We start from the raw sequence: 57,671 nt of genomic DNA on the forward strand, positions 1-57,671 counted from the left end.
ATCGATCTGCCTGACCAGCACACGCGTCTTCGGTGTCTGGTTGGCAGAGGACTGAAAATAGGACCGTACCCTTTTAATCAGGGATATGGCCTTTCCGACATAGATTATATCCCCGGAGGAATCTTTCATCAGGTATACGCCGGGGGAATCGGGAATCTTGCTTAGATCGGGAACCATATCAGATACATTCGGAGAACTTGTGGTCTATGAACTTAGGAAGGGTCATTTCCATTATAGTCTTGAGATTTATCGTATCTTCCCTGTTGTATTCAAGCAGCAGTTCAAGAGCCTCCTGATCACCTTTTTTGTACTGGTGCCAAAGACGCACAGCATCGAGACCGGTAATAGCTTCAACTTCCTCTTTCCTTGAGATACCCAGTTCCACCTCTATCTTCTTGAGGCCACCGGTAAGTGAGATCCGCCGGAGAGGATACATCAGGTCAGCATGAAGCTTGTTCAGTTCCACTTCAGGGAATTCGCGCTTGATGAAAGGGAGATCGAACCTCGCACCATTGAACGTTACAAGATATTCGTACTTCTCGAACTCCTCCACTGCTTCATCCATGTCCACCCCATGTACAAAGGTCCTGGCATCTTTCCCGTCATATATGCCGATAACGGTGATATGAGATCTGTTCGGAGAAAGGCCAGTGGTCTCGATATCCACATAGGCTGCCTTTTCTGAGAACATGCGGAACGCACGCCAGTGTTCTGCACCGGGCAGAGACCTGGCAAAGAACTCGTAATCACGGCATGCAATACGCTCTTTTGATTCCTCTATCCCCGGAAGGATCATTTCCATTCTTGAACGGGGAATCGGTATCTCGTCCTTCCTGTCAATCAGTTCATCCCATGTGTGGACACCACTTGCCCATATTTTTTTCTCAATGGTGGGCCCCACTCTCGGGATGTGAATATATGTACTGGTAAGCATTTATTTTCACTTTTCTGTAGGTTTAAGCTTATATTTAATATATGATAAACTCTAGTGTCTGTCCAGAAATATACAAGTGGGATTAAGCTTATTGTTTATATATAGTACCCTGATGAAGAGGGACAATTAGAAAAACAGAGGAGTAGAGAGAATGAAAGTTTCAGTTATTGGGTCAGGCAATGTGGGGGCAACTGCCGTGCAACGCCTTGCGGAACTTGATATCGCCGATGTGGTCATGCTGGATATTGTAGAAGGGCTACCGCAGGGAAAGGCACTGGATATTGCCCAGGCAGCGCCGATCATGGGTTTTAATGTGGATATCACGGGTTCGAATGATTATGCGGACATCTGTGACTCGGATATTGTGGTGATAACTGCAGGCATTGCAAGAAAACCAGGCATGGACAGGAATGACCTGCTTGCAACTAATATAAGTATAACACTGGATGTTTGCGACAATATAATGCGACATTCGCCTGAAGCTATTATAATGACAGTCACAAATCCTCTGGATGTCATCACATATGCTTCTATTAAACATACACAGTTTGACAGGGGAAGGGTTTTCGGAATGAGTGGACTGCTGGATTCGGGCAGGTTCGCATCCCTCATTGCAAAAGAGATCAACTGCTCGGTCAGGGACATAAATGCAATGGTGCTGGGCGGACATGGAGATTCCATGGTCCCGCTTCCGGAATACACGACAGTGTCAGGGATCCCTCTGCCAGAACTTATGGAAAAAGAAACCATCGACAGGATTATCAGGAGAACTGTTAATGCAGGTGCAGAGATTGTCGGACACCTTAAGACAGGAAGTGCATTCTATGCCCCCTCTGCTGCAATTGTGAGTATGACAGAAGCCATACTCAAGGATACAAAAAAAATAGTTCCGGCTTCTGTTTATCTTAATGGGGAATATGGCCTGAAGGACATATGCCTGGGAGTTCCGGTCAAATTTGGTAAAAGAGGAGCAGAAGAGATAATAGAACTTAAACTTACTGAAGAACAGATGATAGCACTTCACAATTCTGCAGAGTCAGTACGCATGGGAATATCCAGGATATGATCATAAGAAGAATGAATGCTATTAATTAAAATATAAAATCAGACACTGTAGTTACATACAAATATTGATATATAAGTAAAATATAAGTAAGAGGGGATATCATGCGAGTAGACATAACTTCACTTTTTGGTTTGAACATTTACACTGACACTGGCACATATGTAGGTAAAGTTGCCGATCTTGTCCTGGACATTGATGAAAGGACAGTCAAAGGCATTGCCGTATCTTCCATCAACAGGGACATCTTTGATGTCACCTCAAAGGGTATTATAATCCCCTACAGATGGGTAATCACTACAGGCGACATAGTTCTGATAAGGAATATCATAAATAAATTTAAGAAGCAACCTAAAAAAGAACCTGAAGAATGATCGGTCTATGAAAGGGCGAGAGATCTATTCTGATCTGCGTTGTGCACCGCCTGTGATCGTGCGCATTGACGGCCGGAGTTTCAAAAATGCGCTGTCACGCATGGAATTCGAGAAACCCTATGACAGCAGGTTCGCATCTGCAATGGCGGATGCAGTGGAACTCTTTTTCAGGAACAGTGGATTTAGTCCCGTGTTCGCGTATGTTTTTTCCGACGAAATAAGCTTTTTTTTCCGGGAAGTGGCCTTTGAAGGAAGAGTCGAAAAGATCGATTCGATTGTGCCGTCCTTTATCAGCAGTGCCTTGACGATGCTGCTTGGATCTGATGAACCCCTGTCCTTTGACTCCAGGGTGATACCCGTACATGGACAGATAGTCAGTGATTATCTTATCTGGAGACAGGCAGAAGCATGGCGCAACTGCGTCAATTCCCACGCATACTATGCATTGCTTTCTGAAGGACTCGAAGAGGAAGATGCCGCAGGTTTCCTCCGAAACAAAGGTACCAGTGACATGCATGAACTGCTTTTCAGCAGGGGAACCAATGTTGCTAAGCTGCCTGCATGGCAGAGGCGGGGAATGATGGTCGTGAAAGAGGAGTATAAAGTCGAAGGATTCAACCCGCATCTGGATGAAAGAACATTGACCACAAGAAGGAAAGTTGTCCAGAACTGGGATATCCCGCAGTTCAGGACACCCGAAGGAGCATGCTTTGTCAAGGACCTGATCTGCCCTGAAAACGGCAGGACCACATAAGAAAAAGCATTTAAAGGGATATGTGATTATACAGAGCACGATTTACAAATGGTGAACTCATGGACAGACTTGAGCTTATAAAAAGGAACGTGCAGGAAATAGTGACAGAAGAAGAGCTGAAAGCACTTCTCGAAAAAAAAGAACATCCTAAAGCTTATGTTGGATACGAGCCTAGCGGAAAGATTCACATGGGGCACGTCCTGACAGTGAATAAACTCCTTGACCTCCAGAAAGCAGGATTCGAGATAACAGTATTACTGGCAGATGTCCATGCATACCTTAACCAGAAAGGGACACTTGAACAGGTCCGTGAGATTGCGGATTATAACAAACGATGCTTCATCGCCCTTGGACTGGATGCAGAAAAGACGAATTTCGTTTACGGATCCGATTACCAGCTCAGTTCCGAATACATGCTTAATGTACTCAAGCTTACACAACTTACATCCCTTAACAGGGCAAGACGGAGTATGGACGAGGTAGGACGCCAGATGGAAGACCCAAAGGTCTCGCAGATGGTCTACCCCATAATGCAGGCAGTGGATATCGCTCTACTTGGAGTGGACATCGCTGTCGGAGGGATAGACCAGAGGAAGATCCATATGCTTGCAAGGGAAGGGCTCCCGTCACTCGGTTTCAAGGCACCTTTATGCATCCACACACCCATCATCCTGGGCCTTGATGCGAAAAAGATGTCATCGTCCAATGAGAACTATATTTCCATTGATGATTCCGAAGAGGCCTTGAAGAAGAAGATGAAAAAGGCTTTCTGCCCTGCCGGAGAAACAGAGAACAACCCCGTGCTTGAACTGTTCAGGTATCACATATGTCCCCGCTATGGGGAAGTGGTCTTTGAGCGACCGGAGAAGTTCGGAGGAAACATGATCTGTAAAGAATATGCAGAACTTGAAGTAGTATTCGCATCAGGCGAGCTCCATCCCATGGACCTTAAGAACGGTGCGACAAAGTACATGAATCAAATACTGGAAACCGTCAGATCTGTTATATAATCCTGCTACATCGAAATTTATATAAAAGGGAGAAGGAATATATAATCAATATATTTAAAAGGGGATTTGGATGAAATATACATTTCAGGACTCAACCGATTTACCATTGCAAAGAGATTTTATTCAGGATCTGAATGAGTTCATAGAGATAGCGAAGAAAGTTATCCCTATGGAAAATTCTGCTATCGAGCTGAACGAGGATGAGTCTGAGGAAGTGTCTTCGCTGGAATCCAGGATTCTCGAACTGGACAAGTTCAGTAAGGAAGTACAGAACTATGTTGACGAACTTTCCATGGGCGCCCGGGATAAGGAAATACTTGAATGCCGTAATTCTGTAATCGATGCCTGTGTAGCAAGTTCTACAAAAGGTCTCAAGGAACTGAATCTGAGACTCGACCAGACCAAACGTGAGTCCGAAAGCGGACTTTATAAGATCGAGAACGATATCCTTGTAACACTCAACCCTCTTTTCAAATCGGGCAGCTATGGCGTAACAAACAGGTATTACGTTTCCATGAAGGAAGGTATGCTCAGGGGCACCATGAAATCGTTCTTCCTTGGCATGGAATATACTTCCGAACTAACGTATATGCACGATGTGCTGACTGTAAAAGATGTATACGGAGACCTTTTCCTGCCCACATGGACAAAAGCAGGCATCCTTCACAAAGAGAACAAGGTCAAGATGCTTGAAGTATCCGAATTCATTGTCACTTATGTAAATTACGACGGCATTGAACATATTGATGCAAGTTTTGAGAGCAAGAAAAAGGATCAGAAGTTCAGGGTCAGTTGTAATGCTGATAACTGCCAGATATACTGCGGCGAGATAGATATCACTGCAGATGAAACTCTTTTGAAATCCGTCAAATTAGAAAGCATCAATGCCCTGATGGATGAACTGAAAAAATATATCAAACAGTCCATCAAATCCCAGAACCTGACCCAGATACTGCTTGACGGAAAAGATGCGGTACGCAACAATGAGGTCTTTGACTGCCTTAAACTCGTTGCCGAACAATACGGAGAAGTAGTAAAGGAATCGCTTGACCGTGGTTATGTCAAGAATGAGATCACTATCAAAATAGAGTCTTCCGACGGAACACGTACCGAGAAATACATCACCCGGGAGGAGGCCTTTGACAGACTTTCCGAAATTGGAAGCGAAGGTCTTGAACTGGCAAGCATCCTCAATCTGGACTGACACTTCCAGCTGTACCTCTGTCCGGGAAAGCTCCAAAAACTTTTTTACTTATACCTATTCGAAGATATAGTTAAGAGAGGGGATGCAATGGAGCGCTCAACCGAAGATATCCAAAAGAAGATCGCTGAAAAGACAGCTATCGTAATGACCTCCCAGGAGGTCTGCGAACTTATAGAAAAGGGAGAAGAGGTAACGGCAAAAGATGTGGACATAGTAACCACCGCAACCCGGGCCATAATGAGCGGGACCTATGCATTATTATCATTTCCGGTCAATTCTGCGCATAGTTTCAAAAGGGCTTCAAAGGTTTTCCTGAATGGGGTTCCCGCACACGTAGGACCCTGCCCCAACGAAAGTCTTGGGATGCTTGACCTGATGGTATTCGGAACAGCACATTCATGCCTCGAACATGATTACGGCGGAGGTCATCTTTTCCGGGACATGGTAGACAGAAAGATCATCGATATCTCTGTTATCACTGATGAAGAAGACTCTTTCCAGACAACGGTCACGCTGGACAAGATACCGTATGCAAAAATCCATGCCACAAGACACTCCTTCAGGAACTATGCCGCATTCGTCAACTGCTCCGGGAAACCGGTAAGCACGATATTCCATGCTACTGAGTTCGAGCCGGATATGAAGACCGCAACATTTTCAGGATGCGGGCAGATAAATCCCCTTAAGAACGACCCTGGGCTTACTACCATCGGTGTAGGCACAAGGGTACTAATGAACGGTGCGGAAGGGTTCGTGCTGGGAGAAGGGACCCGCAGCAGTCCTGAAAGACCAAATCTGACAGGGTTTGCAGACATGCATACAATGGACCCGCAGCTCATGGGAGGTTTCACTACTTCTGCCGGACCCGAGTGCATAGTATCCTGGGCCATACCGATCCCTGTGGTAAATGATAGTGTTCTGGATGCAATCATCAAGACCGATCACCAGGTGCCAATGCCCGTGATGGATGTGGACAGGCGCACGACCATAAGCGGTACCACCTACGCGGACGGATGGCATAATGTGGACCTGTCAGTGGAGTTCAGACCTGCCTCCTGTATCAGATGCGATGTATGCAGGGCTGCTGATAACTGCCCGATGGAAGCTATATATTTCAAGAATGAGAGGATTGTACTGGACAGGCACCTGTGCTTCAATTGCGGATTATGTAGTACGATCTGCCCGGAAGGGGTTTTCAGGGCAGAACTCGGAAGCATCAGATTTGAAACAGAAGGCAGAACAAATGAGGTACCCATTGTCCTGCGGCAATCAGATCGAAAGAGAGCCCTGGAACTTGAGGAAAAGCTCAAAGGGATGATCCTTGACGGCACATTCAGACTGAGCCGGATGGTCGAGAAGCTTCGGCCATGAACCTCTCAAGTATATCTTCAGGTGACATCTGAATGTTCGGGACATCCGCATTTCCCGGCAGGACCCTGACAACGATTATACCGTCGTCAGTTTCCTGCAGGATCTGCCTCAGCCTTTCTTTTGTACCAGCCTCGTAAACTTTAATATTGCCGGCTCCTTTTGCCACCTGCGCCAGATCGGCCTGCTGTGAGGTAGCTGTAGGCTGGTTGCCTGTGGAACCATAGGCTCCGTTATCCACGACCACCAGAAGATAGTTGTCCGGAGCCTGCCAGGCTATAGTTGCAAGGCTTCCCATATTCATAAGCACGGAACCGTCCCCGTCAATGGCAATTACCTTCCTATCAGAAAGGGCTAATGCAAGCCCTAGTCCTATGGACGATGCAAGTCCCATGGAACCCAGCATATAGAAGTTGTTTGGTGTATCGCATGCCTGATGCAGTTCCTTGCAGGGAACGCCGATATTACTCACCAGAAGAGCATTGATGTTAGTAGCCTTTTTGACAATCTCGGAAATAGCGTCCATTCGTTTCATGACTGCCTCCAGAAAGAGATAGGTAAGAGTAATGCCACCGGTTTCTTTTTGTCAAAGGCTGTTTCTACAGCTTTGAAGATCATTTCAGTTGCTTCCTGTTTTGAATCCGGCAGGAAATACGGGATGCAAAGTGTATCCAGGAGCGGAACGGTCAGCTGACCCATAGGTATCTGGGCGCATATAGGCTCACCCTCCACACCCCGATGACTCATTATCATAAGCAATGGGATACCATACAAGCGGTTCAGTGACGCCAGGGAATTGATAGAATTACCAAGGCCGGAGTTCTGCATCAGCATTGCAGGCCTCTTACCCCCCATGAAAGCCCCTGCACAGACACCAACACCCTCTTCCTCGCGAGTCACAGGCACGTGGATGATATCAGGATCAGCACCGATCATGGGAATGAGTTCCCTGAGATTGATGCAGGGTACACTGACAATAAAATCGATTCCGGCATTCTTTATACCCAGGTACACCGCTTCAGGAGGAGTCAATTCATTTTGCCCGGACATGCCGGATCACCATACCTTCAGGTCGATGCCTTCAATCCTAATTTCTTTTCCCTCTACTCCTACCACCATACCCGAATGGACCTTCTGCATCATACAATACTCGGGTACGAATTTGACGGTCTGGCCTACCTTTGGCAACTCTCCCCTGGAAACTTTACCTTCAAAGGCAAGTATCATACAAAGGCCGATATCCTTGAACCGGAAATCCTCCTGACCAAGTCTGTGAAGAGGTCCTACTAAATGGATAGTATATATGCCGGGATCGATACCGATCACCTTTGCAAAATGCGTGACAGGGCAACCCAGAGGCCTGTAGCGCAGGAAATCCCCGATCTTTATCTCGATGGAACCGTCAAAGGGGTGAATGAACTCCCTGCAGGAACACTCGTCCTTCAGTGGAGCCAGCATGAAGTCCGCTTCAAGGCCATCTATTACGCCTACGATCTTTTCTTCCGCTGGAGGAGCGCCTCCCACGAGCAATGACAATCTCTCAAGATTGTCCCTGAACATTTCCCTTGAGAGGAAGGGACAGCGTTGAAGGTCTCCCTGGCTTTTCAGTTCCGCAGCGAAGTCCCTGCACTGCCTGGAACCACAACTTCCGCAGTTATAGCCGGGCAGAAGGGACAGGATCTCATCCATTATTATTCACCCTTATATTCCATGAAGCCGTCGATCTGCCGCAGTACACCCATATGATACTTGCGCGCAACCCTGGTCTCCCCCGTGCAGAGAGAACATATTGCGAGAGGCGGATTGTATCGCAGGACCATATTATCATTAACATCGGGACCTTCAGCCACCAGTTCGGCAAGCTCGAAGGATCCTTTTCCGGTGAGCCCGTTGGCCTCCACTAAAATACAATCCGGATTAACATCAAGTACCCGTTCCCTGAAGACCTCACGTTCTGCCTGTGAGACAAGGTCCCCTTTTGTAGTGACAACAATGTCTGCAGTGGTGAGCAGCGGACCTACCTTCAGGGGAGTGTTAGGGCCCGTTGTAACGTCTATGGCACATACCGCCAGGCATTCGTCAGGATAAGGCGCACAGCGCAGACACAGGCCTGCTGTCTCATTGAGTACTACATCAGCATGTTTTTCCGCAGCCCAGCCAATCATAGCATCAGTATTATAGATGGTAAAATGGTCAGGACACATATCTTTTGCAAGACCCACGTGCACAGGTATGTCCAGCTTGCTGAAACGCTGATCATCGTCTGTCCAGAGACAGTCCACCTTTACAACAGCCGGCCTCTTTCCGGCCTTCATAAGAGCCTTGATCGTATGGAGCAGCACCGATGTTTTACCTGAACCTGGAGTACCCGCAACCACGACCAACTTCATGAGAGTCCCTCCACGACCTCCCCCCTGCGAATGGTCTCTCTCAGTGACATGAGCCAGTTGTCCACCTCGGTAATCCTGCCGCAGACATCCTGTTCACCTATGCTTGTGGTTATTATATCAACCATCCCACCGTTACGTATAACGATCCTGCGGGATGCCATCAGTGCCAGTACCGGATCATGGGTCACTACTACGACTATCTTCCCCTCACCTGCAAGCAACTGGAGAGCTTCCTGCTTTTTTATACCTGCATTCTCTATCTCGTCGATGAGCACCACAGGAGAATCACTTATAACCGCAATATCCGCAGTCATAAGAGACCTTGACTGGCCACCGCTCAGGACAGTAAGATAATGATCGGCAGAGATTGGTTCGCCTGTAAGGGTATTTGCAAGTTCTATCACCTTATTCACAAGTTCCGGTCCTTTTCCCCTGCTGCGTGTATGCATATGCAGGAAATCACTAACGGTCATATCGGCCAGGAAATGCATTTTCTGGGATAACTGTGCCACAAGTTTCCTGCGGGGGTCCACACGGATGAGGGCATCCGGCCGGTTCCCGTTTATCAGGAGTGTACGGCCTGTGGGAGTATCACCCTGTGCAAGTTGTTCTATATCATCTATCAGGGTACTTTTGCCCGAGCCGGTGGGACCCACAATACCTATGATTTCTCCTTTACATATTTCCAGGGAGTTTACAGGCTCTGGAACACCGTCTTTGTCCATGCCTCCAAGAATTGTAAGAGTCAGTTCATCTTTCATAATCTCACACCAAAAAATTCTTCCACTATCTTCAATATCCTATCTTCTGCATCCGGGTCGTCTGCCGAAACACCGGCGGATGGTTCAATTAGCCTTACAGGATGATCCTGCATCAATCTCTTCTGTCCCCCACCTGTGATATTCAGGACAATCCGGTCCTCATGCCACACGTTACCTTCTTCCACTGCCTGCACAAGTGCTGCCACTGCCACTGCTGCAGCGGGATTTATGTCAATTCCTTCTGTTCTTTCGAACAATGACTGTGAATATGTTGCTTCATCATTGCTTATTGCATACATGAGGCCCCCGGTACCGTCGAGTGCATCCTTCACGCCTCCTTTTATAGCGTAGAGAGGCTTCCTGTTGTAAAGTACATCATCATACATGCCTTCAGGACAAGATTTGTCAACCGCATCTGTACCGGACCGGAGAGAATAAAGAGGAGCACAGGGATGGTTCTGTCCCAGATGCAGGACAGGAAGCTTCGAACCGAACCTGCCATCCCCCACAAGTCTCATGGAGGCTTCCCAGGCAGATATCCCACCGGTGCCGCTTCCCACAGCCTGGAAATAATGGTCCGGGAGAGTATCCATGGCGAGGGTGGCATCGAGCATGACCGTGGCCATCCCATCACGACGGGCAATGTTCTTTGCTCCACCCTCATTAACAAAACCTTCCCGGGAGGCTATCTTGCCTGCAAGGGAAATAGCATCGAAATAATCACCATCCACAGTAACAAGGCAAACTGAAGGATTTTGCCCATGTGTGGTCCACAACCGGTGAGCACTTGCACCGGGCACCACCAGAAGCAATGGCTGTCCTGTAATAGTGCATGTATGTGCAAAAGCACGCGCGGTGTTACCGGCAGATGCCACAACCATGATCCGCTCCTCATTCAGCTCTCTGATAAGCTGCATGGTAGGGAAGGACTCAAGGTCCTTGAACGTACATGTCATCATCCTGGCATCCCTCTCTGGCCAGTAACCGTTGAAGGCTATCCACAGGTCCTCAAGCCCATATTTGGCTGCAAAACCCTCACTTCTATAGGTGATGGTCCTGCCCGAACCTTCCTCTATTATATCGTGGACAGGCAGCCAGTCACGATATCTCCAAATACCCGGCAAGTCTGCAGGATACAGTTGTTTTGTCGAATAATCGGTGCGCAGAAGTGCATCATCACCGTTCTTACAGTTCAGTGAATGGGAACTATGTATTTCCCCACAGTCCAAACACCTGACAACGTATTTTTTCATTGTACAAGATGTGGACTAAAAAGCATTATAAAACTTTCCCCGATACCTGAATAAATTGCCTTTTTGTACCATATTCTTTCATTCATTAGTATCTTAAGGGTAATTTAAAGCCAAAATCAGTAAAAGTATAATATCCGGACAGATATGTTCCGGATATTCGGTCAGTTTTACATTGCCTGTCTGCCCGGAATGTAAAGGATAACTTCACCCTTCCTCCTGAGTACCTTCCGTTATCATCAATCCATAAGCCTCCTTTCCGGCAAGCTGGCCCATACGGTAAAAATTCCCGACATCAGGACCGAAATTATTGATGAGAGTATCGATTGATCTGAAACTGTCCAGCATCTTCTTCTTCTTCTTCTTCTGGGCCTCTCCTAGCCCACCTGACTGCATATTCGAAACGTGTTCTTGCATCAGGCCGTCAAGCATACCCTTAAAATGCCATTGCGGAGCTTCTTTAGGTGTTATTCCAATGGATGCCTGGTATGCTTTCATTGCCAGATCGTTCTTTTCAAGTCCCAGGAGAGCAATTACCTTCCCGGAGATTGATTCCAGATCATCAGTACTCTTTTCCAGCAGATCGTCGAACACATCGGCAGCTTCCTTGAAGCTCTTCTGCTTATTGAGCAGCATGCCCTCATACCTTTTCAACTGGGCATCATTACTGAACTTACTTTCGGCCTCCTTCAGTGCTTCTATAGCTTCTTCGTCCTTTTCCACCATACTGAGGATCATTGTGGTCTGGATGAGACGTTCCTTTTCATTGTCTATCTGCATAAGGAAAGCTTCCGCAAAGCCAATGCCGCGTTCTGTCTGGCCCAGTGCATGATACGTGACAACAATCTGATAGAGATTGTCCATACTCGGATTCTTACTAAACTCTTCTTTGAGTTTTCCCAGTTCAGCCAGAATATCTTCTTCAGGATCGGTCTGATCGTTCATACATAAGTATTGGAGAATTCAACTTTAATAACTTACGACATCAACCGGAAAGCATTTACAGCAAATACTCCGGTTATGATGCAATTATAATGTAAAAACTATATCAGCATACTATGGAATAAGATCCAGCAGTACGTAATCCACATCAAAGATCAGTGAATTTAGTATAAAAGAAAAATGAAGGCTATGCACAGTGAATATTGCGACATCATAGCCCACTTTTGAAAAACCGGCTTATGCATAGCCGGTTTGATTTATCGGATCCGCTTCTTCGCTCTCATTATCATACCATCTTTCAGGAAGCTGATAGTCGAGCGTTTCACTATAGGTGTCCGGCAGGAAGAAGCCAGTACCCCTGTCATTCAGGGATACCGTGAAGCCGGGATCGACTGAATGAAGCTTATTATGCACATTCTTTGCTTCCTCATATTTACCCAGACGATAGAGAGCGAACTCCTTATTATAGAGCACCGATGGATTATCGGGGTCGAGTTCCAGTGCCCTGTCATAGCATTCGATTGCTCCTTCCACATTCCCCCTTACATTCAGGATGAAACCCTTATTGTACCATGCTGTAACAGAATTGGGATCTAGCTCCAGTGTCTTATCGTAATACTGGACAGCTCCACTGCTGAGCATATATGAAAGCATACCTTTGTGATAATAGGCTGATGCACTCCGGGGGTCAAGGGATATGGACTCATCGAACATCCTGGATGCGGTTGCCGGGTCACCCTTGAGATAATAGGCAAATCCCTTTATATTCCATGCAGCAACATTGTCAGGCTCAAGTTCAGTGATGCGGTCGTAGGTTTCAATGGCTTTTTCATAATCACCGTTGTTCTCGTATGCAAGACCCAGTTTGAACATAGCGGCAGTGTCTTCCGGCTTCTGCTCGATTATACGATCATAATAAACTATAGCTTCATCATATTTACCCAGTTTCTCGGAGGCCTGACCCTGGAACATAAGGACAGTGGAATTTGCAGGATCATATTTCAGGACATGTTCGAACGAGTTCAGGGAATCCTCATATCTTGCCACCTGATAAGCAGCAAATCCTTTCCTGTACCAGACTTCAGTGTTCTGCGGGTCTTCCTCCAATATAGCATCGTATGACTCCAGGGACTCACCATACATACCGTGCCTGTAACTTGCATCAGCCTTTGAGTACAGGACCTCTGTATTCGACGGCTCTTCTTCAAGCACCTTTTCAAAGGCTTCAATCGCAAGGACGTCATCTCCGTGGTTATAGTGTGACATGCCTTTGTTGTACCATATATCAACATTACCTGGATCGACCGATAGAGCCTTTTCATAAAACTCCACAGCTTCGGAATACCTGCCCAGCTGATCAAGCGAAGAAGCCTTTCCGGCCCAGGCGGCACTAGAATTGCCATTGAGCAGTATGGCTTTCTCGAAGCACATTACAGCATCCTCCGGGCCTGACATCTCATTCAACAGATTACCTTTTGCAACCCAGACAGCATCAAATGTAATTGCCCCGCCAAGTATATCGTCACTGCTTATGCTTCGCTGACCATTTCCTGAAGTTGTCAGAGGTATCGCGTCGTTCCAGATGAGCAATGCATTTGGAAAGAGCATGTCACCCTTATTCGTACCCAGAATTCCCGCATTTTTTGAAGCATTGACACCTGAAATGACTCCTGCATTCAGTAATTCGAGGTCAGCATTCAGCTGGAACTTTGCAGCGGAATGGCCGGGCTGTATCTCAAGTACTTTTTCGTAACAAACAATCGCTTCATCATATCTGCCGAGATGATCCAGAGCAGCACCTTTTCCTAACCATGCTTCTGTTGAATCCGGCTGGAGTTCGATCACTTTATCATAGCTTGCGATGGATTCCTTATACTTTCTTGTATTGCCGAGGTCCACTGCCATGGCATACCAGGCAGCTGTGAAATTAGGGTCCACATTCACGGCTTTTGAATATGACTTGATGGCATCGTTCTTGTCTCCGAGCCGGTCGTAGGCCTGCCCCAGATCATACCACGCACGTGTACAAGAAGGGTCCGCTTTCAGGGCCTGGTCATATGCATCCGCAGACTTGTCATACTGTTCCAGTTTATCCAGAACAGCAGCTTTCTTATACCACACGGTCGCAAAACCGGGTTCCTTGCTCAATACCCTGTCGTATGCATCAACCGCTTCCTCATACCTGGTCAGGCTATCATAAGCAAGACCTTTATTGTACCAGAGAAGAGATGACTCATAAATAAATTGAGGTTCCTCGCTGTATGCTGGCATGGAGCTTACACTGGAAGCAAATATCGTGCTCACTGATACGGTTTCAGAATTCCGGTCAGCAACATTGTTCTCTTCCAGCTGTAGTGCCCTGTCATATGCCTGGATGGCTTCATCATACATACCAAGTTTATCCAGCAGAGTACCTTTACGGGACCAGACTTCCTTATTCCGGGACTCATATGCCAGAACCTGGTCATAAGCCTTCAAAGCATACTGGTAATTTTCCAGTTTCTCGAAATTGAGGCCCATTCCATACCAGGCTTCGGTATCATACGGATCGATGGAAAGTAACTGGTCGTAGTATTGTATAGCTGATTCGGAATTATTGAGCTTCTCCTGGACTTTTGCCATGCCCCTGAAGGCATCCTTGTTATCGGGCTCAAGCTCCGTTACCCTGCTATAGCAGTAACTGGCATTCTCAAGGTCGTCCATTGCATCGTGTACAAGACCCTTTTCATACCATAGTGCTGCATTTTCCGGTTCTATCCCGACTGCAACATCATAGATAACAATTGCCTTATCATATCCTCCGGCCCCATACATTCTGAATGCACGTTTATGTAATTTATCAGCGTGATCGGCACTCATTCCGATAACTTCGTCGTAGTACGAGAGAGACTCGTTAAACCTGCCAAGCGCTTTAAGAGACACAGCCTTATGGTACCGGATAGTAGCTGCTTTTGAATCAAAGGTGGCTGCTCCGACATATTCAGCATCATTCCCTTGCACGAGCATAAGGCTGCCGACGTTAAAACCGGATTCATAACCCCGATTATATCCTTTCTCAAGTGAATCCTCGGACATGTTGTATGAGATGAGCGCATTTTCATGATCCCCCATTGCAGAAAGTATAAGACCCTTTTTGAAATGTCCTGCAGAGGATGAAGGATACTCCTCCAGCAGATCATTGTTGAGCTTTGCCGCATCCTCATACCTCCCCATCAGAAACAGTGTGGAGACCTTGTTACTCATTGCTTCGTAATGAGCAGGGTCAGCCATAAGAGACTGGTCATAGTATCCCAGAGCTTCCGAGTAAGTTCCGTTCTTTGTGAGTGCAACACCTTTTGAATTAAAATAGGTGGCATCCTGCTCTGAACTAGCAGCAGCAGGGCTTAAGATAGATGTTGCAATTATCAATAAGATCAAACCAATAAGATAACTTTTTGTTTTCATATGCATCATCGTGTTTTTGCTGATGTCAAGTAGTTACCCGAGGATAGATTTTAAGGTATATACATGTAACGAATTGCAGTTTCTTATTTGCAATCCGGGATTATTAGAATTAAGTGATCAACAGTGACAAGCTCAGACATTTCAGACCCCGTACAGTCAATAAATGTCGAAGATAAAAGTATATTCATTTCTTAATATTATAAGGAATAAAATATATTAAATTATTCCCCGGAGCGAATGTATAAAATAGTAACTCTAATAATTAACAAAGAGGGGGAGTTACAGCTTATGGTATTGTTCAGGGACAGAAGTGATGCAGGTAGAAGAATTGCCGAGGAGTTTTCCGAATATTCAGGGCGTAGCGACGTACTGCTGCTTGCACTGCCAAAAGGAGGCGTACCTGTAGCATTTGAAGTTGCAAAAAAGCTCGGAATAAAGCTTGACGTATTCATAATCAGGAAACTAAAAGTTCCGGGCCATGAAGAAGTTGCCATGGGAGCTATCGCAAGTGGAGGTGTCAGGGTCCTCGATATGAATATCATGAAAAACCTGCACATCCAGGATAATACCATTGCTACCGTGGCTGCGACGGAGCAGGAAGAACTGCAGAGAAAGGAACGTTTGTACAGGAAAGACCGCCCGGAACAGGACATAGAAGGTAAGACCATCATCCTCATAGATGACGGAATCACCACGGGGGTTACTATGAATGCAGCTGTCAGCGCTGTCAAGGCCCGGAAGCCATCCGGAATCATTGTGGCAATACCCACGGGACCCTTCGATGTCTGTGAGCGTCTCTCAAAGAAGGTTGACAATGCCATATGCCTGACTAACCCCGAACCATTTTATGCCGTAAGCGCCTCTTATGCAGATTTCTTCCAGATAACTGATAAGGAAGTCTGTGATCTGCTGGAGAAGTCTTCGGACCCGGGTACCCATTAGACGCAGGGAAACTGCAGTACAATGTATTGCGGTTCACGGATCGCACGAGTACGGAACAAAGCAGTTATCAAGCTATCGTTACATGTATGTCCTTATTACATACTGATACCCCCGGGAATTGGCCAGAAGATATAAATTACATCCAAAATCTTGTTCTGGCCTGTAATAAGTATAAACCAGACTCAGAGAAATACCCTATGTCCAAGAGATCACAAGATATGGCAATCAGGCACCTGAACAGAGGGGTGTCCTTTATTGAGAAGAGGTTACACGCAGATGCGACCCAGGCCCTGGAGCAGGCAGAAAAAGATGCAAGAGAGGCAGATTCTCCTGAAATACTTGCAAATGTACTGCAGACATATGCCGACCTTCTTCTATCCGAAGGAAGAGAAGAAGATGCCTTCGAAAGATATACAGAGGCAGGAGAAATTATTGTAGAACTTTCCGGAAAAGGATATGAGACCACCGAACAACTTGCAAGCATATTCAGCAATATTGCCCCCATCCTTGAGAAGAAGGGGTACATATCCCGGGCCCGGGAGAAGTATGAGGTCGCAGTCAATAATTACGAGAAGTTAATCGAAAGAGAGAAAAATAATATTGCATACAGATCGAATGCTGCTTCCACATTGAACAACCTGGGTGCACTGCTTGCCGAAGAGGGAGAATATGAAGCATCAAAGGAGAGTTTTCAAGAAGCACTCAATATAATGGAAGACAGCCCGGCAGATGTAAAAGAAAGCATTCCTTTTCAGTTTAAGATGGCAACTGTCCTTGGAAATCTCCTGGATCTCGAAACAGATACCGGGCAATTTAAACAAACAGAGGATAAGTACAGGCAACTTATTGAAACTTACAGAAAGATAATCAGGATGGACCCTTTGGAAACATCCTACCTGGAGAGATTGTCCCTGGCCCTGATCACATACGGAGACAGGATGGCACTGGAGGGTAAGAAAGAGGATTCAGGAGAGGCATATAAAGAGGCGCTTGATATCCTGGAAGAACTCCCCGATAAAAAAGAAAATGGTAATGAGTACTACCTGAGGATTGTAACCGTCCTGAATAAACGTGCATCGTATTTTGCTGAAAAAGAATATCATGAAAGTGCAAAGAACAACCTGATCAAAGCCCTGGAACTACTTGAAGAACTACTTGAAAACGACCCTTCAAATACGGATATCCGTTCAAGAACAGTTGCTGTCCTGAGCGACCTCAACAACCTTGCCGAGGGAGAAGAAGCATCGGAAGCTAAAATTGCCTGCTATGGAGTTATAGAACGTTTATCGGAAAAACTACTGGATATCAATCCTTCCAGCCTCCCTTACAGGCTGAATGTTGCCTTTTCACATAACATCAAAGGAAAGATCCTTGCAGAACTTGATCGAGAGAATGAGGCGGGTTCCGAATTTACAAAAGCGGTTGACAGCGCCCTGGAAGGTCTTCAGAGCGATATGGAGGATACTTACTGCCACACTACAAGTTCGCTTATCAACGATCTTGAAATTTTTGCAGCTAGAATAAAGGACAGTGAAGAGAGGCTTCGCATTTACGGTATCGTGCTGAACAGACTTGAAGGATTTGCAGATATGTGTCCGGAAGATAGGACAATTAAAGCAGATATCGCAGGTGTGCTGCAAAAGATCGCCAAAATAATGATAGAAAAGGAGAATTACGATGATGCGGAATTTGTTCTTGGCGAAACTGCGGCAATATATGATAAACTGCTATCCATCAAATCAGGTGATGAGAACTATTCTGCGGAACTGTCATCTGTTCTGCTGTCCCTGGGAGACCTTCAGTCAGAACTGAAAAACCAGGAAGCTGCCCTTGGGACATACCTGAGGCTTTTCAGAATGGCACCGGCAAACAAGAAATACGGAAGCAAGCTTGATTCCATTCTTGCCGAAACGGAAGCATCGCCCCAGTATGCGGAAAATAAAGAAGTATTAATTGCAGAATACGAAAAACTGCTTGCAATAAGAGAAGAATTGCTTGAGAGCGAACCCGATAATACACAGTATAGCCGCAACCTGGCAGGATTGCGGGAGAGAATTGCAGGCCTTCTGCTTGATATTGGACGTAGCGAAGAAGGGCTGGATATTTTGTGTTCCCTGCTGTCAACCCGGGACAGTAGTTCATACCTTGTTTCAAAGGTAATTGATGCATTGGAAAAGTTCAGGCTGTCGGTCTCTGAAAGCGACAATACTCATGAGAAGATCAGCAATTATGGCCTCCTGCTTGAGACATATACGAAACTTTCAGACATGGGGCTTGCAGATGTGAGTGTACAGGAGAAAAGAGCTGAGATACTTGAGAAACTTGCTCTCCTGCATTATGAGAACGGTTCTCTTGAAAAGGCAAAAACTAATTACGGGTACGCACTTTCCGCTTACACAAAGTTACATTCGGCGCAACCATCCGACATTGCAGTACTTGTGAAAACGGGCAACCTTAAATGCCGACTGGCCTCTTTGCTAACGGATGCTGGCCATACTGTAGATGCACAGCAGATGCTTCGATCATCTCTTGACGATTACCAGGGACTGCTTGAGCATGAACCATCCAACATTTCGTACCAGCAGAATACTGCATATATACTTAACAGCCTCGGTTACTTACTTCTTGAAGAGAAACTCTTCAAGGAAGCAAAACCATTGTATGAAAATGCCCTTAAGATGTATGTTCAGATAATTGATTCAGATCCTGAAAACATGTCGTACAAAGCAAACGCTGCCTGCACTTTGAATAATCTTGGTTACATCCTCGAGAACATAGGAAGAGAGAATGATGCAATCTGGATGTATGAAAAAGCAAGAGAGTTGAACAATGACCACAGTTGAATGTGCCCGGAAATAATATCTGCCATAGAAAGAGATCCAGGGTACAATGATCAAACACAGTATCCGGACTCGGACCTATAAGAAGGAGAGGGAAGAATTACCACACCATGAAAACAGAAACTGTTTTTTAAACGCAGGATTTTTGTGGTAATCCTTTTTACTTTGACAATAACCCAGTACATCCCGGTACTACCGGAATGTAACTCCACCATCGCTCATACTCCACTTGCACTGCATTTGTGCAAAGAAGGGATCAAGGCAACGTTTACGTTTTTCTAGGGGATTTTGAGGGGATGAATTTGCCAGGATCTCTTTTTTCGTTTTTCCCGTTTTGTTTCGGATGAGGTACATATCGAACCTATATGTCAATTGGTCATTGCAGACAACCTGTTTCACCAGGTACTTACCTGCAATATCTAGTATTAAATCATACTATATAAATATATGTATATTATTATATATAATAATTATCATCATTATGAGGAGTTCTGCACGAAAAGGGAAGTCTCATTGAGATGTACAACGATTAAAAATAAGAATCACCATGCAGCATCGTTTCAAAAGAGCGGAACATTATTGAAAAGATATGCACAGATACCACCTATCACCAGTGTTCGCATAGCATCCTGACCATACGGTAATGAACCGGCTGACTGGCATATAATTAGACTGGCAAACACAGCAATAAAGATCGCATAGACAACAATATTTTCAATTTCCATATTTGACCACTTTTTCGATCACCTGCAGCAACAGTTCTGATCTATTATTCATATATCGGCTTTTGTGCATGATCTCGGTAAAATAACCCATATCCTATAAAACTGTTAATACTACAATATCTTATAGAATTTATAAAATAAGGGAAAATATGCCCCTGCTTCCGGGATACATTCTTTAAAAATATTAGCATGAATAATTATAACACAATTCATAATAGACCCACCATCCCATAGAAACTGCAGCGTATACTGTAATAAAACTGAAACTGAACCTGTGTAAAACGAAAATTTCAAAGCAAACTTATCAGGGAGTGAGTATGCCAGGAATTGAGGAATTGTTAAGTGAACTCCATATCAAATGGCTTGCATTAAAAATCACGTATATCTTCTGACTGGTGATCAGCAGGAAAATAATATACAAACTCATGAAAGTAAAAGCATCGCAAAAATAAATATTATTAAATAAACAGAACCCTGATATTGCAGGGCCTTGATTGAGTTATGACAGGTCATAAAAAATCAGAGGATACAAGGTATTTACAACTTCTGCAGTAATAGAATACGTTCATACCAAGTATTTGTCTTTTGAGCATTTCTTTACAACGGAAACAAGTTTTAGTGTTTTTATCCTTATTTTTATATTTAAGTTTTAACCCCATCTCCCACCTCAGGCGATCATCATTGACGAATCCAGCCTTGCTGTTCCTTTTCTGGCCCAGTAGCCGCATGTTTCACAAAACTGCATACCTTTATCATTCTCATTCAATCTGGATCTGCACAACGGACATTTTTGTAGCTGCTTCATTATTTACCCCCACTTGTATCATGAAAGATATGGATCCTCCAAGCACCTGTGTTTGAAAGATCATCCCCGATAACTCTATAGTGGCATATTTTTATTTAAGCTAATCTGGAATGAAATTCATAAGCCTTGTTAGATAAATATGGCATTAAATTTTTAGCACATGCTAAGTCGGGATATTTATTGAGAAGAACGTCTGACCGGAAACTTACTGACATAATCCGCATAAAAGAGACAGAATGCCTTAAAATCAATAATCTACAATTATACCTGATGGATATACACAGAATAACGTCATTTGCCCGCCCTCTGGATCTGAGTGACAGAGGCAACCTTCTGATAATCCTGATCACATCCATTATGTTCCTTGCCGCAACGGTTTACCATTACATTCTGGCAGAAACCATTGTAATTGCTTTTCTTAATGGTATAAGAGCAGGCCTGATAATATTCATGACATGGGCGATTTCAAGGGAACTCGACCCTGACCATGCTTTTTCTGCATTCGTACCAGTAACTTTTGTTTTGATCTCGATCCTCCTCTTTGGAGTACACCCTTTACTGCCTATGTTGTGGACCTTATTGATACTACGTACTATCAACCGTACGACAGGCATCAGGGCAGGGCTCATAGATATTCTTATCATACTATCCACAGGAACCGTACTTATTTTCAATATATCATGGATATACGGAATTCTTACCGGCATCGGGCTTTTAGTCGACAGCAGACTGTCCCCGCCGGGAAGGCTTTCTTTTACGGCAGGACTGTTTATAGTAATTATTTCCTGCTTTTCCCTGATGCTGGAAAGCATAAGCCTGCCTGGTTTTCCATTTTCTGATAAACTTGCTCTTATAGCGGTAACAATATTGTTCCTGCCAGTGATCCTGAGTACCTCCCAGGTACAAAGTGTGGGAGACAGAACCGGAGAAAGACTTGACCCGACGAGGGTACGGGCAGCACAGGCAATGGCATTACTGATCGTTCTCAGCCTGAGTCCAGGAGATACCGGCAGCTGGTTATATGGGATGTATTTCATTCTTGCCGGGATCGGGATATACCGGCTATTTTCAGGAAGGTTCACTACTACCTGAGGAGAAGCAGATGTGAACAGGGACATAAATTTAAACTCATGCTATAGAACAGAGCATGAAAGGTCAATTCACAAGTGATACAATGATCATTGATTTCAAAGATAAAAGTCCCTCAATTGCAGAGGAGACGTTCATAGCAGATTCTGCAGAGATAATAGGGGACGTTAAAGTAGGTAAACTCTCAAGCATATGGTTCAATGCGATTGTCCGCGGTGACATGGGCAGCATCTGCATAGGCAGCAGGACAAGTATCCAGGATAACGTCGTCATTCATACCGATACTTCCATGAAAACAGATGTTGGAGATGACGTTACTGTCGGGCACGGAGCTGTGATACATGGCTGCAGGATAGGCAGCAATGTCATTATAGGAATGAACTCTACGATCCTGAACGGAGCAGTTATTGGGAACAATTCCATAATCGGGGCTAATGCACTTGTTCCGGAGGGAAAGCAGTTTCCTGATAACAGCATTGTAGTCGGCATTCCTGCAAAAGTGATCAGGGAAGTTACTAACAGGGATATTAGAAATATCTCGCAAAATGCAGCAGAATATGTAGAGCTTGCAAAAGAATATAAGCATCTGAACAAGTGATGTTTACACAAACCGATCTTCATTTTATGATTTTGCGAAAAATGGAGGCATAGACATTGAAATTCTAAACGCAGTTATGTAGTACTGTTACTTAAAAAAACTCTGAATTTTTTTTTGAATCCCCTTATAAATTAACATTCGCTTAAAAAGTAAAAGAGGATTAAGTTAAATAAAAAAATATCTAATTATTATTCACGGGTTAGGGAGTGACAAGCGAAGGATAGGAGTGAATGAGATATGGTGATATCTCGGCTTCGTAAGGGAAGAGGCGCTAAAGGCGTAGCATTTTTTACTAGCGCCTCACCCTACCTGAAAACATTGTTTTAAAGCGGATACTATTACATTACTACCCTGAAACGACATTCCTTATCTCCGACTAGCAAGGCCCTTAAGCAGCTGTTTTAACCAAACATTCATAACTTCTACTCCCGGCTTCTGCATTCGCTTTATGGGAATACCAACCTACGAGTATTCATTTTTAAAAGAATATCAACTGTACAGTTTATTAAAGTGACATCTGCGAAAGATAATTATTATCAGGTACGTTTATTGCCAGGCAGATTTACAGCCGAACTTCCTAATCAGGTTGACAATGAAAGTTGATATCTCCTATTCGTATGTGAACAATTGTAATCTGCAGGAGCTTGACAGAAATTCTTTTAAAATGGGCAATGGTTTTGATTCACATTGTTAAGTTTACATATCACATCAAAACTTTAGTCGACGTTGCAAATTAAGCGAGGTTTACGTTAAATACAATCAAGAACGAGTTCTATTTGCGGATAAATCCATAATCCGTCAGAGTGGGGGACAATACTTGCCGGGATATTTGGGTCATATCTCGAGTCTACAAGGATTAAGGTGCCAGGATAGGATATTTTGAAGGCATCTATCCCTACCTCCTGTTACAAGCAAGCAATCGGGCAGTATCTTTCAACAGGAGATCGCAAGTATGACTCAAGCTTAAATATATACGCTGTAGACTCCCCGTCTCTGATAGACATGACCCGTTGAAACGATCAGAACAAACTTTTCAAACATCAGTTATTTGTAATGAATCGTTCTTGTAGTGATCGAAGAAATCCTTACCCCATTTGAGTGCGTCCGGATCAGATAACATTAAATGCTTATTGTCATAATAATCCTCATTGGTCAATAACATTAATTGAACATAGTGATCGTTTTCTGCAAAAGAGACAAAATGCATGTCCTTCGGATATAGATAAAACTCAGTCCGCCTGTTCTTCACAAGATGTTTAAGGTCACTGTATTGTTCGGAGCGCATCTTCTCAAACAGTTCACGGCTGAGGACCACAGATATATCCACACCCTTATCCAGGAGTTCTAAGAACAGTGATACAAATACCGGATGAAGGCAGGTAGTGACTGTAAAGAAGGAACTTGAAACTTTGGACTTTTCAAGGAACATTCTATCAAATTCATACATTTCTGAAAAAGGAGGGTCCACTATGGTACATGGATCAAGTTCAGGAAGCCTTTTTATAAGTCTGCGTGGAATAAAATCCAGCCTGTGGTCTTCCCAGTAACCATCGTTGGAATCCAAAAAATCAAGTATTGACATAAGAGGCTCCATTTCTTCAACCAGCAGCTTCCCAATAGTAGTTAGCTTGTAAGGCTCTTCTGAGCCGGCTTCTTTTGTGAGGAGAAAACCATCTTCCAGTATTTTCAACTGAAAAATCAATGGTTGTCTTTCAATGTCCATAATCCCCATGATGGTCCGTATATCTTTAGGACCGTCTTTTAATAAGAAAAGAAGATCCTTCCTTATATCTGACATGAATAATACATCTAAAAGCGATTTCTTCATTTGTCAATCATCCCCACAGCGAAACACGTGATCCTGCTTTGTGAACTTAGATGGAACGGATACCATCCAAATGCAAGCCGAAGTAAAATAAAAAGAAGCAGAACATATCCATACGAATTTAGATCTGTCATAATGCAGACATATAGGTTTCACCTTTGCAAGAATCCCTTGATCCTAATTTACTTTTGTGATATTTTTTAGATCGCAGATCAGGCATGTCAATGACACCCATTTCCTGGAATTATTCCTTGCAGGTCCGGGATACATTTACCTATCCCGAAATTACCATTCCCCCTGACATTTCACTTCTTTAACCTATACGACATATTCTGGTTTGTTTTTATTTAACCCAACCGTCCTTTAATTTTGCAAGACAGGTTCAGAATAGATTGTGTGGTTTGTTTGCTTGTAGCACCGTCTTTTAATAACATTGAATTTTCAGGTGGCAGATAACAAAAAAATGTAAAAATGTAAAAATATATACATGTGATGCCGTCTCTTCATATCAAAAGGAAGATTCGGTTGTTTCCTTATTCGGACATGGCTTTCAGGAAATCCCTTTCAGTAATGATCCCTGCAAGCTCATCATTATCCATTACAGGTAGTGAGCCGATATTGTTCTCCAGCATCAGGCGTGCAGCATTACCCATATCCGCATCAATATTTATGCTGACAAGCTTTTTTGAGATCAGTGAGTCCACAGGTTCATTCAGTGCCTCATGGACATTTCCTGTCATTAGCCGGTGGAAGGCATCCCCGCTTCCGATAAAACGCATGATATCAGATGCAGTGACCATTCCCAGTATATCACCGTTCTTTATTAGCGGCACTCTTCTGAATCCATTGTCTATCATCATCTTTGCAACATCACCAATGCTTGTTTTGGGGGTTACATGCTTCACTTTTCTGCTCATGTAATGAGCAACCTTCTTAGCAGTTATGACGCCTTCTGCGAACCGGAGAAAATCCTTTTCAGTACAGATAGCAAGTACATGGCCCTCATCATCCACAACAGGCAACCCCCCGGCATTCTTATCCAGCATAAGGCGGATAGCCTCATCGATACCGATATCATTTGAAATGCTGACGGCATCATACTGCATGATCTCCTTCACAGATGCATTGACAGCTGCAAGCAGGTTACCTTTGTAATGGTTCTCAACAAGCAGATTCTTGCTTCCGCCCCCAAGGAAATCAATTACGTCAACAGATGTAACTATCCCTTCCAGACGGTTTGTACCTGCATCGGTAACAGGAACCCGTCTGAAACCATTTCCAGTCATGGTTTTAATGGCAGCAATGATCGTTGTTGTTGGCGGTATGGTCACGACGTCCTTACTTGCGACAGCCATAATACCACCTTCATGTTGTGCTATCCTTTCATCAAAGTCAACCGGTCCGGCACGAATTATACCATTGCTACTGTACATCATCGGGTCTCTTTTATTAGGGGATTTATCGCTGTAATTCTGTTTTTCCCGTACTTTAAGGTTTTTTTGATCTTCCATGGAACGCTTATCTCGTATATTCATTTATAACACCACACTCACTAGATTAGCTTATCACCTGTTCATAACTGTACCGCAATGCCAAAAAAATCCATGCGGCAGAATATTCCAGTAGCTTCTTTCAGGCCCGGGATCACTGGAACCCTGTCCCTTTCAGGCACGCCTTCAGCAGGTCATACCTGTCGACAATACCTACCAGTTTATTATCGTTTGTGACACTAATTCTGCCGATATTGCGTTCAAGTACGGTCTGGATAGCTTCACTGACAGATGTGTCCGGTGAGACCGAATATAAGGGCGTGGACATTACCTTCTCCACCTTCGGCGAATCACCTGTACTACTGCCCTGAGTGTTGCTGGAAGCGGTTCTTATATACCCGGACCTTATTATATCACTCCGGGTAACGATACCCATTGCCTGGCCCTTGTGAGAAACTACGGGTATACCGGTATAGTCCCATTCCAGCATGTTTGACCACAACTTAGCAATGCTTTCATCGGGATATGCGGTCCTGACTCCTGTTGTCATAATCTCCCCGACTGTTTTCGGCGATCTCTTCGTGGGCTCTATATTCCTCAGTATGTCTACTTCACTAACAATTCCAACTAAACTTCTGTCACCTGTCGAGGCAATAACCGGAGCCCTATGCTGCTTTGCGTCCAGGAGCTGCTTTGCAGCCTCTAATATATCCGTGTCCGGTGTAATTGCAGGATACTCTCTTACATAGCCCCGGACCGTTACGTTTGATTTACTTGATTTAATATTAAGTATATCCTGATCGTTCAGGATACCTACCACTCTTTGCTCCCCATCCAGAACAGGAAGACCTCTCATCAGATTATCCCTCATGATCTGCCTGGCATGGGTCATATGATCGTCCTCCCTGATAGACACAGGGTCTTTTGACATTATCTGGCCGACTTTTATTTTTTCACTCCCTGGGGTAAGTTACTGATATAACAGATTTCTCCCCATTTAAAAATATGAACCCGCAATTATTTAAAATGCACCTTCTATCCTGACAGATATTGCATTATGAGCCCGAAAACGGGAATGTTAAAAACAGCAGCATGTCTGTGCAACAGAACCGGACCCACAATATCATTTTGCAGTAGCCGGAACACTGCTCATTTTTTGAGAATTCGTTGAAGCCAGAAACATTGACAGCATTTCAAGTTCATCGAAAGGAATCTGCATTTCTTTCAGGACGGTCTTGAAATGGAACTCTGTGAGTTCTGAAGCATAAGAATCTATATTCCTTTGCCATTCTTCAGATATCCTGAGCTTCTCCTGTTCGGATAATCCTGTCTTTAAAATAGAATCCATGACCCATGAAGCAAAATCCCGGATTATCAAAAAACCGACAGGACACGGCTGCAAGCCTATAGAGTTACCAGATGTGTTCACCTTAAAAGGATAGAGACCACAAACTATTGGTCTTTTAGAGTAAACTTCGCACCTGCCTGTTTCATTAAGGAAAGAACAGGGTGCGTTCATCAGGTACAGGCCGGGAGAAATATCTTTATTAATCACCCCGGACTTTACGGGATCAAGAACAGTAAGCAACTTCAATTCGTCCTCGAAAAGATGAATTTGTCCTTTACTGCAACAGTGTGCTCCACACGTATCCGGACATTCATAATGTCTCAGAATGTTCTGAACAACGTCATACCGAATCGCCTTTTTAACAGCTGCACTAATCTCCATATATGTTTTTTCACCCGCTTTATGTACATATTGACGATCCTTAAACGTCTGTATAGATAAATAACATGAATATAACGGTTTTGCTTGAAAAGGATAGTTAAAATGTAATATAAAATGTTAAGATTGGATTTTAGTTGCTTAATAACATATCAAACCTGAAAAAAGCAATATTTTTCACAATAATAATTATTTTACAGTTAGATTCCTTGGGGACTGCAGGCCCGGGAGTTAAACTGAACTGCGTTGTTAATTGCGCACTTTATGAAGGACCCATTTCTAACGACTGCCTGTCCTCTTTGTTCACTTGCTGTTACTTGAGAATTTATCCATACCACCATTACATCAAGCTTTGAGTAATATACGTTCTATTCTTTGTTTACAACTCATTAATTCAAATCAGGATCTCTACAGAGCCAACGGACATAATTGCTAAGTATTTAAGTATTATCATTGTCTATATGTATTTGGAGGTTATTGTGTATGTTAAAGAATAGTCTTTTATTCGCTATGCTACTTGTTAGTATAACTTTGATTGTAACAGGATCTGCTTCAGCAGATGAAGATCAGACAATAGGAATTAACTGCGTGGACGACGGAGAAAAGGAGTGCTTTGAAGAAACTGCCTGGGCAGCTGAGCATAAACCTGGAGGTGCTTACCGCTTTGTTGAGAGGGGCAACTGGGGCACATACGTCGATTACACTCTTGGTTCGTATAACGAAAGTATTCCAGGCAGGTATACAATCTATGCAGGACAGTCCAGCCAAGCTGGAACCCTGAAGGTATATGACGACACTACACTTCAGGACGGAAAATACTATGGTACTATCTACGTTCAGTATGCCTACAATCAATCTGACTCTACTTACAAAGACGGATATAATGGCTCATGGACTGGATTGACCGAGTATCACCTGCATGTGGCGGATTCACGTGATGGTATCCCCATGACCAGGAATGGAAATCCAATTCCCGGGCAGTTTGACTATTCAGCTGAGTATAATGATAAAAAATCCAGTACTGACTGGATTGCAATAGATATAAATGGTTACGAGGATAGTGAAGTCTATATTGCTGCTCACAGTGTAGTGTGGTGGTGTGGATTCCCGGATTCAGCTTGAACACGATCCTGAATGCCGGAGTGATTTGCACTCCGGCCATTCTTTAGTTCCCGTAAAGCTGGAAAGTTCTAAAAACATCGCGTACACTTTTTTATTGGAAGCAAAAGAATCGATTTTTGCAGAGTAATAGCAAAGGCGTTGCCATAGTTTGAGTTGTATATACCCTAAAAATCAATGCGGGGATATAGTTAACAAGAAAAACGGAACTTTTATTTTAAATTTTTAATGTCCTGTTGACTAAAAACAAGAAAACCAAATTCTATACTAAACATTAGATTTTGTTTTATAGGATTAATTAGGTATCATTCACCCAAATTGGAACTAGTTATAAAAATAATAAATACAGTATTAAATTTATAGCTTTTTAACTTCGTAAAAAGGTCATTTAATCTACGTCCTCATTGAAGCAATCTTCAGTCCAATTCCTAATTTTCCGTTTCTGTAAAAAAGACCTCATTTGTTTAGTTTTTAAATTTTCGGGAGTGATTTGTACAATGGAACCATCTTGTTTTGATTTTACCGAAAAAAATCGAGAAGCACCGATTGCTTCATCCTTATAGGCGAAAAAAGCTACAACTCGAATTTCCAGCTTTTCGATAGAACTGATGTCTGAAAGATTCAATTTCTGCAGGAGAGAATTAAATTTACCTACACAAATACGACTCCCATGAGAAAAATTTCTTCGCTGAATACTCTGTGATTGCTCTATTTGTTTGTTGGTATCAAACTGACCGTAATCTTCAATTTTCTTTTTATATACCTTGTTATTTTTTCCATACCCAACCGCAAATATACATGTAACATCCATCATTTTTTCACTCAAATTTGTAAGTAAACAAAGCGAATTGTTACTGGTGCCCTGTGACTGTTGTATCAAAATCCTTGGGTAGTTTTGGTTGCGGTATTCGCGATACAAAAGGTGTGCGTAGAACCCCCAGATCACTACTGTAATGATATTAGTTAGAGGCGTGATAGTAGTAGCATTCTCACTAATCCAAGAAAAAAATTGTTCACCCACCATACATCTTTACCTATGAATTCACTATATTATAAATCAATGCGGCTACCGGGAATCGAACCCGGGTTAGAGGCTTGGGAAGCCACTGTCATACCGCTAAACCACAGCCGCACAAAAAAGAGTAAGAAGAGTATGGCTTTTAAGATTATAGATTTTATGGTGGTATCTTGATATATTTTATACGGAGTATCTTACTTTCTTGCTCTCAAACACAGTGGAATTATCGGCAACCCCTGTGAGGCCCAGTTCTTCGAGAATTATACTGATGAGCTGGTGTCTTGTTTTTTCCCTGCCTTCGAAGGTGGCTTTGTACTCGGTTATCAGTTTTACACCGTCCTTGTCAGAACCCAGGTGGAAACGGGCGTCTGCGCAGCCGATAAGCCGGGATTTCTCCCTGATGTTCTCTATCCTTTCCTCGAGATATGAGGGGATATCCTTCAGGTAAAGGTCAAAGCTCAGTTTGAAATTACCCTTTCCGTGATTCCGTATGGTTTTCTCCAGGAAGGTCTTGTTCGGTATCTTGTAAAAATCGTTATACACGTATGGATACGGGTCCACCACAACATAGAAGAGTCCTATGTGTTTGACGATCCCCTCTTCATCCCCTACCTCGATATAGTCACCTATCTTGAATGGTTTCTTTGTCAGCAGTATGAACCATGCGAAGTAGGAGAATATTATATCCCTGAGCGCAAAGGCAAAACCGGTGGTGAGCAGACCAAGGAATATAGCTATGTTCTGGATACCGATGCCAAGCTGCCAGAAAACAACCAGCACAGCTACCGAATATATAAATGCCATATACATCTTACTGAGCAGGATCTTCTCTTCCTGCTCGCCTGCACTACCAAAACTGTCGGGGATCAGGTATACTGTCAGCCTGATGAACACTGTTGCCATAATGTATGACATCAGTACGATGACAATGGCTTCCAGAAATACAAGGACCAGGTCGGGAACCATTATCAGTTCCCGGCCGCTGGCGATAATCACAGCTTCGAGCGGCAGGACCCCAAAAAGGAAAAGCAGGACCATCCTGCTGAAATCCTTATTGAATATCCGGGTCTTATCCTTCAATTTCTTTAGTGCTTCATCAGCAGGGTTCTTTCGGAGTAAGTTCTTAATGGGCATATCTGATTACTTTTTGCGTGGTCAAAAGGTTTCCGACTTTTTGATCGCCAGTAAACAGAAGGGCCTTATCCCATCTTCTGATACTTGTCGATAATTTCCTCGAAGGAGTCTGCAATATACTTTAAGTTTTCCCTTCCGACCTGGAATGTACTAAGCTTGAAATACTTGGTAAGGCCGGACTTTATACCGTGGATCTTCCTCTGTTTCATCTCTTTATACAGGAAATACCGACCCTTCTTGGCAGCCTGTGATATCTCATAAAGCACCGGAGCTTCAAAGAACATCAGGTCATGGTTGTGTGGCTTATCCCCCATCTGCATAATACCAAGGTCCTCCAATCTTGAAGAGAACCAGCGGGCATCCGCCACTTCATCATACCACCTGTTCGTGCGCTCCACCACATGAGGGAAAGAAGCCATCATGGTCATGACAGGGGCACCCCTGACAGTACAGCCCAGAAATTCGACCTCCTTGTTCTTATGAGTAGGAGATTTCCTGAAAACAATACCCGCATATTCTTCCTTTACTCCGAGCACACCGATGGGACCGGAAGAAGCCATGGATTTATGTCCACTTCCAACGATAAAGTCGGCACCCAGCTTCTTAGCATCTATGGGCATCCTCCCCACTGAATACGCTCCGTTGACCATCAGAGGTACATCGTATCTGTGGCACAGATTGGATATCCTTTTCACATCCGCAAGGTTCCCGTAATTGCCATCCGGATATGTCACCTGTGCAAGTGCCGGTGCTTTACCTGTTTCCCTGATAAGATCATCGATCACAGTTGCATATCCATCGACATCTGTCTTATATTCAGGATTGCCACTGTGAGGAACGGTCCTTATGTTAAGCCCTGCACGCTGTGCTGCAACGAAAGAGGAATAATGGGCAAGCTCATCCAGTACGATGTAGTCGCCTTCCTTTGCCATGGAGTGCATAACCGTGAATTTTGACTCCCTGGCCCCATGAGTGATCCTTGCCACATCCGTGTTCAAGAACTCAGGCAGGGCGCTATGTACGAATTCCTCTATCGGGGGCTTCTTGATCAGGTCCAGCACCCCATCACAGTAATCACAGACGGAATAGCCGTCTCCCCATTCAAGGAGTGCACGGCTTGCCTCTTCGGTAAGTTTCCCGCCTGTCTGGAGAGGATCGATATTTATCGCATCTTTCGCTTTGCGTGGGATAAATCCAAATTTCTTAAGTGCTGCATCATCAAGTACCATATCTTCACCGGTTTCAGATCGATTGTCCGTTATCCAGGACATACCATTAACTACTAATTATGAGCATTCGTTAAAAACTATCCGTATATCTTCTGCATGAGCCATACCATATTCCTGCCAAGGGTTCGCATGGTCTGCACGCCTTCCTCATCTAATGCAACATCGCCTTTTGCAAGACCGATGCCAATATTCCAGTAACTTGAACCCGGAACTATCATCTGGTTTATGCCGAAGAAGTGATTCAGCGTATCATATACATGCATCGAACCCGCTCTGCGGACAGCTACAACAGCAGCTCCGGTTTTCCTGGCAAGCATATCCCCGTTCGCTTTGGATACAAAACCAGCCCTGTCCATCAGTGCTTTCATCTCTGCTGTGACATCCGCGAAATAAGTAGGAGATGCAAGTATGATACCATCCGCCTCTCCCATCTTAGCGATCCACCTGTTCACAGGATCATCGTCGAATATACATTTGCGATCCTTGCGATCGAAGCACTTCATGCAGGCTGTACAACCTCGCAGTTTCTCACCCGTGAGATTTACCATTTCGGTCTCAATTCCTCCCTTTGCAAGTTCATCGAACACAAAGTTGACAAGCATAGAAGTGTTCCCGTCTTTTCTCGGACTACCGTTAAAAGCAACTACCTTCATTGTACCTCACTTTTGGAATCTTATCAGTTATCATACCATCACAGACATAACAATGACCATAAGAACAAAACCATGAAGCGGTAGAAAAAAACAAAGCCTTCCTGAATATCAGGAAGGTGCACCTTGTGGTGTCTTTTCGAACTTATGCGTTAACTGCACCGGTAAAAACCGAAATGAACTCATCACATTGGGAAACAAGGTTTTTCAGTGCATCCTTCACAACGTCTATAGGATCAGTACCGTCTGTTTTTACAAACAGTACGGGATCACTTATGGATACATGTTTCATGTCATAGGTTGCAATCTGCACCCTGTTGTCATCAAGGAGAACTGATTTTAGCATATTAAGAAGAGTATGGGTTTCTCCTATGATCTCGATATGCATTTCGTCATCAGTTTTATCAATGATTTTTAGTTCCATCTTTATCTCACCTGAATTTGATTATTATTAGATAACATAGTATTACAAAATGCCGGTTCCGTAGTCAGAGGATAGCTTCCTTTTCTCGGTGCGTCCGCATGCCGGACATTTCAGCCTGTTACCTTCCAGTTCAAGAACGGTCCTGCATCTGGAACAGTAAGCTTTCATCACACCAAGCGATTTCTCTGATGTACTAAGGCGCATGTTCTGGGTGTTTATGACCTTTGCCTTAACAACGTCAGACATAGAGAATTCCTGTGAAAGGTTCTTAACATACGAATCCCTGACATTGGAAACATGAATCGCTGCAGGGCCATTCATCTGGAACTCACGGTCCCCCTTACCCTTAATGCCACCGATATCAACCAGAACGACAGAATCGCGCAAATTGGTTATTCCGCCAATCACGATATCACCCTCACACAGCTCGGGAGGAGTCTTTGTTTTAGGAACTACCGAAATTTCCCTTGATTTCCTGTCAATATGCACATATCCGGTGCCAATTGAATGGATATCCCCTACGTCCACATACGTTCCGTTTCCCGCTGTGAACTCTTCAGTAGTACCTACAAGGTCACCGGGCATGACAAAATGTTTTTCATCTTCGCTCATCGTATCTTCTTCCGTGGATGCGTTATCTGGTTGCTTCTCTTCTGTATCACGTTCTTTCGTATCTTTCTCAGAGTCTTCTACAATGACCTTTTCTTTCTTCACAGACTCATCCTGAGACAGAGAAGTTTCAGCAGATTTGTCAACTTCACCGATCTGTTCATCCCCGGAACCGGAAGATTTGATCTTTCTGCGTGAAGTTTTTCGTCTATTTCTTATTCTAATTAGAATCCCTCGTATAACACTGAAATTCGTATAATGCTTATGGTATTGAGATCAATTTCAAAATTTGAAAATATGTTTCTTTCAAATAAGACTGCATTATGCTTTAAGGATTTATCGCATAATACGGTATACTTCTACATTGATTGTCTCTACTTCCTTTTTGTGGAATTTGAACGTTCTTTTCAGTGGAAACCCCGTTGTATACCAGTCACTTATCCGGGCATCTCCTATGAACTTTCCGATAAAATCATGGCTCCCACAATTATGAATAGAATACACCACATCACTGGTCCTCAATGCACTTAAAAGGAACGGTCGGTCGTTACCCTTAGCCTGTGCACCGAATGGAGGATTCATAACAACCGTATGAGCATGCCCCTGCACCCCGGAAATATCACAATGCCTGAACTCCACATCCACACCCATTTTTTCCGCATTCTTCGCGGCGATCTCCAGGGCTTTTCTGTCGAGGTCAAAACCGATCACATACTCCGCCCCAAGCAACTTTGCACCTATTGCAAGTATGCCGGTCCCGCATCCTAGGTCAAAGACAGTATCGCCGAGGTCACCCTGCATATAGGCAAAGTGCAAAAGCTCCGCGGCCAGTACCGCAGGGGTTGTGTACTGTTCAAGTGCGGCATTCGGGGAATCGAAGCCCTTAACTTGCTCAAGCAATATCTCAAGTTTACGCTGTTTCACAGAAGATCACTCCCCCAGGATCTCATCGAAGACAAGGTTATCCCACTCTTTCTCCCCCAGGACGATCTCGAACTCCTGAGGAGTGAGCATAGGAGCATTGAACCTGCCTACCTCATCCACAGCAAGTCTTGGGCATGCAGTATTCACGAAGGCATCTACCTTGAACTGCAACAACTGGTCAGGTGTCACCAGGTCCATGGAAAGTATGTGGGCCTGCTTTTGATGATTTAATGCCAGAGTCTTCAGGCCCTCTGCCAATTCAAATCTTTCCTGGCCCGGTTTTGAAGATACGATTATACCGAAAATATTTGCATCCAGGGATTTTGCTATGACCGCACTTCTCTGCCGGAGTATCCTTGAAGGATCGACCTCACGTACCTCATTGATAAAAGGATCTGCCACCAGCACCCTCTTCCCGGTAGAAAGTGATACTCCAAGCGGATGGAACTCTCCGCTGCCGATGTAGAGATATTCGTCACATTCCCCGTCCCGGGCTGCAGAGAAGTTGCACCCCAGCACCTGTCCGGGATACGCTATCTTGCTGTCACCGGTGCCGATCATACACTCTTTCCCTCCACGTTCCAGAATACTGCAGGCATCCTCCAGTTTATGTACGTGCTGGACAGTCGTGATGAGACCTATCCGATGTTCTTTAAGTTTACAGACAGATTTTTTGACAACCTCAATGATATCAGCATCTGAGCGGGCCTCAATGAAATAGACTTTACTTTCAAGCGAATTATCATCAAGCTGTGCATGTCCGAAATGGAACATGATGTCCACCTTTCCCAGTAAGGCCACATCAAGGTCGCAGGCACCAAAACACGGATTACCTGATATGATCACCCTGGCTTGTGTTTCCTCTTCAATATGTGCCGCGATTACGGGAGACCTGCGTTTGAAACCTTCCGGGAACTGCAGTCCGACAAGCCCGGCATCAGTGTCCTTGATGATGGATACAATGCGTCCGATCTCAAAATCAAAGTTCTCTTTTTGCATATCAATCCTCGATCGAAACCCCGTTTTCATCAACACTAATGCGTACCAGGGTCTTAACCTCAAATCCCATGTCCCGCATCCGGGAAACTCCTTCACCCCTCTCGAGAACAACAACAGTATCGCAGACCTCAGCACCCATACTTTTCAGGGCGGTGATAAGTGCCATCAGAGTTCCTCCTGTGCTGACCACATCGTCCACAATAAGTACACGATCTCCGTTTTTGATCGCATTTATGTAGAGTTCACCCTTGGAGTAACCTGTCTGCTGGGACAGGAGTATCTCGCCGTCCAGTTCGTATGATCGTTTGCGGATGATGGAAAAAGGAATGCCGGTTTTCAGGGAAAGAGCTGTAGCAAGCGGAATACCCATAGCTTCGATAGCGATTATCCGGTCAACATCCATATCGGCTATTTGCACTATATGATCTGTGATCTCTTCCAGCAGATCCGGCTCAAGGAAAGGAACCCCATCGGCTATGGGATGAATGAAATAGTAATATTCCCCCCTGCGGACAATAGGAGCATTCAGCAACGAATCACAAAGTTTTTCCAGCATAATTATGGCTTTTACTGCCTGCCAATATATAAAACCAGGCTGTAAACTCTCCCCGGACAAATAACTTTGAAGCAGGCAAAGTCACACCACTGCAGAGGTGGTCTTTGAATTTCTCTCATCACATATGGCTGAATAGATATCTTCCTTACTGAGGGAACCCGGATGATAATAACTGCCACTGCTCTGCGCAGCAACATCCCTGGAGAGTTTTGAGCCGCTCTTGCTTATATCGATTACAAGTATATTGATATGATGTTGGGACACTTGCCTGCAGACCTGCATTATTTCCCTTCTGATGTTGCCTCCCAGATTCAAAGAGCAGTTAGCAGTCCCATCCGTGACAAGGACCATAATCGGTACAGCTGAAGGTTCTTTTTTCAGCTCCCTTTGGAGAGTGTCAAGCCCGGCGAGCATACCTGATGCAAGGGGTGTCGTACCACCGAAAGGGACCTTCTCCAGGTATCTCTTGGCAGCTTCCACTGACGAAGTGAAGGGAAGCACAAGTTCTGCAGACCTGCCACAATAAGTTACCAGGGAAACCCTGTCACGTTTCTGATAAGCATCCTTCAACAGGGCTATAACCACATCTGTGGTGATCCGTATCTTCTCATGGTCATCCATGGAACCGGAAGTATCAAAGACAATGTTTATCAGGCTGGAAATACGCCTCCTGCGCACCTTCTCTCTGATGTCGCTCTTCCTTATCTCGATCTTCCCGTCCTTTGCATGCAAAGCTGCCGCACGTACGGTCGGTGCAATGGCAATGTCTGTGATCTTCTCTCCCGGCATTCTGTACCTGACATACCGGCCACGTTTTCCCTTGGTCAGTACTTCCGCACGCCTCCCGGATTTTAATCTGCCTGATGCTAGCTTTTTCTTCTGGGAGTTCCTGGCGAAATCATTGAGGATCTTTGCTACCACATGGCCATCCTGCTTATTCCTCTGTATTTTTTCAGGCAGGTAATCAGGAAACAGACTTCCCTGCTCCTGTGAGAATGAGACTGCTGATGACTCATATTCACCCCCGGGAACATACTTCTTAGGAGTAAGCTCCACAATTATCCCGGTCTCACTGTCACAAGGAACTTGCGAAAACATATCCAATGAACGGTTTTCCTCCGGCATCACTGTTAACTCTTTATCAGAAGAATTTATCTTTCCGTTCAGAGATATGGATTTCCCGGCCTTCAGGATAGCACTGTCATAAAACGGATTTGAGCATACATGAGAGTTCTCTGCCAGGGACTTGTCCCGTATAACTGAAGCAGATTCCCTCTCAATCGTTGCATTTGATGTTGTTTCAACCGGAATTTGTTCATCCAGGGAAACTTCACTTGCCAGAGTATTTCCGGACCCTCCTGACAAAGATGTATCTATCCCGAACAAAGACTGGTCATAGGTAGTATTCCTTTCCAGGAACGTCTTGAAGAAAAGGACCGTATCCACCTGCAGGTAATCGGAATCGGCTATGAAGTAAACAGCCTCTATTTCTGCGGGTCTTAATTGCTCGACATTGGAATACAGCAGATTATAGAGCGTATCCGTATCCTCTCTGGAGATATCCGATACTTGTTTTCTGGGAATGCGCAGGCCAAGTACAGGTTCACCTATGTGCATCACCCTGATATCATGGTCCCTTGAAAGATTCCTGCGCAGGCGCATAATGGTTTCTTCGTGGCTCATTCCCCACCTTACTCAGATATTTCCATCTACTACGGCACGTAGCTGGTCTGCGCTGAAATCTTCCTCCTCGAAAGGCTTCTTACGCATCCTGTGAGGCAGGACCATTTCCGCGGTCTCGATGATATCATCATTAGTTATACGTTCTCTGCCCTCATAGGCTGCATTTGTGCGGGCAGCACGTTCGATCATGATATCAGCACGGTGACCGTCTACGTTAAAGGCGATGCATATCTCAGCGATCGTACGCAGATTGTCCCTTGTGGTAGTCACCCTTGGCAGCAACTGGACTGCTTTGATGATCTTTGAGCGCAGTTTATCCTGCTCTGACTCGAACTCACGTATGAAATGCCTTGGATCATCATTGAACTGGTTTCTTCTCTCAACGATCTCGATACGTTGTTCTACATCGTAAATGCCCGTTACCTCAACCTGCAGTGCTATCCTGTCGAGCAACTGCGGCCTCAGTTCACCTTCTTCCGGGTTCATGCTTCCCACGATTATAAAGTTTGCAGGATGGCTGACACTCACGCCCTCACGCTCAACGGTGTTAACACCCATTGCTGCGGCATCGAGCAGCGCATCAACCACAAAATCGTCAAGCAGGTTGATCTCATCAACATAGAGGATACCCCTGTTCGCCTGGGCAAGTATGCCAGGATCAAAGGCCTGGATACCGCGCCGGACTGCTTTTTCGATATCAAGGCTGCCTACAACCCTGTCTTCTGTTGCACCTACAGGCAGGTCCACGACCTTGGTCTGACGTTTGAGCACCCGCAGGTTGCCGCTCATTTTCTTTTCCATACATTCCCAGCAGAATTTGTCAGGGTCTGAAGGATGGCAGTTGAATCTGCATCCTTCTACAACCTCTATTTCTGGCAGTACTTCTGCCAGCCCTCTGATAGCAGTTGATTTCGCAGTTCCTTTCTGGCCGCGTATAAGTACTCCGCCAATGGACGGGTTTATAGTGTTCAGTATAAGAGCCCGAAGCATCTTCTCCTGACCCACTATGGCGGATACGGGATAGAGCACTCTTTCCGTCCTGGTAGCTGCCCTTACGACCTCCTCCGGTGAAACGGCAGGAGTTTCTATTTCCTTTGGGACCTCTTTTATTGTCCCGCTGATATTCAAGCTCATATTATCTCCTTCCTTGGCAGGGAATCCTTTTTTCCTATGATCATTACAGGTACCTCAGTATTATTGCAGATATCAATGCCATGAAAAGTAATACAAGTCCTGTACCAAACAGTCCGAAAAGTATTTTCCGGTGTACTTTTTTGTCTTCGTTTTGCGTAATTCGGTTAAGCTCGTACAGTGCATACATCATGGACAGCAGGAATGTCATTGATGACAGCAGCAGGAGCGAACCCGCTACAACGATGTACTCAGCTGTCCATGTCAGGGCCTCTGCAGTCAGAAGATCGATGAAGAAATCCTTGCCGTTCCGCTCGTAAGCGGATGTGATCCACATCATTGTGTATGCGATCTCGGCAGCACTGAGAATAACAGAACATACTGCAGTTGTCAGAAGTGTGATCATCGTCCCTATATCCGGGATTTTGATATCTATTTTCCATTCATCACCCACGTTTTCACCTTGAAGTTCTTGTAAAATTGTTTTATAAAATAGATTTGAATAATACTTGAAAGTATTTAGTCATTAAAATAATAAAAGCGTATTTATTAAAGAAACTACTACAGTAAAAAACAGACATTAAGAAAACATGCAACAGTATCATTTTACGAATTATTAAGCTTACCGAACTCCTGAAGTATCAGTTCCGAGAGCCCCACGCTGATATCCACTGACATCATCATCGTATCCGTACGTACCAGCCTGCAACCTGTGTCTTCAAAAGCAGCATTGTTTATGGGATCGCTCTTGTCTATTATAAAAGTATCAAGGAATTCACCATAGTAAGACGCAACACCGGCAGAGGAGACATCAACACCCCTGGCATGCATGAGTTTCCCGGCGGGACCACTCACAGGCCCCTTCCCGATTATGGGACTTACCGCAATGACTTTCTTCCCCCTGAGGATGTCCACCATACCCGGAAGTCCGATTATGGGACCTATACTGGTTATTGGATTACTCGGTCCGATCAGCACTTCATCATCGTTTTCCAGTGCACGCAGGACTTCAGGAGATATGCCTGCCCTGCCTATATTTTCCTGGAAGACGTCAATCACTGCAGGTTCTCCGTGTTCACCTATCCAGAAATCCTGGAAATGCATCATTCCCGAAGGAGTTACAATTCTTGTCGAAACGGGGTTATCTGACATCGGCAGGATCTTTGCTTTTATACCCATGGACTCTGATAACCTCACAATGGCTTCGGTCAGCGAAGAACCTTCCCGGAGATGGTCAGAGCGGATGATATGGGTCGCACGGTCAAGGTCGCCAAGCATCATCCTTTCGTTGTGTCCAAGGGACTTCATTAGCCCATGGGTTCTGAAAGTATCCCCTTCAATACCCCACCATTTATTGAAGTCTATCCTGTCTGAGAAAAGGTAAAGTACAGTGTCGATATCCGGAGAGACAAGATTCCCGGATACCCACAGATCCTCTGCGGTATTTACAACAACAGTAATGTCCTCTTCTGATATTACTTTGCGAAGTCCGTTCAATAACTTTGGTGTCCCTGTTCCGCCTGAGAAGATGATCATGTGCTTTCACCCGCAGCCTATTAGAATAATAGTGTGATGAAATGGATTCAAATGATAAAAATGATGCCACAGACAAGATCAGGTGGAATTAAGCTTTCAGAAATTTGATAATGCAAACACAAAAATACTAACACCCAGATAGTCTGGGAAAACCATTTTTACCGATTATTATGAAACAGATAACCCCTGCCATGCAGCAGTACTATGCTGCCAAGGAAGAGCATAAGGATGCCCTCATATTCTTCAGGATGGGAGATTTTTACGAGTCCTTCGGAGAGGATGCAAAAACCATTGCCAGAGAGCTTGAGATAACACTTACCACCCGTGGGAAGGGGAAGGAAGGAGAGAAGATGCCACTTGCCGGCATCCCCCATCATGCTATTGACAACTACCTTCCCAGGCTTATCAAGAAGGGATACAAAGTAGCCATATGCGAGCAGCTCGAGGACCCGAAGCAGGCCAGGGGTGTAGTGAAACGCGGGGTCGTGCGGGTTGTCACTCCCGGCACTGCGATCGATCCATCTATGTTCCCGGATTCCTCCAATAATTATCTAATGGCCCTTTATGGAGAAGGAAAAGAGTTCGGGCTTGCCTTCCTGGACATATCCACCGGCGAGTTCCTGACCACACAACTGACGGACAGCGCACCATATGACAGGATAGCCAGTGAGACCGCACGCATGGGTCCTTCCGAGTGTATCATCCCTCCTTCCCTCATTGCGGATGAGCGGCTGGTGGAGCGTTTAAGGGAACTGAAGATAATTATTCACGAGTACGATGAGTACGCCTTTGAGCAAAAGGATTCTAACAAACTGCTCACTGAGCATTTCAATGTATCAACCCTGGAAGGTATGGGGTGCAGTGAGCTGCACTTTGCAGTATCATCTGCAGGAGCAGCACTTAAGTACGCCTTTGACACCCAGATGAGGGAGCTCTCCCATGTGCAGCATCTAAAGACATATTTTGATTCCGAGTTCATGGTACTTGATGCCATTACCCTGCGCAATCTCGAGATCGTGAAGAATGTGAGGGGAGAAGGTAATGATTCGACCCTGCTGCATGTGCTGGATGACACCATGACCCCCATGGGCAGCCGGCTTCTGCAGAAATGGCTGCTCAAGCCACTGATACTAGTTGATGACATCAATGAAAGACTGGATGCAGTTGCAGAACTTGAGTCGAATACCCTTGTGAGATTCGAACTGAGATCACAACTCTCCCAGGTACGTGATATGGAAAGACTTGTCGGCAGGGTAATGTATGGGAATTCAAATGCAAGGGACCTCATATCACTTAAAAGTTCACTTGAGGCTGTCCCGCAGATAATCGAATCACTACATGGATGCTCTGGTGCTGAACTTCTGGAGCGTATAGATTCAGAACTTTCTTCCTTCAGAGAACTTGAAGAGCTGGCCGGTCTGATAGACAGGGCAATAGTTAATGAGCCGCCCGTAAGTGTCAGGGACGGCGGGATGATCAAAGCAGGTTACAATGAAAGACTTGATGAGCTTAAAAGCATGTCAAAGGACGGAAAACACTGGATAGCAGAGTTCCAGCGGAAAGAGCGTGAAAGAAGCGGCATCAAGTCATTGAAAGTAGGATATAACAAGGTATTCGGTTACTATCTTGAGGTCACCAAGGCCAATATATCCCAGGTCCCGGATGACTACATACGCAAGCAGACCATGACAAATGCTGAAAGGTTCTATACCCCCCAGCTAAAAGAACGTGAGAGCGAGATCCTCTCTGCAGATGATAAGGCAACAGCCCTTGAATATGAACTGCTCTGTGAGATAAACTCCAGAGTGGCATCGCATTCAATGCATCTGCAGAATACCGCAGTCATGATAGGTATGCTGGATGTCCTTGCCAACCTAGCAGATGTGGCAGCAAATAACAATTACGTACGGCCGGCCATCACCAATGACTGCAGGCTGCTGATCAGGGACGGAAGACATCCGGTGGTTGAGAATTCCACCCCTGGAGGATTTGTTCCCAATGATACTGAGATGGACTGCCAGAATAACCAGTTCATGCTTATCACAGGACCGAACATGGCAGGTAAGTCAACATATATGCGTCAGATAGCCATGATCGTGATAATGGCTCAGGCAGGCTCCTTCGTGCCCGCCTCCCATGCATCCATCGGTATCGTCGACCGTGTATTCACAAGGGTAGGTGCTTTTGACGATCTTGCCAGCGGACAGAGTACCTTCATGGTGGAAATGGTGGAACTTGCCAATATCCTGAACAATGCTACCCCGAAAAGCCTGGTGCTGCTGGATGAGGTCGGCAGGGGCACCAGCACTTATGACGGTTACAGCATAGCAAAGGCGGTAGTGGAGTATATCCATAACAAAGGAAGGGCAGGTGTAAGGTCCCTGTTTGCCACACATTACCACCAGCTAACTGATCTTGCGGGCACGCTAAAGAGAGTGAAGAATTTTCACATTGCAGTAAAAGAGGATGGTGAAGACCTGGTATTCCTGCGCAAGATAGTACCTGGTGCAACTGACAAGAGTTATGGTATCCATGTGGCAAGGATAGCGGGTGTCCCCCATAATGTCACCAGCAGGGCAAAGGAGATACTGGAGGACATAGAGAACGACAGCACCATATCCATGGATAGCACCATGACAGGCAAGAAGCACCGCAACAGCACCAAATATACTCAGGTTATCCTTTTTGACCAGGACGCTTCCGGTGAGGAGCAGGAACCACACCCTCTTATCGAAGAACTCAAAACAATGGATATCAACTCACTGACCCCACTGGAAGCACTTAACAAACTGAGCGAGATAAAGAGCAGGCTAGCGAAAGAGCAGGGGAGCTGATCATAGATGACAGAAGGATCACGTGATATTCCGGGTCCCGGTATAAGAGTGCTGGACGAATCCACCATTAATAAAATAGCAGCAGGAGAGGTTGTGGAAAGACCCGCGTCCGTGGTAAAGGAACTTATTGATAATTCAATTGATGCAAATGCCACGGACATTCGAGTGGAAATAAGGGGGTCAGGTACGAAAAGTATAATCATTGTCGACAATGGTACCGGAATGAGCCATAAAGATGCTTCACTGGCTTTTCAGAAACACGCCACGAGCAAGATTAACAGCATCGAAGACCTTAATAGTGTTCTCACCCTGGGATTCAGGGGAGAGGCTCTTGCATCCATTGCCTCGGTTGCAAAGGTAGAGATGGTCACCCGGCAGGAAAAAGATATATCGGGCACTAAAGTAGTCGTGGACAACAGTGGCTTAAGAAGTATTTCATCGGCAGGCTCACATGCGGGAACCTCAATATCCGTCGAAGATCTTTTCTATACGACACCCGCACGCAGGAAATACCTGAAAAGCATGAGGACCGAGCTTGCTCATATAACGGATGTTGTTACAAGACATGCAATATCGTATCCCGATATCTCTTTCACCCTTATAAGTGACGGCAAGGTAATCATGAGGTCACCCAGCTCACATGATCTTCTGGACAGTATCATCCACCTGTATGGTGCGGATGTTGCGCGTTCGCTTATTCCACTTGAATTCGAATCGGACCTGGTCTCACTATCCGGATACATCTCAAAGCCGCAACTCACAAGAAGCGGGAATGACCTGCAGGCCTTTTTCATAAATGGAAGGAGCATCTCTTCAAAACTGATAGGCAATGCAGTAAGGCTGGGCTACTACACATTGCTCCCAAAAGGAAGGTATCCTGCAGCCTTCCTGAAATTTACCATTGACCCAATACATGTCGATGTTAATGTGCATCCCACTAAAAGAGAGGTTCGGCTGAGCCATGAGAAAGAGATTGAACTGGCCATAATCACTGCAGTTGAGCAGGCCCTGGCTTCAACGAACCTGGTTCCCGAGGCAAGGATCACGAAAAAGGAAACCGCGGTGCAGTCAAACATTTCCGGTACAGGAGAAACTGCATCCCATGTAAAAGAAAAGGGACCAGGGTTGCCAGAAAGAACATCTGTTAACCAGGCCCGTACTGATGATATCATACGGGATGCAGAAGCAGGGGAAAAACCTGCAGTTGTACGGGAAAGCAAGGAGCCATACCACTATCCCCTGAAAGATACACAAAGACGGTTAAAGAAGAGTGAGCGTCTTCAGATGCAGTATGAGGCGCAGGCAGAATCTGCTGCCAGAGGTCCTTTCCATACGGATGATGTGAAAATATACGGCCAGTTTGCGGACCTTTACCTTATTATGGAAACCGAAGGAAAACTGATAATGGTAGACCAGCATGCTGCACACGAGCGTATCATGTACGAACAGGTACTTAGAACGAGGGAAATAGGCTGGCAGGAACTGATAACCCCGGTGACCCTGGACCTGAGCACAAAGGAAAAAGCGATCATCGGAGACTACATTCCCTCCCTGGAAAAGATGGGGTTTGCAATATCCGATTTCGGACCCAACAGTTACGTCGTTACCACTATCCCCAGTATATTCGGAAAACTTGAGGATACTTCTGTGATCCATGATATTATATCCGACCTGCTCTCACATGGCAGGATTAAAGAGGACACCGAGGTTTATGACCGCCTTTGCAGTACTATGGCCTGCAGGGCAGCTATAAAAGGCGGCGCCGTATGTACCCCCGAGCAGATGCATGAACTTATCAGGCAGTTGATGTTATGCGATAATCCCTATACATGTCCGCATGGCCGCCCGACAATGCTCACCTTCACAAAAGAAGAACTGGGCCGCATGTTCGGAAGAACCGGTTGATGTCGGTAAATTTTAAAAGTATGGAGGACAATTGACCTGAGATGATCGATCCGGTAAATAAATCCAAGATTCCCGATGAATGGCTAGAGCGCTCGAAATTGCCCCGCAGGGAGCTGGAAGAAGGCATCAGGAGCGGTATGGTCGTCGTCTTGAGCGACGGCTCTATATTGAAGAGAGGGTACACTACCGGGACAACAGCAGCTCTTGCCGCAAAGGCATCGGTCCTGTCGCTTAAAAAGACCATTAGTCACGTTTCTGTTCCGACACCGGTGGGACTGCGTGCCGAACTGGACGTAAGGGCAAGCAATGGACATGCTGTTGCCGCAAAGATCGCCAATGACCATGAGTCGGACATCACACGGGGCCTTGAGTTCGTAGCGGATGCAAAAGAAGCGAATGGCATATCGGTCTATGCAGGCCAGGGAATCGGTATCGTGATCCGAAGTGGCCTGGAGTCTAAAAAAGGGCATCCTGCCATCAATCCCCGCCCGATGGAACAGATAAAGGCTTCCATAAAAGAGGCAGTAGAGGAACTTGGTCTCCGGGGTGCCGAAGTGACCATTTATCTGCCCGAAGGAAAGGAGATTGCAAAACAGACCCTCAACAGCCGCATAGGTGTTGTTGACGGCATCTCTGTACTGGGTACCACGGGTTTTGTTGAACCCTGGAACGACCATCTCGGAGAAATGAAAGGCGATCTTATAAGGGATTCTGACAAAGTAGTGCTTACAACCGGGAGGATAGGTATACGGTATTCCACCATGCTCTTCCCCGATCATACTGTTGTGCTTGCAGGCAGCCGTATCAGCGAAGCCCTCGAGGCTGCCAGGGGAGAGGTTGTAATCTGCGGTCTTCCGGGACTTGTGCTTAAGTGGGGAGACCCCGATATGCTCAAAGACAGCGGATTTGCCACTGTTGTGGAAATGCTTGAACTTGATCCGGGAAATAAGCGTCTCAAGAATGCCTTTGACATGGCCGTGAAAAAAGGAAAAGGTGCCCGAATCGTAATTGTTGACCGGGACGGGACAGTACTGATGGACAGTGGTGATAAATCATGATTATCGCAGGAGTGGGTGTCGGCCCCAAGATGCTGACCCAGGAAGCCATCGAGGCTATAAACAATGCTCCTGTTGTGTATGGTTCAAAAAGAGCCATAGAACTTGCACAGGACCACATAAGATGTGAAGCTCACCCCATCAGGAGTTTCAAGAACCTTCACCTGCTTCCCCCTGATGCCGTGATCCTTTCCACAGGTGATCCCATGTTCTCCGGCCTTGGGAAGTTTGCAGGAGATAATGACAGGGTCATTACTGGCGTTTCATCTATACAGGCCGCATGTGCACGTTTTCATGTTGAGATGTCAAACCTTGCAATGATCACAGCTCACGGCAGGGACCCTGTTCCGGCAAAAGCCGCCCTGATTCGAGAACTTGATCTGGGCAAGAACATTTTTTTGCTTCCGGCTGACACTTTCGGACCAGGAGAAGTGGCTGATGTTCTGAATGAGATGGGCATCGATGCCAGGATATGCATATATGAGAATATTGGCTATCCGAATGAACGGGCGGTTTCCGGCACCATACAAGACCCCCCTGTGAATGAATCTGATATGTACTGCTTACTGGTCATCAGGTAACATCAAGTAAATTTTCTTTTCTGTTTGTATCATTATAGCTAGTTTGCTTCGTTTACAGACATTTTATTACGAACAGGTATAATTATAGGAGAATCCTTACATTGGTAGAAATATGCATCTAAATTTAACCAGAATAAACATTAGTCATTTTGATAACAATACTTACTTTAAATGCGAATCGTTATCTTTATGTACAATAACATATTACAACATTTTAACAAAATCAACTGAGGTTGATTTAAGATCTTAATTAAAATGGAAGGTGATATTAATTGCACATATTTGAAGGTTTTCTGCCTTCCCCATGGTGGCAGATATGGTTTGTGGTCTCTATTCCTGTTATACTGTATGGTATGTACCAGCTGAACAAACTGGTCAGCCAGAGGCGTGAAATAATACCCTTGCTTGCTGTTGCAGGTGCTTTTATATTCGTGCTTTCTTCCCTGAAGCTTCCTTCGGTGACAGGAAGTTCTTCACATCCCACAGGGACCGGGATGGCAGCTATTCTCTTCGGACCTGCGATCACTTCCGTACTCAGTGTGATCGTGCTCCTGTACCAGTCCCTTTTCCTGGCACACGGCGGCCTGACAACTCTTGGAGCCAACGTTGCCTCAATGGGGATCATCGGCCCTTTTGTTGCTTACCTGTTCTACAGAACAGCATCAAAGGCGGGTATGAACTTCTATCTGAACGTATTCCTTGCAACCGCCATTGCTAATTGGGCGACCTATGTAGTGACGTCCCTACAGCTTGCCTTAGCGTTCCCTGCGGCACAAGGAGGTGCATTGGCCTCGTTTGTGGCATTTGGGGCCGTGTTTGCGACAACCCAGGTCCCCCTTGCGATCATGGAAGGAGCACTCACCGCACTTATAATGAAATATGTTGTGCAGATCAAGAGTGATGTGCTCATTGACCTGAGAGTACTGACATCAGCAGCTGCCACAAAATTAAAGGAGACCATGCAATGAAGCTGGAGTATATCGTAGGCATAGTGATAATCCTCTTTGCCGTTCAGTTCTTTTATGGAGTGGCTGCCAACCCGGATTCGGAGTTCGGTGGTGCGGACGGTGAAGCAGAAGGCATAATTGCCCAGATCAACCCCGATTATGAACCTTGGTTCGGAGGCATTGGCTTTGAACCACCCGGCGGTGAGACCGAAAGCCTGCTCTTTGCCCTGCAGGCAGCATTTGGTGCCATTATTATCGGTTACATCTTTGGCTACTATAAAGGGAAGGGAGAGAATAATTAAATACCATTGTGCTTCATCAGAAGAGGTACAATTCTTTTTTAATCTTTCCTTTTATTTTTTCCAGCTCAAATCAATTTAGTTTTATTACAAACAGAGCACCTTTGCAGTTTCAGAATCAACAACTTTTACAGATTAACGATATGTTGCAAAAAATCATAGTTCTTAGTGATATTGATTCCTAACGAAATGCTTATGTATAAAGCACAATATCTTGTTTCTTTATACCTGTGAACAGTGCCAAATAAAATCAGTTTTATTTATTGTTTAGTTTTAAGCTGGGTTGGAAAATGACACATATTCTGGACGACTATGCTATATTGAGTCCACTACGGTACAAGAACAACTGGCTCAAGTTAGCCATCGTTACTTTTGGGATTCTTGCAGGTGTTTCATCCAATTCTCCTTTAGTTCCATTCTTTATAGCAGTGTGTATGAGTTTCGCAACGGTTTATTTCGGGAAGATACCTTTAAGATTCTACATGAAATTGATGGCTGCACCAGCCGGTTTTGTGCTGGTGAGTGTTATAATTATAGCATTTTTCTTCGGAGAAGGTGAGAAGTTATTTTCATTTAATATTCCGGGTTATACACTGGGCGTCAGTCCGGCTGGCTTAAACATGGCTCTACTGGTGCTTGCAAGAACTTTAGGAGGAATGTCATGCATGTTCTTCCTTTCTCTGACAACCCCGATGATAGAACTTTTCTCAGTCCTCAAAGCAACAAGGTTCCCTGACTCTTTTATAGAGATAGCGATGATGATGTACCGCTACATATTCGTTTTCATGGAAGTAGCACTGGGTGTGAGATACGCACAGACGGTCAGGCTGGGATACAAGGATTTCAGGACATCATTCAGGTCCATGGTCATGCTTGGGACAAATCTTTTCATAAGGTCATGGGAGCAGGGGGAAAAATTATATCTTTCAATGAATTCAAGGTGCTATGACGGAAAGCTGATGATCCTGGAAGATAAAAGGCCCGTAAAGTTAACCGAGTTCCTGCTTACCTCGGCTTACTTTTCACTGGTCATCATAGTATTTTACTTTACCAGGAACATGTTCGTTGTTTGAGGTGCAAAAATGGTGATATTAGAAACAAAGGATCTTAGTTTTTCCTACCCCGACGGCACAGTTGCCCTGGACAATATTAACATCAGGATCGAAGAAGGTAAAAAGATCGCATTCGTTGGCCGGAATGGTTCAGGTAAATCCACACTGTTCCTGTCAATGAACGGTACTCACAGGCCCGGAAAAGGCGAGATCCTCTTTCATGGCAAGCCCCTTAAATATGATTCCAGATCCCTCAGGGAAGTAAGAAAGAATGTCGGCATCGTCTTCCAGAACTCAGACGACCAGATATTCGCCCCTACTATTTACCAGGATGTTGCTTTTGGACCCACGAACCTTGACTATCCTAAAGAGAAGGTGAAACAGATTGTCCATAAGACTCTGGAATATGTCGGCCTGATGCACCTTAAAGACAAGCCTCCCCACCATTTAAGCGGAGGACAGAAAAAGAGGGTCGCAATTGCCGGCATTGTGGCAATGGACCCCGAGATAATTATCCTTGACGAACCACTTGCCAACCTGGACCCGGTTGGAGCAGATGAAGTAATGGACCTGCTCAATGAGCAGAGCTATTTCGGCAAGACCATAATCATATCGACCCATGATGTGAACCTGGCCTATAGCTGGGCAGATTACGTGTTTTTGATGAGCGAGCATAAGATTATCAGTGAAGGCACCCCAGAGGAGATCTTCGTACAGCCCGATAAATTAAAAGCGGCCCACCTCAGAAGACCTGCTACCCTCGAGATATATGAGGAGATCAAAATGCGCGGGCTTGCAAAAACGAATTGCTGCCCGAGAGACATTCCCGACCTGGTCCATTCACTGCGTTCACAACACCTTTTATGGGTGGATGTCCCGCCTGAGGTAAAGGAGGGAGATTACATCAACCTTGGCATATTCTATGGAGAATACGCACAAAATTCCGCATATGAGGCCGCTAACTGCAAGGTGCTCCATATACACGATGACGGACTTGCGATAGCCGAGATGGACAGGAAAGCCTTCCGTGCAGGATCCATCGGGATATATGATACTGCAAAATATTCCAGAGAAGATCTATTGAGTATTATAGAGCGTGACGGGGTCGAGTGTGTAGGCGCCATGGGCAAGAAAAGCAAGCTCATCGCTGAAAAAGATGACATTTACCTTGATGTGACCGCAGGTGTGATCGATCGATCCATACTCAATGCACTTGCAGGCCAGAGATGCCTGATCCTAACCCATGATGGAATGGTACATCATGCAATGGACAGGATCAGGGCCTACATGGAAAAGAGTGGGATCAATATCCCCGTAAGTGTTATCAATCCCAATCCTGAAGAGCAATCGAAACAGGATGTCACCAAAAGTATGATGACCTGAATCCGGGCATCGGGATTCGCTCATAATTAATAAGAGGTTAATAACAGGCGCCATCCTGCCCGAACATATGACATCACCCATTCATTTTAAGAACCGGGGATGAGAAGAATTCAAATATCCTCATATGTTTTCTGCATCAGGAGTGCATCATTTTCATTATCGGGACTCTCACATATCAGGAGACCTTTTACTTTGAAGTCTTTCAACGCCTTCATAAGTTCTGAATATTCAAGATCAGAGTCCTCAAGATTAAGGTGGTTCCTCTCACCTTTTTCACCATACTCTATACCGGAAACGTGCATATGCATATCGTCCAGCCCTTCCCTTCCAAGCTCGCTCTCAACCATTTCAAGTGCAAAAGCGAACTCCTCATATGTATTAACCTCACCGCCCCTTGCATGCAGGTGTGCAAAATCGATACATGGAAGCACATTATCGATATCGCTGCCAAGTTTTACATTCTCCCGGAGACTCCCGAACTGGCTTGCTTTTCCTGTTGTCTCCGGGCGAAGGACCACCTCTATGCGTTCATCTGCCAGCCGGCCAGTGAGCTGTTCCAGGATAGTGAACACTCTTTTATACACCTTTTCCGGTGAGTCCTTATGATAGTATGCCGGATGGAACACAATATTGCGGGCACCACAAATACTTCCGACCTTTGCGGACATGTATATTCTTTCGACACTTGCATCTACTTTCACAGATTCGGCCGAGTTAAGATTTATGTAGTAAGGAGCATGCACACTCAGCAGGATCTCTTCTTTTTCTGCCTTTTCAGAGACCTGTCCTGCAGTAACCTCTCCCATTCTGACCCCGCGGACAAACTCGAGTTCCATGCAGCCGAGCCCAAGTTCCCGGACCCTTTCAATACCTGCAATACTGTTCCTTTTTTTTGAGCTCTTTGGCGTTCCTGCCGTGCCAAAGAAAAGTTTTGCAGGCATCGTCATGCCATGCCGAGTTTTGCCTTGAGTTCCTTCATCCTTTCAGTCGACAATTTCTTCTCGACCAGCTCCATGAAGTTTTCAATATCTTCCTCGTCGAGGGACCTGATATCCTCTTTCCCCTCCATTGCAAGCCCTACCAGATAGTCGAGCTCGCCAGCATCAAGTTTCTCAAGCCGGTTCCTGAAATCTTCCGCAGATCCGGCAACTTTATGGGATATGGGCCTGAGAATAAAGGGATAGTTGTGCCCAGAGGCGGACATAGTGTTTCCGCTCAATTCGGGTGCAAGCTTGTCGAATATCTTCCGGTCCGTTTCTGTGAATTCTCTGCTCATGGAAGATAGTTATAGGACATATTGAATAAAATTTTGTCCCTTTGCAGTTTCAAGGAAAACATCAGGGAACGACATGTCCGTGCAGATCGATCTCACCACGAGCTATCCGGGTTGATGAGATGGGTTTTCCATCATCTGCCATCACAAAATCCATTTTCACGATCTTAAGAGGATACATATTCCTCTCTGCACGGATACGGTTTATCTTAAGTGCCACAGAGTACGTTTCAGAAGAAACAACAATGTAATCGTAATTTTCGTTAAGTGTCTTACCGTAGGGATCGCTCAGCTCAATAATATTATAATCCACATTATCCCCGGCAATCTCTTTCAGATATCCAAGTAACCGGGATTCACGGATGGAATAATCCGGCACGTTGCGGTCACGTTTGTTTGCCATCTCATTGGAAGTGAGGCCAATGTCAACCTCACCACTGCCACCGATTTCGAATGCTTTTCGAAGGAGAGCACGATGCCCTTCATGCAAGTATTCGAAGGTTCCACCGACTACTACTCGTGCCATCGAATGCTATTACTCATATTATTATGATAAGGTTTATGTCTGCATAATACTTTCACCATGCTTGCTCCAGGTATATATACTGCCGGATACATAGAAAAGCACAATTGTGCACCAAAAGGAAACCATGTGCACCTATGGAGTAATAAAATGCCTGAAGTATTATTAGAAGACCTTGACCATGTGGGTCCGGCAACTGCACAGAAATTAATGGAAGCCGGATTTACGACCGTTGAAGCAATTGCTGTCTCATCACCTGCGGAACTTGCAACTGCAGCAGATATTGGAGAGTCAACCGCTGCAAAGATAATCCTGGCTGCACGCCAGTCTGCGGATATAGGAGGCTTTGAGACGGGAGATATTGTACTGGAGCGCAGAAAACTTGTGGGAAAACTATCTACCGGTTGTGTAGAATTTGATGAGATGATGGGAGGAGGAATTGACACCCAGTCCATCACCGAGATGTATGGGGAGTTCGGTTCAGGAAAAACACAGGTAGCACATCAGCTTGCTGTAAATGTTCAGCTCCCGCAGGAACAGGGGGGCCTCAACGGTTCCGTTATAATCATCGATACTGAGAACACCTTCAGACCTGAAAGGATCGAACAGATGGTGGCTGGTCTTTCCGAGAGATTTGGCATGGAATATGATTATGAAGAATTCCTGAAGAATATACGGGTAGCGCGTGCCTTTAATTCAAATCACCAAATACTGCTTGTGGATTCAGCACTGGAACTTGCCAATGAGTTGAAGGATGCGGAAAAACCGGTTAAGCTCATCATTGTGGACTCCCTGACAGCTCATTTCAGGGCTGAATACATAGGGAGGGGAACTCTTGCCGACAGACAACAGAAACTTAACAAGCATCTTCACGGCCTGCAGAGATTCGGCGACCTTAACAATGCATGCGTTGTTGTTACAAACCAGGTCATGTCAAAACCTGATGCTTTCTTCGGCGACCCGACAAAACCGATCGGAGGACATATCGTTGGTCACACCGCAACCTTCAGGTTGTACCTGCGCAAATCCAAGGGCGATAAGAGGATTGTCAGGCTTGTTGACTCACCGAACCTCCCGGACGGAGAAGCAATAATCTCTGTGACAACTCCAGGACTGCGTGATCCCTGATACCGGAACAAATACAGGAAATACCTAATGGAGGATCCAAACACTGAAAATGCTTTTATTCTCCTCTTCTCATTTATTGCCTATGACATTCAAAGCCCTTGCCATAGACATAGACGGCACCATCACCAATATGGACCGCAGGCTCAGCCTTAAGGCAACTGAGAAACTACGCGAGCTGGATGTACCTGTCGTGCTGGCCACCGGTAATATACTCTGTTATGCCAAAGCAACCGCCAAACTGATAGGAGTATGCTGCAATGTCATAGCTGAGAACGGGGGGGTCGTGACAGATAGATTTGATAAAAAACCCTATATATCCGATGTGATCACCGAGTGTGAACAGGCTTTTGACATACTGTCCAGGGAATTCGACATGGAGAAACTGGATTCCGTCCACAGGCGAACTGAGATCGTACTCAGAAGAGATTTTGATCTTGAGCGCGCAAGGGCTTTGCTAAACACCACGGACCTGGATGTAGAGATCATAGACACTCATTTTGCTATTCACATCAAGAGCAAAAAGATCAACAAAGGTACAGGACTTGTGAGAATTGCCGATATGATGGGACTTAAACCATCCGATTTTGTCGCCATCGGCGATTCGGTGAACGATATGGAACTTCTTGCCCTTGCAGGTTACTCTGTTGCAGTATCAAACGCTGACGACTTCCTGAAGGATATCGCTGATCATGTGACCAGGGAATCTTACGGAGAAGGTACAGCAGAAGTTATCGACTACCTCGTTTCAAAAGGAATGCTCAATACCAGGCAATGATTAAATACCGGCATGCAAAGCCCGGTTGAACTTTGCACCCGCAAATTCACAAATTCACATTCTCTTTGTGGACACCTTTTGCGATATTCTTGTCAACAACGATATAGTCCTTAATGGCCCTTACGGATTCAAATGGTAATAATATATACTGGTCGTCGGCCTGGTATTTGGAAGCATCCAGGCTCATGTCGGGTTTTACTATCAGGTTTATTAGGTTACCTGTAGCGGCATCCATCACAATATTGAAAAGGATGCCTATTTCGGTTCCATCGGTTGCCATAACCTGTTTGCTTGAAAGGTTTTTTGCAAAGACATTCGCCATTTTCATTCACCCCTGAATATAATAGTGACTTCTAAATTTTTCATATATTTATCTGTATCCTATATAAGCACTTGGTTCTTCTTTTCTGACACCGCCCTTGAACTGTGCCTGTATCTTTTCATAATACTCCATAAGATTTTCAGTCAGAGTGGGCCTTACTTTCGTGAGTGCCTCTTTGAAATATTTCATACCCACTTCCTTGTTCTCGAAATCATCCCTTAGTGCAAGCATAACAGCTTCCCTGCACACGGCCTCTATGTCAGAACCAACAAAACCTTCCGTGGAGCCGGCAAGTTCGTCAATAGTAACATCATTGCCAAGTGGAATATTTCTGGTATGTATCTTGAAAATAGCTTTTCTGCCTGCAAGTGTGGACTGGCCTACAAGTACCAGACGGTCGAACCTGCCTGAACGAAGAAGTGCGGGATCAAGGATATCAGGACGATTCGTGGCTGCTATAACCACAATCTCCTTCAGCGGTTCAAGACCGTCAAGTTCAGTAAGCAACTGGTTGACTATCCTCTCGGATACCTTACCATCCTCTGTGATGGCGCTTCTCATAGGCGCTATCGAATCTATCTCATCGAAGAATATGATACAGGGTGCCACCTGCCTTGCTTTTTTGAACGTCTCGCGGATAGCCTTCTCTGACTCACCAACCCATTTTGAAAGCATCTGAGGTCCTTTGATACTTATGAAATTCGCATTGGACTCATTTGCCACTGCCTGAGCGATCAGTGTCTTTCCAGTGCCAGGAGGACCGAACAGCAAAACACCCTTAGGAGGTTTGATTCCCATCTGCATGAACTTTTCCGGCTTTGTAAGCGGCCATTCCACAGCCTCGACAATATCCTGCTTGGCCTTATCAAGACCTCCCACATCCGTCCAGTTGACTGTCGGGATCTCAACAAAGACCTCCCTCATAGCTGAAGGCTCTATCTCCCTGAGGGCCGTCTCAAAGTCATCCTTGCTGACGTTTAAGATGTCAAGGATCTCAGGTGCGATCTCCTCTTCCTCAAGATTGATATCAGGCAATGCACGCCTGAGTGATTTCATTGCAGCCTCCTGGACCAGAGCCAGCAGGTCCGCACCAACAAAACCCTGTGTGTGTTGTGCCAGGTATTCCAGGAACTCCTCGGATACGTCCTCGCTGAGAGGCACACCTCTTGTATGTATCTGGAGAATCTCAAGACGATCATCATTGTCAGGAACACCGATCTCTATTTCCCTGTCAAACCTGCCGGGCCTGCGCAGCGCCGGATCAATGGCGTCCAGACGGTTGGTTGCACCAATGACGACGACCTGTCCCCTTTCCTCAAGACCGTCCATCATGGTCAGCAGCTGGGCAACAACTCTTCTTTCCACTTCACCTGTGACGTTCTGTCTTTTAGGGGCGATGGAATCGATCTCGTCTATGAAGACTATCGAGGGTGCATTATCCTCTGCCTCTTCGAATATCTTGCGTATGCGCTCCTCGCTCTCGCCATAGTACTTGCCCATTATCTCCGGACCTGCTATGTAGAGGAAGTTTGCCCGGGACTCGTTTGCAACAGCCTTTGCGATAAGTGTTTTACCAGTCCCCGGCGGGCCGTATAATATAATGCCTTTGGGCGGCTCGATATTAAGTCTCTGGAACAGTTCGGGATGCTTTAAGGGAAGTTCTATCATCTCCCGTACACGCTGTATCTCCGAACCAAGACCTCCTATATCCTCATATGTGACACCTCGCGTGGCACCATCATAACCCCTCACAGGTTTCTGTCTCAGCTCGATCTCGGTGATCTCCCCGATGATAAGGATCGTGCCCCCCGGATCTGCTTCAACCGCAATGAGTGGTATCGCCTGACCACCGGACATCTGGGTGGACATAGGCTGTGTCATGGAACTGATAATAGGAATGACGTCCCCTTCTACAAGAGGTCTTTTCATGATGTTCCTCTTGATTATCTCATTTATGTGGCTTCCAAATTCCATTGTCACGCCTTCCGGGGGGGCGAGCACGACTTTGGTGGCGGTCTCGACCTCGGCTTTCCTTATGGTGATCCTTTCGCCTATGCCAACACCTGCATTCTGTCTGATGAAACCATCAATGCGAACTATGCCCTGTCCCCAGTCCTGTCTCTCAGCCCTCCATACTTTGGCAGCGGTCTTTCTCTTACCTTCTATCTCCACAATATCCCCGGGAGACAATTGTAAACTCAGAAGGGTTGTTGGATCCAGCCGAACAATACCTCTCCCAAAGTCATTCGGATGCGCTTTTTCTACTTTGATCTGTACTTCGTCCATTAGTTTCATCCCAAATATGATTTTAAATATATAATTTGCTTATAATTTAATTATGATCGTAATACATATTTCACCCCCATGCTTAAAAAAGATATGGTCAGGTGTAGGCTCTAACACCCTTTTTTCCCAACCAACAAGATTTAAATATCAATTGTATATACTACACTTTGTTGATTGGACACTATTCTGTAAACATTTGTAAATTAAATTTTATGTTAGTTTATAACCAGTATAGTTGAAGATCTTCAGTTTTGAATTAAAGGAAGTGCATATTTGTTCGGAAACAACGATGAATCAACAGCCCCGATAGATGTCGGAGAGACCTATGAAGTAACGATAGAGGATATCGCAAAAGAAGGAGACGGTATAGCCAGGATAGAAGGATTTGTTATCTTTGTGCCCGGGGCAGAAGTAGGAGACACTGTAAATATCAGGATAACAAAGGTCCTGCGCAAGTTTGCATTCTCTGAGATCGAGGAATAATATTTTAAACCGGATAGGCAGACTGCCTATCCACTGACCATTCTTTTTTCAATTTCATCTTGTTTGAACTATAGTTCCAATAACGATTCTGCGGACTGCCAGATAGTAATTTCCCATTCTTCCGCCCTCAGACAAGCAGAAAAGAAATAAATTTAAACTATTGGCTTTTCTCTATAAGCATGGAGTTAAAAGCGTTATTTCTGAACTGTACTTTAAAAGAGCGTCCTGAGGTATCTAATACAAGAGCACTTATCGACAAAGCAGCCAGGCTTTTTTCAC

Annotated in this window: 57 protein-coding genes and 1 tRNA gene (2 of these 58 running past the window's edge); 23 read left to right on the plus strand and 35 right to left on the minus strand. The window is 45.1% G+C overall.

Annotated elements, in window-relative coordinates; genetic code table 11:
* Together uvrC and CUN85_RS02200 are read right to left on the minus strand one after the other, a co-directional pair.
* Window positions 1–177, minus strand: partial view of an excinuclease ABC subunit UvrC gene (gene uvrC / locus CUN85_RS02195; protein ID WP_135388555.1) — the beginning only. 1,647 nt of this gene lie to the left of the window's left edge; the window shows 177 of its 1,824 coding nt (coding positions 1–177); the start codon lies at window positions 175–177; the stop codon falls past the left edge of the window.
* 1 nt (window position 178) lies between these two features.
* Window positions 179–934 (minus strand): ribonuclease H-like domain-containing protein, encoded by a 756-nt coding sequence (locus CUN85_RS02200; RefSeq protein ID WP_135388557.1) that lies wholly within the window; start codon window positions 932–934, stop codon window positions 179–181.
* A 151-nt stretch (window positions 935–1,085) separates the two neighbouring features.
* Between CUN85_RS02200 and mdh the strand changes: the two genes are divergently transcribed.
* The 6 genes from mdh to CUN85_RS02230 all read left to right on the plus strand — a co-directional run bounded on the left by mdh (window position 1,086) and on the right by CUN85_RS02230 (window position 6,710).
* Window positions 1,086–2,000 carry a malate dehydrogenase gene (gene mdh / locus CUN85_RS02205; RefSeq protein ID WP_135388559.1) on the plus strand — a complete coding sequence of 305 codons (915 nt, stop codon included), beginning with the start codon at window positions 1,086–1,088 and terminating at the stop codon, window positions 1,998–2,000.
* A gap of 101 nt (window positions 2,001–2,101) precedes the next feature.
* A complete protein-coding gene (locus CUN85_RS02210; protein ID WP_135388561.1) occupies window positions 2,102–2,371 on the plus strand; it encodes a PRC-barrel domain-containing protein in 270 nt (89 codons plus the stop codon).
* A gap of 7 nt (window positions 2,372–2,378) precedes the next feature.
* Window positions 2,379–3,125, plus strand: a complete 747-nt coding sequence (locus CUN85_RS02215) for a tRNA(His) guanylyltransferase Thg1 family protein (RefSeq protein ID WP_135388563.1) — start codon at window positions 2,379–2,381, stop codon at window positions 3,123–3,125.
* A gap of 59 nt (window positions 3,126–3,184) precedes the next feature.
* On the plus strand, window positions 3,185–4,135 hold the full coding sequence (locus CUN85_RS02220; RefSeq protein ID WP_135388565.1) for a tyrosine--tRNA ligase: 951 nt from the start codon (window positions 3,185–3,187) through the stop codon (window positions 4,133–4,135).
* Between the two features lie 70 nt (window positions 4,136–4,205).
* Window positions 4,206–5,339, plus strand: a complete 1,134-nt coding sequence (locus CUN85_RS02225) for a hypothetical protein (protein ID WP_135388567.1) — start codon at window positions 4,206–4,208, stop codon at window positions 5,337–5,339.
* An 87-nt stretch (window positions 5,340–5,426) separates the two neighbouring features.
* Window positions 5,427–6,710, plus strand: a complete 1,284-nt coding sequence (locus tag CUN85_RS02230) for a methanogenesis marker 16 metalloprotein (RefSeq protein WP_135388569.1) — start codon at window positions 5,427–5,429, stop codon at window positions 6,708–6,710.
* Here CUN85_RS02230 and comE read toward each other — a convergent pair.
* From comE to CUN85_RS02270, 8 genes are all read right to left on the minus strand, one after another.
* Window positions 6,673–7,242, minus strand: coding sequence for a sulfopyruvate decarboxylase subunit beta (gene comE / locus CUN85_RS02235; protein ID WP_135388571.1), 570 nt, complete (start codon window positions 7,240–7,242; stop codon window positions 6,673–6,675). The genes CUN85_RS02230 and comE overlap by 38 nt on opposite strands.
* Window positions 7,239–7,757: a sulfopyruvate decarboxylase subunit alpha gene (gene comD / locus CUN85_RS02240; protein ID WP_135388573.1), complete on the minus strand. Its 519-nt coding sequence runs from the start codon at window positions 7,755–7,757 to the stop codon at window positions 7,239–7,241. The genes comE and comD overlap by 4 nt, the downstream gene beginning before the upstream one ends.
* Window positions 7,758–7,763: 6 nt before the next feature.
* Window positions 7,764–8,396, minus strand: a complete 633-nt coding sequence (locus CUN85_RS02245; RefSeq protein WP_135388575.1) for a (Fe-S)-binding protein — start codon at window positions 8,394–8,396, stop codon at window positions 7,764–7,766.
* Window positions 8,397–8,398: 2 nt separating this feature from the next.
* On the minus strand, window positions 8,399–9,097 hold the full coding sequence (locus CUN85_RS02250) for a GTP-binding protein (RefSeq protein ID WP_135388577.1): 699 nt from the start codon (window positions 9,095–9,097) through the stop codon (window positions 8,399–8,401).
* Window positions 9,094–9,858 (minus strand): ATP-binding cassette domain-containing protein, encoded by a 765-nt coding sequence (locus CUN85_RS02255; protein ID WP_135388579.1) that lies wholly within the window; start codon window positions 9,856–9,858, stop codon window positions 9,094–9,096. Before CUN85_RS02255 ends, CUN85_RS02250 begins: the two co-directional genes overlap by 4 nt.
* On the minus strand, window positions 9,855–11,111 hold the full coding sequence (locus CUN85_RS02260) for a cysteate synthase (RefSeq protein WP_135388581.1): 1,257 nt from the start codon (window positions 11,109–11,111) through the stop codon (window positions 9,855–9,857). The genes CUN85_RS02255 and CUN85_RS02260 overlap by 4 nt, the downstream gene beginning before the upstream one ends.
* 204 nt (window positions 11,112–11,315) lie before the next feature.
* On the minus strand, window positions 11,316–12,053 hold the full coding sequence (locus CUN85_RS02265) for a tetratricopeptide repeat protein (RefSeq protein WP_135388583.1): 738 nt from the start codon (window positions 12,051–12,053) through the stop codon (window positions 11,316–11,318).
* 234 nt (window positions 12,054–12,287) lie between these two features.
* Window positions 12,288–15,494, minus strand: coding sequence for a tetratricopeptide repeat protein (locus CUN85_RS02270; protein ID WP_167848760.1), 3,207 nt, complete (start codon window positions 15,492–15,494; stop codon window positions 12,288–12,290).
* Between the two features lie 237 nt (window positions 15,495–15,731).
* Between CUN85_RS02270 and CUN85_RS02275 the strand changes: the two genes are divergently transcribed.
* Together CUN85_RS02275 and CUN85_RS02280 are read left to right on the plus strand one after the other, a co-directional pair.
* On the plus strand, window positions 15,732–16,436 hold the full coding sequence (locus CUN85_RS02275; protein WP_235856155.1) for a phosphoribosyltransferase: 705 nt from the start codon (window positions 15,732–15,734) through the stop codon (window positions 16,434–16,436).
* Between the two features lie 218 nt (window positions 16,437–16,654).
* Window positions 16,655–19,279 carry a tetratricopeptide repeat protein gene (locus tag CUN85_RS02280; protein WP_167848761.1) on the plus strand — a complete coding sequence of 875 codons (2,625 nt, stop codon included), beginning with the start codon at window positions 16,655–16,657 and terminating at the stop codon, window positions 19,277–19,279.
* A gap of 557 nt (window positions 19,280–19,836) precedes the next feature.
* On the opposite strand, the gene CUN85_RS12900 is transcribed toward CUN85_RS02280, so the two are convergent.
* Together CUN85_RS12900 and CUN85_RS12905 are read right to left on the minus strand one after the other, a co-directional pair.
* On the minus strand, window positions 19,837–20,001 hold the full coding sequence (locus tag CUN85_RS12900) for a hypothetical protein (protein ID WP_167848762.1): 165 nt from the start codon (window positions 19,999–20,001) through the stop codon (window positions 19,837–19,839).
* 667 nt (window positions 20,002–20,668) lie between these two features.
* Complete coding sequence (locus CUN85_RS12905) at window positions 20,669–20,806, minus strand: hypothetical protein (RefSeq protein ID WP_167848763.1); 138 nt, start codon at window positions 20,804–20,806, stop codon at window positions 20,669–20,671.
* A gap of 270 nt (window positions 20,807–21,076) precedes the next feature.
* Here CUN85_RS12905 and CUN85_RS02285 point away from each other — a divergent pair, with 270 nt between their 5' ends.
* Both CUN85_RS02285 and CUN85_RS02290 read left to right on the plus strand, forming a co-directional pair.
* A complete protein-coding gene (locus tag CUN85_RS02285; RefSeq protein WP_135388591.1) occupies window positions 21,077–21,898 on the plus strand; it encodes a hypothetical protein in 822 nt (273 codons plus the stop codon).
* A gap of 55 nt (window positions 21,899–21,953) precedes the next feature.
* Window positions 21,954–22,493, plus strand: a complete 540-nt coding sequence (locus tag CUN85_RS02290; RefSeq protein WP_328591216.1) for a gamma carbonic anhydrase family protein — start codon at window positions 21,954–21,956, stop codon at window positions 22,491–22,493.
* A gap of 1,033 nt (window positions 22,494–23,526) precedes the next feature.
* Here CUN85_RS02290 and CUN85_RS02295 read toward each other — a convergent pair.
* From CUN85_RS02295 to CUN85_RS02310, 4 genes are all read right to left on the minus strand, one after another.
* Window positions 23,527–24,291 carry a helix-turn-helix transcriptional regulator gene (locus tag CUN85_RS02295; RefSeq protein WP_167848764.1) on the minus strand — a complete coding sequence of 255 codons (765 nt, stop codon included), beginning with the start codon at window positions 24,289–24,291 and terminating at the stop codon, window positions 23,527–23,529.
* 560 nt (window positions 24,292–24,851) lie between these two features.
* A complete protein-coding gene (locus tag CUN85_RS02300; RefSeq protein WP_135388595.1) occupies window positions 24,852–25,853 on the minus strand; it encodes a CBS domain-containing protein in 1,002 nt (333 codons plus the stop codon).
* Window positions 25,854–25,962: 109 nt separating this feature from the next.
* Window positions 25,963–26,739: a CBS domain-containing protein gene (locus CUN85_RS02305; protein ID WP_205804328.1), complete on the minus strand. Its 777-nt coding sequence runs from the start codon at window positions 26,737–26,739 to the stop codon at window positions 25,963–25,965.
* 192 nt (window positions 26,740–26,931) lie between these two features.
* Window positions 26,932–27,537 (minus strand): YkgJ family cysteine cluster protein, encoded by a 606-nt coding sequence (locus CUN85_RS02310; RefSeq protein WP_135388599.1) that lies wholly within the window; start codon window positions 27,535–27,537, stop codon window positions 26,932–26,934.
* A gap of 480 nt (window positions 27,538–28,017) precedes the next feature.
* On the opposite strand from CUN85_RS02310, the gene CUN85_RS02315 reads away from it, so the two are divergent.
* Complete coding sequence (locus CUN85_RS02315; protein ID WP_135388601.1) at window positions 28,018–28,656, plus strand: hypothetical protein; 639 nt, start codon at window positions 28,018–28,020, stop codon at window positions 28,654–28,656.
* Between the two features lie 385 nt (window positions 28,657–29,041).
* Here CUN85_RS02315 and CUN85_RS02320 read toward each other — a convergent pair whose 3' ends face one another.
* The 14 genes from CUN85_RS02320 to cofD all read right to left on the minus strand — a co-directional run bounded on the left by CUN85_RS02320 (window position 29,042) and on the right by cofD (window position 40,546).
* Window positions 29,042–29,677, minus strand: coding sequence for a hypothetical protein (locus tag CUN85_RS02320; protein ID WP_135388603.1), 636 nt, complete (start codon window positions 29,675–29,677; stop codon window positions 29,042–29,044).
* Between the two features lie 37 nt (window positions 29,678–29,714).
* Window positions 29,715–29,785: transfer RNA gene (locus CUN85_RS02325), tRNA-Gly, on the minus strand.
* 66 nt (window positions 29,786–29,851) lie between these two features.
* On the minus strand, window positions 29,852–30,805 hold the full coding sequence (locus tag CUN85_RS02330; RefSeq protein ID WP_135388605.1) for a mechanosensitive ion channel domain-containing protein: 954 nt from the start codon (window positions 30,803–30,805) through the stop codon (window positions 29,852–29,854).
* Between the two features lie 65 nt (window positions 30,806–30,870).
* Window positions 30,871–32,034, minus strand: a complete 1,164-nt coding sequence (pscS, locus tag CUN85_RS02335; protein ID WP_135388888.1) for an O-phospho-L-seryl-tRNA:Cys-tRNA synthase — start codon at window positions 32,032–32,034, stop codon at window positions 30,871–30,873.
* A 77-nt stretch (window positions 32,035–32,111) separates the two neighbouring features.
* Window positions 32,112–32,687, minus strand: coding sequence for a flavodoxin family protein (locus tag CUN85_RS02340; RefSeq protein ID WP_135388607.1), 576 nt, complete (start codon window positions 32,685–32,687; stop codon window positions 32,112–32,114).
* A 142-nt stretch (window positions 32,688–32,829) separates the two neighbouring features.
* Window positions 32,830–33,108 carry a DNA-directed RNA polymerase subunit L gene (locus CUN85_RS02345; protein ID WP_135388609.1) on the minus strand — a complete coding sequence of 93 codons (279 nt, stop codon included), beginning with the start codon at window positions 33,106–33,108 and terminating at the stop codon, window positions 32,830–32,832.
* A 42-nt stretch (window positions 33,109–33,150) separates the two neighbouring features.
* Window positions 33,151–33,822 (minus strand): exosome complex RNA-binding protein Csl4, encoded by a 672-nt coding sequence (locus CUN85_RS02350; RefSeq protein ID WP_235856156.1) that lies wholly within the window; start codon window positions 33,820–33,822, stop codon window positions 33,151–33,153.
* A gap of 231 nt (window positions 33,823–34,053) precedes the next feature.
* Window positions 34,054–34,641 (minus strand): METTL5 family protein, encoded by a 588-nt coding sequence (locus tag CUN85_RS02355; RefSeq protein ID WP_135388611.1) that lies wholly within the window; start codon window positions 34,639–34,641, stop codon window positions 34,054–34,056.
* 6 nt (window positions 34,642–34,647) lie between these two features.
* Complete coding sequence (gene dph2 / locus CUN85_RS02360) at window positions 34,648–35,640, minus strand: diphthamide biosynthesis enzyme Dph2 (protein ID WP_135388613.1); 993 nt, start codon at window positions 35,638–35,640, stop codon at window positions 34,648–34,650.
* 1 nt (window position 35,641) lies between these two features.
* The gene (gene hpt / locus CUN85_RS02365; RefSeq protein WP_135388615.1) at window positions 35,642–36,196 is read right to left on the minus strand and encodes a hypoxanthine/guanine phosphoribosyltransferase; all 555 of its coding nucleotides are present in this window, start codon (window positions 36,194–36,196) and stop codon (window positions 35,642–35,644) included.
* Between the two features lie 81 nt (window positions 36,197–36,277).
* Window positions 36,278–37,879: a VWA domain-containing protein gene (locus CUN85_RS02370; RefSeq protein WP_135388616.1), complete on the minus strand. Its 1,602-nt coding sequence runs from the start codon at window positions 37,877–37,879 to the stop codon at window positions 36,278–36,280.
* A gap of 12 nt (window positions 37,880–37,891) precedes the next feature.
* The gene (locus CUN85_RS02375; protein WP_167848765.1) at window positions 37,892–39,013 is read right to left on the minus strand and encodes an ATP-binding protein; all 1,122 of its coding nucleotides are present in this window, start codon (window positions 39,011–39,013) and stop codon (window positions 37,892–37,894) included.
* A gap of 43 nt (window positions 39,014–39,056) precedes the next feature.
* A complete protein-coding gene (locus CUN85_RS02380) occupies window positions 39,057–39,464 on the minus strand; it encodes a hypothetical protein (protein ID WP_135388618.1) in 408 nt (135 codons plus the stop codon).
* Window positions 39,465–39,616: 152 nt separating this feature from the next.
* Window positions 39,617–40,546 carry a 2-phospho-L-lactate transferase gene (cofD, locus tag CUN85_RS02385; RefSeq protein ID WP_135388620.1) on the minus strand — a complete coding sequence of 310 codons (930 nt, stop codon included), beginning with the start codon at window positions 40,544–40,546 and terminating at the stop codon, window positions 39,617–39,619.
* A gap of 167 nt (window positions 40,547–40,713) precedes the next feature.
* Between cofD and mutS the strand changes: the two genes are divergently transcribed.
* The 8 genes from mutS (at window position 40,714) to CUN85_RS02425 (ending at window position 50,602) form a co-directional block, all read left to right on the plus strand.
* On the plus strand, window positions 40,714–43,380 hold the full coding sequence (gene mutS / locus CUN85_RS02390) for a DNA mismatch repair protein MutS (RefSeq protein WP_135388622.1): 2,667 nt from the start codon (window positions 40,714–40,716) through the stop codon (window positions 43,378–43,380).
* Between the two features lie 6 nt (window positions 43,381–43,386).
* Window positions 43,387–45,285, plus strand: a complete 1,899-nt coding sequence (mutL, locus tag CUN85_RS02395) for a DNA mismatch repair endonuclease MutL (protein WP_135388624.1) — start codon at window positions 43,387–43,389, stop codon at window positions 45,283–45,285.
* Window positions 45,286–45,326: 41 nt separating this feature from the next.
* Window positions 45,327–46,343, plus strand: coding sequence for a cobalt-precorrin-5B (C(1))-methyltransferase (locus CUN85_RS02400; protein ID WP_135388626.1), 1,017 nt, complete (start codon window positions 45,327–45,329; stop codon window positions 46,341–46,343).
* Window positions 46,340–46,921, plus strand: a complete 582-nt coding sequence (gene cbiE / locus CUN85_RS02405) for a precorrin-6y C5,15-methyltransferase (decarboxylating) subunit CbiE (protein ID WP_135388628.1) — start codon at window positions 46,340–46,342, stop codon at window positions 46,919–46,921. The genes CUN85_RS02400 and cbiE overlap by 4 nt, the downstream gene beginning before the upstream one ends.
* Before the next feature lie 272 nt (window positions 46,922–47,193).
* Complete coding sequence (locus CUN85_RS02410; RefSeq protein WP_135388630.1) at window positions 47,194–47,889, plus strand: energy-coupling factor ABC transporter permease; 696 nt, start codon at window positions 47,194–47,196, stop codon at window positions 47,887–47,889.
* Window positions 47,886–48,170: an energy-coupling factor ABC transporter substrate-binding protein gene (locus tag CUN85_RS02415; protein WP_135388632.1), complete on the plus strand. Its 285-nt coding sequence runs from the start codon at window positions 47,886–47,888 to the stop codon at window positions 48,168–48,170. The genes CUN85_RS02410 and CUN85_RS02415 overlap by 4 nt, the downstream gene beginning before the upstream one ends.
* A gap of 287 nt (window positions 48,171–48,457) precedes the next feature.
* Complete coding sequence (gene cbiQ / locus CUN85_RS02420; RefSeq protein WP_135388634.1) at window positions 48,458–49,240, plus strand: cobalt ECF transporter T component CbiQ; 783 nt, start codon at window positions 48,458–48,460, stop codon at window positions 49,238–49,240.
* 9 nt (window positions 49,241–49,249) lie between these two features.
* Window positions 49,250–50,602, plus strand: coding sequence for an energy-coupling factor ABC transporter ATP-binding protein (locus tag CUN85_RS02425; protein ID WP_135388636.1), 1,353 nt, complete (start codon window positions 49,250–49,252; stop codon window positions 50,600–50,602).
* Window positions 50,603–50,712: 110 nt separating this feature from the next.
* On the opposite strand, the gene CUN85_RS02430 is transcribed toward CUN85_RS02425, so the two are convergent.
* The 3 genes from CUN85_RS02430 to CUN85_RS02440 form a co-directional block, all read right to left on the minus strand.
* Window positions 50,713–51,543, minus strand: a complete 831-nt coding sequence (locus tag CUN85_RS02430; RefSeq protein ID WP_135388638.1) for a TIM barrel protein — start codon at window positions 51,541–51,543, stop codon at window positions 50,713–50,715.
* 2 nt (window positions 51,544–51,545) lie between these two features.
* On the minus strand, window positions 51,546–51,878 hold the full coding sequence (locus CUN85_RS02435; RefSeq protein ID WP_135388640.1) for a hypothetical protein: 333 nt from the start codon (window positions 51,876–51,878) through the stop codon (window positions 51,546–51,548).
* Between the two features lie 61 nt (window positions 51,879–51,939).
* Window positions 51,940–52,401, minus strand: coding sequence for a phosphopantetheine adenylyltransferase (locus CUN85_RS02440; protein WP_135388642.1), 462 nt, complete (start codon window positions 52,399–52,401; stop codon window positions 51,940–51,942).
* Between the two features lie 147 nt (window positions 52,402–52,548).
* Here CUN85_RS02440 and radA point away from each other — a divergent pair, with 147 nt between their 5' ends.
* Window positions 52,549–53,526, plus strand: coding sequence for a DNA repair and recombination protein RadA (gene radA, locus CUN85_RS02445; RefSeq protein WP_135388644.1), 978 nt, complete (start codon window positions 52,549–52,551; stop codon window positions 53,524–53,526).
* An 82-nt stretch (window positions 53,527–53,608) separates the two neighbouring features.
* Complete coding sequence (locus CUN85_RS02450) at window positions 53,609–54,301, plus strand: phosphoglycolate phosphatase (protein WP_135388646.1); 693 nt, start codon at window positions 53,609–53,611, stop codon at window positions 54,299–54,301.
* A gap of 46 nt (window positions 54,302–54,347) precedes the next feature.
* Here the strand turns inward: CUN85_RS02450 and CUN85_RS02455 are convergent, their stop codons facing one another.
* Both CUN85_RS02455 and CUN85_RS02460 read right to left on the minus strand, forming a co-directional pair.
* The gene (locus CUN85_RS02455) at window positions 54,348–54,623 is read right to left on the minus strand and encodes a PRC-barrel domain-containing protein (RefSeq protein WP_135388891.1); all 276 of its coding nucleotides are present in this window, start codon (window positions 54,621–54,623) and stop codon (window positions 54,348–54,350) included.
* A 48-nt stretch (window positions 54,624–54,671) separates the two neighbouring features.
* Window positions 54,672–56,909, minus strand: a complete 2,238-nt coding sequence (locus tag CUN85_RS02460; protein WP_135388648.1) for a CDC48 family AAA ATPase — start codon at window positions 56,907–56,909, stop codon at window positions 54,672–54,674.
* Window positions 56,910–57,182: 273 nt separating this feature from the next.
* Between CUN85_RS02460 and CUN85_RS02465 the strand changes: the two genes are divergently transcribed.
* Together CUN85_RS02465 and CUN85_RS02470 are read left to right on the plus strand one after the other, a co-directional pair.
* Window positions 57,183–57,392 carry a TRAM domain-containing protein gene (locus tag CUN85_RS02465; protein WP_135388650.1) on the plus strand — a complete coding sequence of 70 codons (210 nt, stop codon included), beginning with the start codon at window positions 57,183–57,185 and terminating at the stop codon, window positions 57,390–57,392.
* Window positions 57,393–57,571: 179 nt separating this feature from the next.
* Window positions 57,572–57,671 carry the 5' end (the start) of a flavodoxin family protein gene (locus CUN85_RS02470; RefSeq protein WP_135388652.1) on the plus strand. 551 nt of this gene lie beyond the right edge of the window, so the window shows 100 of its 651 coding nt (coding positions 1–100); its start codon is at window positions 57,572–57,574; its stop codon lies beyond the right edge, outside the window.

The organism is Methanolobus halotolerans (assembly GCF_004745425.1).
Classification (GTDB): Archaea; Halobacteriota; Methanosarcinia; order Methanosarcinales; family Methanosarcinaceae; genus Methanolobus; species Methanolobus halotolerans.

What these genes read in the sequence shown, in the direction of transcription:
- CUN85_RS02200 (WP_135388557.1), bottom strand. Translation starts at nt 934, where the DNA reads ATGCTTACCAGTACATATATTCACATCCCGAGAGTGGGGCCCACCATT.
- mdh (WP_135388559.1), top strand. Translation starts at nt 1,086, where the DNA reads ATGAAAGTTTCAGTTATTGGGTCAGGCAATGTGGGGGCAACTGCCGTG.
- CUN85_RS02210 (WP_135388561.1), top strand. Translation starts at nt 2,102, where the DNA reads ATGCGAGTAGACATAACTTCACTTTTTGGTTTGAACATTTACACTGAC.
- CUN85_RS02215 (WP_135388563.1), top strand. Translation starts at nt 2,379, where the DNA reads ATGAAAGGGCGAGAGATCTATTCTGATCTGCGTTGTGCACCGCCTGTG.
- CUN85_RS02220 (WP_135388565.1), top strand. Translation starts at nt 3,185, where the DNA reads ATGGACAGACTTGAGCTTATAAAAAGGAACGTGCAGGAAATAGTGACA.
- CUN85_RS02225 (WP_135388567.1), top strand. Translation starts at nt 4,206, where the DNA reads ATGAAATATACATTTCAGGACTCAACCGATTTACCATTGCAAAGAGAT.
- CUN85_RS02230 (WP_135388569.1), top strand. Translation starts at nt 5,427, where the DNA reads ATGGAGCGCTCAACCGAAGATATCCAAAAGAAGATCGCTGAAAAGACA.
- comE (WP_135388571.1), bottom strand. Translation starts at nt 7,242, where the DNA reads ATGAAACGAATGGACGCTATTTCCGAGATTGTCAAAAAGGCTACTAAC.
- comD (WP_135388573.1), bottom strand. Translation starts at nt 7,757, where the DNA reads ATGTCCGGGCAAAATGAATTGACTCCTCCTGAAGCGGTGTACCTGGGT.
- CUN85_RS02245 (WP_135388575.1), bottom strand. Translation starts at nt 8,396, where the DNA reads ATGGATGAGATCCTGTCCCTTCTGCCCGGCTATAACTGCGGAAGTTGT.
- CUN85_RS02250 (WP_135388577.1), bottom strand. Translation starts at nt 9,097, where the DNA reads ATGAAGTTGGTCGTGGTTGCGGGTACTCCAGGTTCAGGTAAAACATCG.
- CUN85_RS02255 (WP_135388579.1), bottom strand. Translation starts at nt 9,858, where the DNA reads ATGAAAGATGAACTGACTCTTACAATTCTTGGAGGCATGGACAAAGAC.
- CUN85_RS02260 (WP_135388581.1), bottom strand. Translation starts at nt 11,111, where the DNA reads ATGAAAAAATACGTTGTCAGGTGTTTGGACTGTGGGGAAATACATAGT.
- CUN85_RS02265 (WP_135388583.1), bottom strand. Translation starts at nt 12,053, where the DNA reads ATGAACGATCAGACCGATCCTGAAGAAGATATTCTGGCTGAACTGGGA.
- CUN85_RS02270 (WP_167848760.1), bottom strand. Translation starts at nt 15,494, where the DNA reads ATGAAAACAAAAAGTTATCTTATTGGTTTGATCTTATTGATAATTGCA.
- CUN85_RS02275 (WP_235856155.1), top strand. Translation starts at nt 15,732, where the DNA reads ATGTATAAAATAGTAACTCTAATAATTAACAAAGAGGGGGAGTTACAG.
- CUN85_RS02280 (WP_167848761.1), top strand. Translation starts at nt 16,655, where the DNA reads ATGGCAATCAGGCACCTGAACAGAGGGGTGTCCTTTATTGAGAAGAGG.
- CUN85_RS12900 (WP_167848762.1), bottom strand. Translation starts at nt 20,001, where the DNA reads ATGGAAATTGAAAATATTGTTGTCTATGCGATCTTTATTGCTGTGTTT.
- CUN85_RS12905 (WP_167848763.1), bottom strand. Translation starts at nt 20,806, where the DNA reads ATGAAGCAGCTACAAAAATGTCCGTTGTGCAGATCCAGATTGAATGAG.
- CUN85_RS02285 (WP_135388591.1), top strand. Translation starts at nt 21,077, where the DNA reads ATGGATATACACAGAATAACGTCATTTGCCCGCCCTCTGGATCTGAGT.
- CUN85_RS02290 (WP_328591216.1), top strand. Translation starts at nt 21,954, where the DNA reads ATGAAAGGTCAATTCACAAGTGATACAATGATCATTGATTTCAAAGAT.
- CUN85_RS02295 (WP_167848764.1), bottom strand. Translation starts at nt 24,291, where the DNA reads ATGTCAGATATAAGGAAGGATCTTCTTTTCTTATTAAAAGACGGTCCT.
- CUN85_RS02300 (WP_135388595.1), bottom strand. Translation starts at nt 25,853, where the DNA reads ATGAATATACGAGATAAGCGTTCCATGGAAGATCAAAAAAACCTTAAA.
- CUN85_RS02305 (WP_205804328.1), bottom strand. Translation starts at nt 26,739, where the DNA reads ATGTCAAAAGACCCTGTGTCTATCAGGGAGGACGATCATATGACCCAT.
- CUN85_RS02310 (WP_135388599.1), bottom strand. Translation starts at nt 27,537, where the DNA reads ATGGAGATTAGTGCAGCTGTTAAAAAGGCGATTCGGTATGACGTTGTT.
- CUN85_RS02315 (WP_135388601.1), top strand. Translation starts at nt 28,018, where the DNA reads ATGTTAAAGAATAGTCTTTTATTCGCTATGCTACTTGTTAGTATAACT.
- CUN85_RS02320 (WP_135388603.1), bottom strand. Translation starts at nt 29,677, where the DNA reads ATGGTGGGTGAACAATTTTTTTCTTGGATTAGTGAGAATGCTACTACT.
- CUN85_RS02330 (WP_135388605.1), bottom strand. Translation starts at nt 30,805, where the DNA reads ATGCCCATTAAGAACTTACTCCGAAAGAACCCTGCTGATGAAGCACTA.
- pscS (WP_135388888.1), bottom strand. Translation starts at nt 32,034, where the DNA reads ATGGTACTTGATGATGCAGCACTTAAGAAATTTGGATTTATCCCACGC.
- CUN85_RS02340 (WP_135388607.1), bottom strand. Translation starts at nt 32,687, where the DNA reads ATGAAGGTAGTTGCTTTTAACGGTAGTCCGAGAAAAGACGGGAACACT.
- CUN85_RS02345 (WP_135388609.1), bottom strand. Translation starts at nt 33,108, where the DNA reads ATGGAACTAAAAATCATTGATAAAACTGATGACGAAATGCATATCGAG.
- dph2 (WP_135388613.1), bottom strand. Translation starts at nt 35,640, where the DNA reads ATGCAAAAAGAGAACTTTGATTTTGAGATCGGACGCATTGTATCCATC.
- hpt (WP_135388615.1), bottom strand. Translation starts at nt 36,196, where the DNA reads ATGCTGGAAAAACTTTGTGATTCGTTGCTGAATGCTCCTATTGTCCGC.
- CUN85_RS02370 (WP_135388616.1), bottom strand. Translation starts at nt 37,879, where the DNA reads ATGAGCCACGAAGAAACCATTATGCGCCTGCGCAGGAATCTTTCAAGG.
- CUN85_RS02375 (WP_167848765.1), bottom strand. Translation starts at nt 39,013, where the DNA reads ATGAGCTTGAATATCAGCGGGACAATAAAAGAGGTCCCAAAGGAAATA.
- cofD (WP_135388620.1), bottom strand. Translation starts at nt 40,546, where the DNA reads ATGATCATCTTCTCAGGCGGAACAGGGACACCAAAGTTATTGAACGGA.
- mutL (WP_135388624.1), top strand. Translation starts at nt 43,387, where the DNA reads ATGACAGAAGGATCACGTGATATTCCGGGTCCCGGTATAAGAGTGCTG.
- CUN85_RS02400 (WP_135388626.1), top strand. Translation starts at nt 45,327, where the DNA reads ATGATCGATCCGGTAAATAAATCCAAGATTCCCGATGAATGGCTAGAG.
- cbiE (WP_135388628.1), top strand. Translation starts at nt 46,340, where the DNA reads ATGATTATCGCAGGAGTGGGTGTCGGCCCCAAGATGCTGACCCAGGAA.
- CUN85_RS02415 (WP_135388632.1), top strand. Translation starts at nt 47,886, where the DNA reads ATGAAGCTGGAGTATATCGTAGGCATAGTGATAATCCTCTTTGCCGTT.
- cbiQ (WP_135388634.1), top strand. Translation starts at nt 48,458, where the DNA reads ATGACACATATTCTGGACGACTATGCTATATTGAGTCCACTACGGTAC.
- CUN85_RS02425 (WP_135388636.1), top strand. Translation starts at nt 49,250, where the DNA reads ATGGTGATATTAGAAACAAAGGATCTTAGTTTTTCCTACCCCGACGGC.
- CUN85_RS02430 (WP_135388638.1), bottom strand. Translation starts at nt 51,543, where the DNA reads ATGCCTGCAAAACTTTTCTTTGGCACGGCAGGAACGCCAAAGAGCTCA.
- CUN85_RS02435 (WP_135388640.1), bottom strand. Translation starts at nt 51,878, where the DNA reads ATGAGCAGAGAATTCACAGAAACGGACCGGAAGATATTCGACAAGCTT.
- CUN85_RS02440 (WP_135388642.1), bottom strand. Translation starts at nt 52,401, where the DNA reads ATGGCACGAGTAGTAGTCGGTGGAACCTTCGAATACTTGCATGAAGGG.
- radA (WP_135388644.1), top strand. Translation starts at nt 52,549, where the DNA reads ATGCCTGAAGTATTATTAGAAGACCTTGACCATGTGGGTCCGGCAACT.
- CUN85_RS02450 (WP_135388646.1), top strand. Translation starts at nt 53,609, where the DNA reads ATGACATTCAAAGCCCTTGCCATAGACATAGACGGCACCATCACCAAT.
- CUN85_RS02455 (WP_135388891.1), bottom strand. Translation starts at nt 54,623, where the DNA reads ATGGCGAATGTCTTTGCAAAAAACCTTTCAAGCAAACAGGTTATGGCA.
- CUN85_RS02460 (WP_135388648.1), bottom strand. Translation starts at nt 56,909, where the DNA reads ATGGACGAAGTACAGATCAAAGTAGAAAAAGCGCATCCGAATGACTTT.